This window comes from uncultured Gardnerella sp., assembly GCF_947280595.1.
Taxonomy (GTDB): domain Bacteria; phylum Actinomycetota; class Actinomycetes; order Actinomycetales; family Bifidobacteriaceae; genus Bifidobacterium; species Bifidobacterium vaginale_A.
The window spans coordinates 1-57,671 of sequence record NZ_CAMYOS010000008.1; the positions used below are offsets into that span (position 1 = coordinate 1).

Below are 57,671 nucleotides of genomic sequence, written 5' to 3' on the forward strand. Positions count from 1 at the left end.
CAGCAACTTTCTTGCCAAAAGTCTTAACAAATCCGCGAATAGAAACCGCTGGAACTTCTGCACTATTATCACTCAAATCACTCGAATAAGTGTTTGCACCAAAAACTGGAACACTGCCAGACATATTTGCAGATGGAACAGAATCTACCATAGAAACCTCGCAATATACATATAAACGCACGCATTGCGCCACATTATTGCACAATCGCACGTTTACACCAAGGCTTCCATTATCTCATATCTTGCGTATAAACACACTACGAATTCGTTAGATTCGTCTCGTACTTGAGACATTTGTAACGCTTTTTGGCTGATTTTAGTTATATTTGTCTCACTAGTGAGGCATTTGTAACGCTTTTATCCTAAACTCGTTATATTTGCATCATTGATGAGACAAATCTAACGAATCTGAGACAAAACGAAAAGGCAGGTCATCGTTAGCGCAGATTAGCTGCGCTATTCCTCGCAGCTATTAGTAGCTGCTCGGCTGATTTGGCATGTAAAGTCCACTGGACTTTACATTTAAGCCAAATCACGCTTTGAAGGAGCTTGAAATGCGTTATGCAATTTCAAGCTCAGTCAAAGCGCTTCTCGCGCTACGCTCCAAGCGCTCCGGCAGGTTGGCGCGCTAATGTCCAGTGTGATGAATTGGCTTCCATTCACTTTTAGAGAAAACAGCTTGGAATGAAATCGGTACGTATGAAAGCATAAAGATTGGGAAACTTAAAGCATACGCGAACAACTCTTTACTAGTTGCTCCAAGCTTACGATGCTCTACAATAACAGTAAGCGAAACAAAAATCATCATACCAATAACACTGCTAAAAGTAGTGATAATGAAATTACTAACTGCTTCAACCTGACTCATCCAAGTCACGAATCCGCATGCAGCAAATATGAATCCTAAAATAAGTCGAATAATTGCAAGTACCATGAACGGGCAAAGAACAAGCGAAAAATCAACTGACGAAAAATCGCGCTCTTGAATACCGTGCTTTATTAAAGCAGAACCATAATATCTAAATACTTGCAAAAAGCCTTTACTCCAGCGCAATCTCTGACGCCAACTTTGACTAAACGACACAGGTTGCTCGTCATAAAGCACAGCTGAACCACAATATCCAACGCGATCCCCATGAAGAATAGAATCCATTGTAAATTCAAGATCTTCCGTAAGAAGGTGGAACTTCCATCCACGGTTTCTATGCATAATCTCGCGAGAGAACATAAAACCAGTACCGCCAACATGGCAACTAGAGCCAAAAAGCATACGAGAATTATTAGTAAATCGCGATTCTCGTATAAACCATAATGCAGAACCAGAAGACACCCAATTATCTGAAAGATTAACTGAATTTCTATAACTTGTAAGTATTTGGAATCCAGCATGGAATCCTTTATTCATCTCTTCAAAGTAATGCTTATCTAAACGATTATCTGCATCGAACACAAAATAAGCGTCATATATTTGATCTTTTCCTTTTTCCATAATGTGATCAAGAAGGAAACTCAAAGCATATCCCTTACCAATATGCTTTTTATCAAATCTTTCTAACACATTACATCCAAGATCTCTGCCTACTTTAGCAGTGTTATCAGTACAATTATCTGCAACTAACCAAATATCTATAAAATCTTGATTGTATGTCTGCTCTTTAATTGAATTTATAAGATTGCCTATTACAGCTTCCTCATTACGAGCAGAAATCAATACAGCATAATGCTTATCCATAGGAGCATCTGGAAATTCAATTGGTTTTGCAACAAGCGAAGCTACAGCGCATACAGCTTGATACAGCACATTCGCTACGCCAATTAGTATAACGAGTACGTCAAAAACAGATAATAATATCATTTCTTCCAGTTGCTCCGTGGATTGTTATGTGTAATATTTTTAACACTATCGCAAAAAGTAGATTTTTTAGCATGAGAACCGCTTATTTTACGAGAAGAATTTACTCCTGAACTATCTACAGGCGATTCGGTTTCTTCCATGTTGTCAATAGATGCATCGCCATTACTTTCATTATCACTTTCGCAACTACTCTCGTTATTATCTTCTCTACTATTTGAATCATTATTATTGTCACCAGCTACATCATCGTTATTGCTTACTTTATTGCTTACACAATTATTTACTTCATCATTAATTGTATTGCTAACTCTATTAAGCATTTCTCGAGATATTACCATCGTAGATAATTCAACATCGTTAGAATCAACACTTTCATTAGAGTTTAGAAGATTTGAAGAATTTGAATTTATATCATCTACAGATACAGAATTTTCTTCACTATTACCAGCACTACCAGAATTACCAGCACTACCAGAATTACCAGCATTACCAGAATTACCAGCGTTATTATACGTTATCGAATCATTACTAGAATCGTAAGCTTGCTTATACCAATAAAGCAAATCGTCATTCATAGTCACACGAGAAGTAGATCCTTTAAGCACGCGAGATACACTATCTCGAACAGGTTTAACTATGTTGTTTCCAATAGCTTCAGCACCTGTAACAACGATCGTTTTACGATCAGGCTTAGGATCTTGCATCAAAGGAGAATCAATAATCTCATATCTTTTCGTATAAACTTTGAAAATCGACTGAAGACTTGCACTAATAGGTAAAGCTAAGAAAGCTCCTAACGCGCCAAAAATTGCACCAAAAACTAAAACGGAAAGAAAAGCTATTGCAGGATTCAAATCCATAGTTTTTTCTGAAATTTTAGGAGAAATTACCATATTTTCAATCTGCTGATAGATTGTTACAAAAACTAAAGTAGCTAAAGCAGTACCAAATCCATTCGAACTCCAAGCGAATATAATTGGCAAAGCTCCACCTAAATACGTACCTATAGTTGGAACAAATTGTGAAACAATTCCACAGAATAACGAAAGCGGCAACCAATACGGAACTTTCATACAGATAAGAAATATTGCAGTTCCAACAGCATTTATTAGCGCAAGTATAATTCTTGAAAAAAGAAAACTCGAAATCTGTTCTTGAACAATCGACCAAATAAACACAAAACGACGCTGAGATTTAGGATTCAACCAGCAGCACAAACTACGGCGCATCTTAGGACCTGCAGCAGAAATATAATATGTGACCATAACTATAGTGAGTAAATCAAGCAAACTTGTAAACAAGCCCCAAGTAGTGTTAAGAGCAAAACCACCGAAATCAACAACCCATGAAGTTTGTATATTTTTCAATACTTCTACTATTAGTTGCTCAATATTAGGAAGTCTTACATGTGTTACATTTAATACTACTTTCGCAACTTGCTCATAAAGCTTAGGAAAACCACTAACCATAGAAATAGCCTGCTGCACAAACAAATTCCCAAAAAGACCTAAAAGTAAGCCAGCAGATACTATTAAACTGAATAATGTAACGCCTGCAGCAGCACCGCGTTTCCAACCATGTTTTACCAATTTAATTACTAGCGGTTCCATAGCTAGTGCAATGAACATTGAAACTACAACATCGAACACAACAAACGATACATTTGCCCACGCAAACCATATAAAAATAGCTATAAACGCAAATATTACAACATATAAAAGCGCACGAGATAGCCAATCAGGAGGTCTTCTATCATCGCCTTTTACAGGAAACAGCGATGCTAAATCTAGTTTCTCACTACTAGCGTTTTGATCGCCACAATGATTTAGACGATTATCCAAATAAGATTTGCGATTACTCATAGGCTCTATTGTAATGGAATACACTATTTTGACCTAGCTAGACACGACCTAGCTAGACACGAATTATTAAAATACTTCTTAATATTTTTAATAAATGTGCTAAAAAACGAATTATAGTTTAATTTACAACGTATTCTTTGCTATTAGTTAGGCAGAGATTTAAGATTTTTCGCCCTGAATGAGATGAACCTCAGCATCTTTGATGGTGATTCATCGAATGAAGAAGAAAAATCGAAAAATCTCAGTGATTAACCGAAGATTAAAAGACTAAACATGCAAAGAGCTCTCGGAGTTTCTCTTAGAGCAATGTAAAAATCTTGCGATGAGAGAAACTCCGAGAGCTCAGCAACAACAAATAGAATGATTCTGTAAAATTCTACTTTTCTAGCACGCTTAAAATCAAAATTTATATAAAATCAGATGTGGAAGTAAAGCTCATACTCGAGAGGAGTTGGAGCTAAACGAGCCAAATCCATTTCACCATGCTTTAGATCAAGCCAAGTATCAATTAAATCACTTGTGAATACATCGCCTTGTTGCAAGAAGTCATGATCTTCTTCCAAAGCTTGCAAAGCTTCACCAAGCGAAGAAGGAACTTGTTTAATACCTTCATGTTCTTCAGGAGGTAACTCATACAAATCTTTGTCGATTGGAGCTGGTGGCTCAATATGATTCATAATTCCATCTAAACCTGCCATAAGCTGTGCTGAGAAGGCTAAGAATGGATTGCAAGAAGGATCTGGAGCACGGAATTCAATGCGCTTAGCTGAAGGAGCTGTACCAGCTAGTGGAATTCGGATTGCAGCAGAACGATTACGAGCTGAGTAAACCAAATTCACAGGAGCTTCGTATCCTGGAACCAAACGGTGATAAGAGTTCAATGAAGGGTTAGTAAACGCTAACACAGAAGAAGCGTGCTTAATTAAGCCTCCAATATACCAACGAGCAATATCTGAAAGTTGAGCATAACCTGTTTCAGAGTAGAAAAGCGGCTTACCATCTTTCCACAAAGACTGATGGCAGTGCATTCCAGTACCATTATCTCCTGCAATTGGTTTTGGCATAAAGGTTGCAGCTTTACCAGCTAATGCAGCAGTTTCATGAACAACATACTTATACTTCATCAAATCATCGCCAGCATGCACAAGCGTGTTATAACGATAGTTGATTTCTTGCTGCCCTGCACCGCCAACTTCGTGGTGAGATCTTTCAAGAATCAAGCCAACTTTTTGCAAATTGGCTACCATATCATCTCTCAAATCCTGATTGTGATCAATTGGTGGAACTGGGAAGTATCCGCGCTTGACGCGATTCTTAAATCCAATATTGTTACTTCCGTCATCTTCCGTATCAACTCCAGAATTCCAAGGAGCTTCGTTAGAATCAACTTCATAGAATGAGCATTGCATATCGTTAGCAAAACGCACTTTATCGAATATAAAGAATTCAGCTTCAGGTGCAAAACTTGCTGTATCTGCAATACCTGTTGATTTCAAATATGCTTCAGCTTTGAGAGCAACTTGACGAGGATCGCGCGAATATGGCTCATTCGTAACAGGATCAACAATCGAAAAAGCAACATTCAAAGTCTTATGCTTACGGAAAGGATCAATATAAGCAGTATCAACATCTGGGACTAAGTTCATATCAGATTCGTTAATAGCTTGGAATCCTTGCATTGAAGATCCATCAAAAGGCATACCGTCTGTGAAAGCTCCATGCAAGAATTCGCTAGCTGGAACAGTGAAATGCTGCTGTACGCCAATCAAATCAGTAAATCGCACGGATACGTATTCAATGCCTTCTTTTTTAATCAAAGCCTCGGCATCTTCTTTAGTTTGCAAAGTGGTCATGCCACAATCCTTTCATAAAATAGTCATTAAATAGTTTAGATGCCTGTACTATATTTTTGATTTCAACAACTCTACTATCACGTTACTTTTTTGTTTCATATTCCTGAAAATTTATTTTTATGTAATTTTTTATGTAATTTTTTACGCAATTTTTATTCTTATTTTTTTAACTTTACGTAACTTTGGTTTTATTACATGCATTTACATATAGGAATTATTAACAAACTATTTTATTTACTTAAGAAAATTATCTTTACAATCTTCTGACGCAACATCTGCAACAACAGGAACTATCATTGGCTTCCTACGCAAAGCGCGCGCAATCCAACCTCCAAGAACTCGTCTCATAATTTGTTGCAACTTATAAGTATCGCGCTCTCCATGAATCATAGCATCTTCTAATTGTTGAACTATTTGATGACGAATCTTTTCAAAATCAGACTCATCCTCAGCCATAGCATTAACAAAAATCTTTGGCCCGCTTACAACATCACTTTTGTTAGTATCTACTACAACAAAACTAGAAACAAAGCCTTCTGTACCAAGAATCCTACGCTTTTCAAGCTCTTCGTCTGTAAGCTCACCTACAGAATCGCCGTCAACATAAACATAACCGCATGGAACTGAACCAACTACAGCAGCGTTTCCATGATATAAATCAACCACGTCACCGTCTTCAGCTAGAACAACATTTTGCGGATCAACACCAGTTTTAACAGCAATCAAACCATTTGCAACTAAATGTCTATGTTCTCCGTGAATTGGCATAGCACACTTCGGTTTAACAATGTTATACAAATAAAGCAACTCACCTTCATTACAATGACCAGAAACATGAATTGCAGCATTATCTTTGTTAATAACACGAGCGCCCATCTGCACAAGTTTGTTAATAACCTTATAAACTTCATGCTCATTACCAGGTATAAGCGAACTTGCAAGAATTACAGTATCAAATTCATTAACTGTAATATCTCTATGGCTTCCGTCTGCAATTCGCCCAAGAGCAGCCATAGGCTCACCTTGAGAGCCTGTACACATGTAAACAAGCTTATCGTCTTGAATATCTTTAGCCTGTTTCAAATCAACAACAGTATTTTCCGGAATATGCAAATAGCCTAAATCTGCTGCAATAGACATATTACGAACCATAGAACGGCCAACAAAAACAACTTTTCTGCCGAATTTATGTGCAGCATCAACTACTTGTTGCACTCTATGAACATGGCTTGAGAAGCTTGCAACAATAATTTTTCGAGTAGCTTCAGAAAAAGCACGATCCAAAGCTGGTCCAATAGTAGTTTCAGGTTTAACAAATCCTGGAACTTCAGCATTCGTAGAATCAGCCATAAGCAAGTCAATACCTTGCTCACCTAAACGTCCAAACTCAACTAAATCAGTAATACGGTGATCTAGTGGGAGCTGATCCAGCTTAATATCACCAGTATCAATAATCGTACCGGCAGGAGTTTTAACACATACAGCAAGAGCATCTGGTATAGAATGCGTTACAGTAATAAATTCCAAATTAAAAGGTCCAATTTTAATTTTTTCTCGACCTTCAACTTGAATCATCTTAGGTTCTATTTTATGTTCATTGCATTTAGCTTCAACAAAAGCTAGAGTCAGCTTTGAACCAATCAATGTGATATCTGGACGCATTTTAAGCAAATATGGCACACCACCAATATGATCTTCATGACCATGCGTTAATACCAATGCTTCTACTTTATCTAAGCGATTTTGAATATAGTGAAAATCAGGTAGGATTAAATCAACACCAGGCTGCTCTTCTTCAGGGAACAAAACACCACAATCTATTAGCAGAATATGGCCGTTATACTCTATAACGTTCATATTGCGACCAATTTCACCGAGTCCTCCTAATGGAACAATTCGCATAGAACCTTTACGATATTTTGGCGGAGCAATTAAAGAGCCTTCACGCTGATCGTTTACAACAGGAGGAAGAATATTAGCTCGAGATGTTTTACTTTGCATACGCAATTTATTTTTATTGGATTTAGCACTTTCACTTTGCATAGATTTTTTATCTTTTTTCACTAACTTACTCGCATTTTTCTTATTTTTTGTCTTATTGCTTTCTTTCACAATTTGCGATTCAAGCTCAGCAACTGCTTTATTAGCTAATTCATCAACTTTAGCCTTACCAGTCGCAAATAAATCATTTACAGATGATTGCTCATCTGAAAGCATATAAGATTTCAATTGATTTTCTCACTTATCACTAAATGAAAATCCACATTATTTCTAGCTATCCAAAAGCAAATCGCCAAAACAAGTTTCCAACTCATAACATTTTAACAACAAATCATGGCTTAAATTTTTGCATCATAACACTCACACACGCAATATTTACTAGAAATAAATAACTATTTTATAAAAAGTAAATAATTCTAAACGAGCGCTTCGTTAATGGATCAGCTCTATAAAACGTTATAAATTCCGGATTAACAAAAATATTGTATTAAGAACAAAACTAATGGCGATTTTTGAACCAGATTTCAACTCCAATACCAATAGCAACTATAACAATAGCGAAAATAAAAATACCAATAACTGCAGCTCCAGTTGTAACTAATGAAGACTGACCAGTTGAAAAGTTCGCTGCCGACAAAACCTGATCCACTAAATTATTATGCTCAAACATAATATACCCCCTGTTTATAAAACAGTATCAAATCCATTAAATCACACACATATGCTCACAATTAACAAATCTATATTTTGCGTGTGAACATATTCAAGCATGAATCTACACTTACATCTAATTATAAGCACAAATCAAATTTTGTTGCCCCAGATATTACAATGATTCCACAAAATTATTATTTTTGTTTTCTTCGCTTAAGAATTATCACAATAAACCATCCAAGAACAGCAAACGGAATAGCTACAAGAGTTGCAATCCAAGGAACAGACATTCCAACGTGTATATTCCAAGTATCAATAACCCAGCCAGCAACCATAGAACCGAGCGATGAACCGACAGCAGAAGCCGTAGGAAGCCATGAAAGACCTTCTGTAAGAGAATATTCTGGAATCGTTGCTTTAACAATCAAATTTGCTGTGGCAAAAATTGGAGATACGCATAATCCTGAAAGAACTTCAAAAATACTCAACACTAGCAAACGATCTAAATTGATACACATAAGAATGTATCCGAGAGTAAGCAAAGTTAGGAACACTATTAAATGAGACCAATTCGATCCGCGGAATTTATGAGATCCAAAAATCATCGCACCTACAAGCGAGCCACAAGCGAATAACGCAAGCTGCAAACCGATATGATCTTCTAAACCTTGAGATTTCAATGCTGCTGTAACAGAAAGATCGAAAGCACTAAAGCTCATGTTAAAAATCAAGAACATAACAAGTAACGGTATAATTCCTCTATAAAGCAATACGTTCTTAGTTTTTCTATTAGATTTAGAAGTATGTAATTGTTTTAAGCTCAATTTATCTATTAAACTGTTATTTTTACTATTAGCGTTCGCACTAGAATTGTCAATGGACGCAGCATTTCGAACATTATCAGAATCTGCATAAACATCTTTAACAGCTTCTCTTACATCTTCATCATATGAAGAAGCAGATTCTATTTGCACAACTTCCATAACAGTAGGCTGAGTATTACGCAAAGAAAAGAACCAAGAACCGCCGATTCCACTAGCTAGAACTGGAATAAATAATTGAGATACAGGATGTACAGAAGTAGCTAACCACGCAGAAAGAATAGGTCCAAAAATAAAAACTATTTCATCAATTCCTGATTCAAGTGCATATGCAACATTAAGTAAAGAATCATCCTTTTCTGAGCGCAATGTATATGCCCATCGAGTACGAACAAGAGCACCAAACGCGAATTGCGTAACACCCATAACAATTGCGAGCGCAAATAATAGAGTTAAAGGCACATGGAATAGAACTGCAACAGCAAATCCTAACATAGCAATGATTTGTACAGAAAGTGCTATTGTTCCAATCTTCTTTTGACCAAATCTATCAAAAAGTTTTGCATAAAGCGGTGTTACTGCAGCTTGAGCTAACACATATGATGCTGCCATAGCTCCAGCAACAGTCCAATTTTTATAAAGATTGTTTATAGCTAGAACTATTCCTAAACCCATCATTGACATCGGCAATCTCGCAAGAGCGCCAGATATACAGAACGACTTAACACCTTTATGCGCAAAAAGGCGCGCGTATTGTGTAGCCGCTGTAGGCTTCTTTTGCAATGATGACGACATACATTAAACTCCCAATATCAACTAAAATTGTTTTATGTTTTCAAATTAAATAATCAAGTAATTAAGTAATTAAATAATCGAATACACTTTATTATTTTTATATTTTTATATTTTTATATTTTTATATAACTTGTTTTATTTTCTTTTTCTTTAAGCGCGAGTATTAGAACGAGCTCTAGAACGAGAAGATTTAATTCTTGGTTCACCAGAATAAATAAACAAATCACTCACTAAATTTTTAACTCGTTCAGCATCTTTTGGATGATTTTGATGCATCCATTGTGCATCTCTTTTTAAGCCATGATAATCATAAAAACTCACATCACAAGCAGTATCTGTATGCAAATAATAACGGTTCACTCCGCGATGACGCAAGTGTTGCATAGTTCTAGACCACAATCCACCGCCTACTCCATGCCCACGAGCTGCAGGAGATACTAAAAAGAGTTCTAATTCAGCTTGAGTTAAATCATTTATGTGAGATTTTGCCTCTAGTTTAGTTTCAATAGAACGCATGCTTTTAGCGCTATCTAAAGCGTCAACATAATGAATATCATTTGAAGTGCCCATCAATAATTCCTGCTTATGCAACATTTTTGCAACTTCAGGAAATATTAAATCATCGCCAAATACGCGTGTTAGAAGCAATCCTAAGAATTTATCATTATCGCATGCAATAACGCTATGTGTACAAGGCGCTAAATAGTGCAATACGAATCTTTTTGAAAGTTCTTTAGATGCATCAGATCCAACAGAATCAGAAATCCCCCATGTACGTTCATACTCATCAACTACAGCATCGAGATCACCCAGATTCATTGGGCGAAATTCAACAGCCATTTTACATCCTCAACTTTTTCTTAATACGTTTCTTGGCAGAACGCTATTCGTATATTATTACACAGTTATTATTCATGAATATTACTTCTATTATGCATAAATTTTCTATTATAGAACAGGCTTCACAAGCAAATTTTATACATATTTACATATTATTCATACATTTTGCATGATTGAACCATACTCACTCACACAAATATCATTTACTTCTCAGAGTATCAAATACCCACTATGTATGCATATTTTAAAGATTTTTAAATTATTCTTTAAGATAATTCAGACCGAATCTGTTGCTCAGTTTTTAATAGAGCGTGAATTTCGCGAGATTCTTCATTCTCCTCACTTACATAATATAGAGTTGCGTCAATTTCATCGAGTTTTGCGGAAGTCAAAGCAGAAAGCATAAGACGATACCAATCTAATTGCACTAATTTTCTTTCTATTTCTTTTTTAACAGTAGGTTTTTTACCAGTCTTCCAATCAACTACAGTAAAACGTTTAGAAGTATCTTTAGGATTTAATCCGCCTAAGAAAACTGCATCCAAAATGCCATTTAATACACGAGGATTATTCCCATTTGATTCCAAAGCATAAGAAATAGGCAATTCTGCAGCCAAAGAAACTCTTTTAGCCCAACGAGATTTAACTAATCGAGTCTTCCAAATGTTCAATAAATCTTCTCTGTCGTCTAGTTTTAAGGAGCTAATATCGCAATTGACTAAATTAGTATTATTTTCATTGTTTAATGCAATATTTTTATTTGCTAACGAATTTGCTAACGAATTTGCTAACGAATTTGCTAACGAATTTGCTAAAGCTTGCTGAGAATCAGTTAAATTATTGCGCTCAGCTAAAGCACAAACTTTTGATTCAGAGACCAAGTGTGCAAATATTGAAAGTTGCACATCAATACGAGAAATCATACTATTTGAAAAATCATCATAAGAATCTAAAATCGCACTTGAGTTATAAGTAGATGAGTCAAACTCAGAAGAACTAGAAAAGTCATAAGACTTAGAAGACTCATCAGACACAGAAGACTCATTTTTTGCGAAATTACTCATCTCTAAATTGCCAGCATTTACAAAGCTTTCAGCCCATTCATGGAATTTCGTTCCCATATCTGAATTTATAGTAGAAACTGATGGAATAGGACGTATATACGCGAGCATACGCCTGTCAATATCTCTAGAATTACTTTTATTAGAAGAATTAGAAATTTTCGCACTACGTTGCAATGTAGTAATACTTAATGCTTTAGAATTATTTTTTTCAGAATCTTCAGCTTTTTGACGTACATATTCCGCAAGATCTTTATTAGAATTATAATTTTTTAATCCAAAATCTGAATCACTAATAAACATCTTTACTCTATTCGTAAGAGAAAGATTTTCTAGATTACAAGAATTAGAGCAAGAAGAATCAGAACTAGAATTCAAGTCAGAACTAGAGCACAAACTAGAATCACTAGACGAATCACTAGAAGAATCACTAGACGAATCATCTATATTACTTTTCATCAAACGAACAGACTCATTTAAAGTATCTTCTAAATCTTTGCTCAAAGTAATAGGCCATGGCAACACAATATTTCCAATAGATGCAGGCTGATTTGTACGCTCTTGCAAAACGTCAGCCAATTTAGAAGCATATTCACCAACAGCAATTCCAAAATTAGAACATGATTCATCGCATACTTCATCTTCTACATCAGCAGACTTCACATCATCTGACTGCATATCATCAGACTTAACATCAGCAGACTTATTCAAAATAATCTTTTTATATTCACTAGTTTTATCATTAAAAGTATCAGATTTTAAATTCTCACAATCAGATTCCATATTATAAAGAGAATTTAAAGCTTCTTTCATAAAAACAGAAAGTTTCATATCAGACTTTGCGTCATCGCTAGCCATTTGTGTTGTTCGAGCACAAGTTAGCATAGTAGCAAATTGAGCACGAGTCATAGCAACATAAAGCAAATGCCTTTCTTCCATATGAAGTTGATTGCCACGTTCTTCAGATTGAGTCAAAATATCGCAATTATTTCTATATATTTCTTTAGTATCATCAGACAAAAACTGATCAAGATCTACTCCGCTTTCAATAGCATCACTTTCATATACATACTTAGCTAAAGAACGCAAAGCAACACGGCGATTAGTTTTAATCTCATCATAAATTTTTTCTACGCTATCATATTTTTTCAATGACTCAAGAGGATGCATACCAGAACTCAGACTAGCATCGTGAGGAAAATGCGGTAAATTACCTGAATCAACTCGCAAAGGCACAGGAACAGACGATGCATATTCGATCGGAACATGCGCAGAAGACGCCAGCAAAGAAGAATCAAATATTAAATCAGCTCCACTGTTTTTAAGATTATCTATATATTCAACATCATCATCACTATCTAAAGCAAAACTAAGATTATCACCTTGACTACTAGGGAATTTTTTAGCATTAAGACCCACAACAGCAACTGCAGGCCATTGCAAACCTTTAGATTGATGAACTGTCATCATCACTACTTGAGCATTATCATCTTCTATAGAATCTGCAGAATCAAAATCATCACTTGATTCAATCCAAGACATAAGACCCTTTAAAGAAGGTTTTTGCCACTCACCCATCTCTTGAATATAAGTATCTGTAATAGAATTCAAAGAATCTAGTGTGGAATGCATAGCATGCAATACGTTTTCACGGTTTATACAATCGTCTTTTATACATGATGCAACAGCTGAATCAATATCCACATTCAACGCTTCAACTGCAACACGCATAACATCATTCAAAGAATTATTACAAGCACGAGTAACAGTTTGCAACATATCGCTTACTCGCCTAACAACAGCATAACCATGTTTACTTAATTTATTGTATAATTCACAAACAGTATTATTTGAATTATTTGAATCATTTGAATCACTTGAATCACTTGACTTTTTGCTACTGTTATTATATTTTATTCCACTCTTGTTTTTATATTTAAAAGGATTTTCTGGAATATTTTGCATAAATATATCTGCTAAAAATACTCCATTATCAATGCTATTTTGTGAGGAAGTATTAGATGAATTAGCACGCTGATTTTTCACAGCTTTAATCATTTCAGCTCCGCTAAGACCGTAAGGAAGCAATCCAGCTTGCACGTAAATATCGTATTTGTATTTAATATTTGCGTCATTCGCAATATTTGCAAGAGTTTTCAAATCTTTTGCAGACAATGAAAATCTTGGAGTTGCGAGCAATCGCATAAGAGAGGAAGAGCAACTGTGATCATTTACAACATTCAATAAAGCAAGAACGTCTTTTACACAAGGATCTTCTTTTGCTGACGAACAACCAACTACACTAACTTTTAAGCCAGCAGATCGTAAAGCATCTGCATACAAAGGCATAGACAACTTACTTCTAAATAATATTGCTACTCTAGGCTTTAATGGATTGCGATTTTCATCTGCAGGAAATGGCGTTAAAGTAGGATCCGAAAATAGTTTTGCAAACCTAACTACAGCTTCAATTTCTTGATATTTAGTTGGCATTACTACAGCTGCTACTGTTCCTAAAGTAGCATTATCCATAGGTTTCAAAACTTCTACATCAACTTCACGATGTTCAACACTACTTTTATTTTGTAGTTCAGAATCACGCATAGGTTTCGTCAAATCATTAGCTAGTTTAAGAATAAGATGAGCATTTCTACGAGTAGTAGTTAAAGAACACTCAGATAAATTACTTTCTAAATCATTAACAGGATTTAAAGTATTAGCATCAGAGCTTAAATTTTTATCAATTTTAGATTTGAAAGAATTCTTAAAAGCAATAAAAGCGCCAGAACTAGCTCCACGAAAACCATAGATAGCTTGGAACGGATCTCCAACTGCAGTAATATAAGTTTCATTTTTATTTACAATACCATCTTTGCAAATATCAGTATTATTATTAAACAGCCTATTTATTAGCATCGATTGAGTAGTAGAAGTATCTTGATATTCATCTAACAAAACTTGCTTATATTGTTCTCTGTATTGGATTGCAATAGAAGGAAAATGCGTGACTAAACGATACGCTGCAATAGTAAAATCACTGAATTGTGCCATATTTGCCTTATGTTTAGCTTTATCGAAATCTAAAACTAAATCAAGTAAAATATTGCGCTTTTTTGCAGCACTAATAAGATTCATGCATTCTTCAACGCATGCATTTTCCCAATATTTTTCAAATTTATTACATGCTTTCTTAAAAAGCTCATTTTTTTCTTCAACTGACTTACTTTTAGCTTTACTATATTTAGGAATAGCAATATCACTACTAGAATTTTCTTCCAAAGTTTTATTTTCAACAATTTTATTCATAAACTGAAGAAAATCATTATTCCAAGCACGAATTTTATCAACAGCTTGAACAACGCTATCGCAAACATTACCTTGAGAATCGACACCAATCATTGAACAAGCAATATTTGAATAAAGACTTAAAACATCTTTACATAAAGAATTGAAGTTATATAACGAAATAACACTATCAGAAGAATACAAATCCAAGCTTGCACTATTTTTATCTAAATAATCTCCAACAACAGACTTAATCAACTCATAAGCGCCAGCATTACTTAAAGGCATAACATTTTGACTAAAACCAATAAGTATTCCATATTTACGCACAATTGATTGGAAGAACGAATCATAAGTCATAACTTCTGGCTTTAAGAATGAATTTGACGAAGATTTACTTACAGCTGCAGAAACTCGAGATAACAACTCAGAGGCAGCTTTGTTAGTAAAAGTAAGACCAAGAATTGATTCGGGAGCAACACCTTGATTTATCAATGCAATTACTCGTTGAGTCATTGTGAAAGTTTTACCACTACCAGCTCCAGCAACAACAAGAATATTTGAGTCTGAAGGTGAATTTATAACACGCGATTGTTCGTCACTAAACACGATTTTTTCGCTTTTAACTTGCACATTTTCTTGCAATTTTTCGTTTAATACTTGTTCGCTCATCATATTCACCGTCTACTTAACATCATCACTAACAGAGTTGAGTTCACTATTTAACTTTTTTGCTTCTTCTATTGCACTTCTAACTTCATATACAGTGTCACTTTTACCAGAGCAAGAAGGACAAGTTGTTCCACACTTGCAATTAGCAATATGCTCTTTTTCAGGTTCGCGCTCAAATGATTCTACTAAGCATGCACTAGCAGCAAAAAATACTCTAGAAATCATCATAAGAGACCATTGAGCTTGAGATCCAAGATTTATAAAATCTTGCCAATCAGATTCATCAACATCTATAGGCTTCAAATCCACATATAAATCAGGTAAACAGTAAAGCCTATCAGCACTAGAGTACCCAGAACGCTTATCTATTTTATTTGTATTTAACTTATCTCCAGCAAATAACGCAGGCTGAGACATATTTTCAGCCATATTTCTGCTTTCAGCAGGATAATTTTTATTAACTACATGGAAAAGCATGCTGCCAGAAATATTACGTTTACGAGCCAAACTCAACACGTTTAACATTTCTTTATCTATAGGAGAATCTTTAGTTTTAGAATGATTATGATTTGATTGCAAAAATTCTTCTACTTCTTTCTCGTCAAAATACTCAAGCAAAGTTGCACGCGCAAATTCACAATCTGAACTAAAGAAATGCAAAGCCAATTGATAACAAACTAATTGCAAATCAGAAAAAACTTCTTTTTCTGATGGAACAATACCAGTTTTATAATCAATCAATCTTATTGACTCACTAGTTATTTGAGATTCAATATTTTCAGAGCTATTTTCAGAGCTATTTTCCGCACTATTACTGAGATTAGCTCTCGAACCAGTAAGAGCAGCAGAGTCAGACGCAGCAGAGTCAGACGCAGAGTCATTGTCATTTGCGCAAGATCTAACTTCCATTCGATCCATTCGCCCAGAAAGTCGAACTAAAATATCTTCATTATTTTTCGTAGGCCATCCACCTACAAGGAATCCCATAATAGAACGAAGACTATTTAGTTTTTTAGACTCTTCAGGAGTCAAATTTGAACACAAATTCCCATTGCTATCAATACTTTTTCTAGGATTAAAATCAACACCCAAAGTCTTGTAATAAATTCGAGCTATATCTTCAAATCCAAAAGTAGCACGCAATTGACATTCATTATAAGAACGTTTTAAAGTACCAAAATAACCTAAAGCATAATGCCCTTTAGACTTTTTATCAACAGAGTTGTCATATCCAATAACTCTACCTAAATCGTCTTTTAAAATATTTCTAGCACTATATGAGCCACTAGCAGATTCAACAAAATAATTTGCAATATCGTAAAGAGCTTTATCAACTTTTCTTTTATTAGTTAAATACATATAGCGACTGCGCACATTTTCATCAACAGAAGAAGTCTTTTCAATCTCTTCATAATACTTACGCATAGTATTAGCAATATGTTTTACTGCATTAACGTAATCTTCTTCACTTTTTTCATCATATCTTCCAATAAATTGTGGATAATTCTCACGTAAATAACGCGTATCTAATAAAGCTTCATTACTTGCCCAACAAGCTGTGTTGTGTATTAAAGTACCAAAACTCGCGCTTGTACTAGATTTTTGTGGGCCGCTGAATTCATTTTCAAGCATAGCGCACACAGGACAATTCCATAAAGCATCAACTTTAGAAGGAGAAAGACTAATAATTCGTTTAGCGCAATATACATTTTTAGCTAACTTAGAATCATCACTTAAGTTCTCAGTTAAATCCTCAGATGACGAATCTAAAGATAACGAATTCAAAGACAACTCCTCAGATAACTCAGGCACATCAGAAGAATCAGACGCAGAATCAGACGAAGAATCAGACGCATCAGAATGTTTATTAACAAAATCCCAAGTTTCAAAATCTGCAGCTTTAACTCCATGATCTTTCAATAATTTCAAAGCGCAAAGCGCATCATCAATCTTCTTCTTATCACAATCTTTAATAGCACACATCAACTGAGCTCGAGCAACGCATACTAAAGATCTAGCATCTGTATCAATAGACGCTAATTTATGATCAATCGGCGTATATAAAGCTGAACCATCATCATCACTCAAGAATTGAGAAGGCATATACCTGAACAAAAAATCAGATGGAACTAAATCATCATTACGAACTGCACTAATATACAATTGACTTTTTGCACGCGTTACTGCAACAAAGAAACTTCTCTGCTCACTTGTATAAACAGAAGTTTTAGAGTTTACAGATATACCAAAACTACTTTTCATATCAATAGAAAGCGGACGATTTAGCATTTTAGCAATTCGCTTATTTATAGTCATATCAACTAAAGATTCAGCGCCAAACATCGTATTACGAGCTTCAACATTCGGCCAAACATTTTGTTGAACTTGAGGAATCCATACTAATTTCCAACGCTTTCCAGCAGAACCAGCAGGAGTTGCGAGAGTTACAGCATCTAGCAAAGGAGCGACTCGAGCAAGAGAATCTGCCTGAATTTCTAAACCTCTAACTTGTTCAATGAACCTGTTAATAGCACCAGTAAGATTTCCAGTTATAGGCTTGTATTCAATAGCAGAAGACATGTTTTGTTCTGTCATATTAAACTCTTTTGCATACGAGAATAATCTCATAGCTGCATCCAAACGACTGTTCGCAATACGACCAGAATCATTATTTTGTAAAGAAATAATCTGCCATTTTTCAGCAACTGAACAAATATTCCATGCTTGCGAAAGCACATATTTTGGCTCCACTAAAGTAGGATTACATTTCATACTATTTGCCAAATTATAAATTAACTTACATGCATAACTAAGAGCCATATTGTGACTACTAGAAGGACTCATATTATGCAATAAAGTTAATAACGAAATCTTAGTAATTTTTCGCTTAGCTTTATTGTTAATGCAATACTCATCATTTAACGATTCGCATTCATCTTCATCGCTATTGATATTGCTATCATCTTTGATGCAAGAATTATTATCTAAAGAATCCGAATCATATAAGCTTTCGCATAATTCACATAAAATAAGCAAGTAACATAAATCTACACACTCAACAATATTTGAAGAATTATTTACATCTTTGGTTTTAGCATCATCTTTCGTATTAGACGAGTTCTGAGCAGAATTTTCAGAATTTTCAGCAGATTTTGCAGAATTTTGATCTACTTTTTCGAAAGAATTTTGATCTATATTTTGATTTGAATTTTCATCTGCATCCTGATTTGTTTCATCAATAATTCGATCATCAACAACATAATTTTCAGTATCTTCACTAGAATTACTGCACATTTTATCTTTTAGCAAATTAAATTCATCAAATATTTTTCGCAAAGGAGAAGAATCATAATCTGAATTTTTCTCTGAACTCAAAGACATCATTGAGTTAAGAGATGCCATAGATCTCATGACATTTTCTACGCTAGACATATTTGCAGGAATAGCATTATTTGAAGAATACGAAGAAATTCCTACATCATAAATATTACTATTTGCATTTTCACTATATGCACTGTTATTCTTATGCTTCGTTCTCAAAGTGGATTTAGAAGAATCTTCACAATATTCGTTTTGAACTAAAGGACTATTTACAAAATCAATAATTCTGCAACGAACATATGACGCTAGTTCATGCAACGTAAGAGTACCAACAGATATTTCACGAGAGATATCGTCTAATCCACGAAGACTTAACTGAGCTAACTCAATCATCGCAAATAAACCTTGCACAAAAGGCTCATCCGATAACGTTCTTTTAACAGACGAATATCGCACAGGAACGCCATCACGCAATAATCTTTCGCCAAAAAGCCTAACTGTATCGTTATCATGCGCGATTAACGCAATGTCACTCCACTTACAATTAGAATCCAAATGAGCACGTTTAATTTGCCAAACAATCATATCTAATTCTTCGCGCGGAGAATGATATATAGAGCCATAAGCATAAGAAGAAGACTTGGAAAGATTATTTGTGCTATCTACGCTATTGTCTTGCGCACGTAGTTTCCAAAGTCGCTTAGACAGTGGCATATCTGTAAACATAAGCGATGAAATAGAAGAATCAATATTGCGAGATAAAGATTCCAAATCTATAGGATTAGAGCGTATTTGCTTAGAAACAAAAGTTGAATTATCTACAATATTTTCAGATGATTCACTTGAATTATTGAACGCAGAAGACGCAGCAGATTCAGTAGACTCCGCAGATTCAGCAGACTCAGAAGACTTAGAAGACTGAGCTGACGAATTTGCAAAAGAGCTAGAACAATCTTCACTAATAATATCTTCACTAATAATATCTTCACTAATAATATCTTCAATAGAAATAGATTTAGCTCTCAAAGAACCATTACGAGCAGCTTCAACTACATAATCAGGATACGCTCCTCTAAATGATTGAACGGATTCATCAGGATTTGCAGTTAAAACCATACGAACGCCAACACTAGATAAAGTTTCAAGAAAATTGAATCCGCCTAAAGTAACATCTTGAAAATCATCAACAACAACCATAGAAGGAATATGTGCATAACCTGATTTTATTTCAGTTAATTTTTTTACAGCTTTAGATGCTTCAACCATTAAGGTAGATGCATCATAACGCGCAGAATTTCCATATTCTTTACGCAACATATTTCTATAAGACGAACGCAATGCAAATCCAAGTTTCCATTGAACACTTAAACGTTCAACAAAGTCACGCGTGTTAAGAGCCGAATAATCACCATTAGTTAATTCTTCTAAAACACGCGATTCATCTTCTTCGCTAATTATTAACAATTCATCTAAGCGCGCAATAATATCTCTCAATTCGTGGATAAAAGCAGAACTGATAAACGTTTTATTCTTGTTATTATTACGCTCATTTAAGCTATATGAATTACTTGAATTATCGTTAGAAATATCATAATTCAATACAACTGTGTTCCATTGAGAATTATTAAAATATGTCTCAAATAATTTGCAAGTGTCACAACTGCCACTTTCACCTCTAAGAACATGCAATATATGTTCATAGACAACGCTTCTTAACAAAGAATCTTGTTCTGCTCCGTTAATAAGACGCGGAGAGGATTTATGATTTAATAAAGAAAAATCAGAAACAATTCGAAAAGCCAAAGCTGGCAAAGTCCCAACAGGTCTAGATTGGAATGATGCACCTAATTTATTGATGATTTCACTAGAATATTGGTCAGCAGATATGCGATTTTGCACGCTCATGTAAACAGGACCATATGGATTGTTTCTGCTACTAGAAGACTTTAGCGAAGAAATTGAATTAGAATAATGCAACATCGCTTTAAAAGCAGCATCAATTGCAAAACGTGTTTTACCGCTATTTGGAGGTCCAAAAACAAGCAAAGTATTTGTAATAGAATCAGAAGAATTCGAACGATTAGATTCCAGTGGTACGCTAGAACACAACTTACCTTCAAACAATGCTTGTAATTGATTCATAGCTTACCCCACTGCATTTCGTTCAAATATAATTACAATCCACAATTATACGGTGAAATCACTCTAATAATAATCATTAAACTTTTTGCACAAAAAACATATGCTATTTTTGAATAATCCTATACAGATTAAAAAAAATTTTTATAGTTAAATAATTATTGGAGCTGACGAAAAATCTCGTAGCAAATAAAAATACACAAGAAAGCAACATAAGAGAATCATGATAAACGCTTAAGAAACATTAGAAACATGATAGAAAATAATCTAAGTTAAAGTAAAAAACTAAAAACAAAAGCATGCTAAAAGCTGAAAAATAGGCTATTTAGAAAAAGCGCTTAAAAAAAAAACTTAAAAATTAAAAAATAAAAAAGATAATAAAAAGATAATAAAAAGATAATAAAAAAAAACAAACTAAAAAAGAAAGATAAGTGAAAATGAATATTGATGAATATAAAAAAGACTACGAAACAGAGTCAAAAGTAGCATTGCAAACGTCAGAAACATTAGAAACAACAGACTCAATAAACGCAACAGAAAACTTAAACTCAACAGACTCAACAAACTCAACAGACTCAACAAACTCAACAGACTCAACAAACTCAACAGACTCAATAAACGCAACAATTAAAGCGCTTACAACTCGCGATTACATTATCCGCTCAAGCGTACGCGTAATAGCTATAGTCGCATCTATATACGGAATGGCTGCATCATGGCAAGGCTGGCTATCTCTTTCATACTTCACAAATCTTTCTAACCTCATGATTTGCTTAGCTCTTGCAGGCTCATTCATTTGGGATACTTACAGCATATCTAATTGCAAAAACGATATAACATGCAAAATAAACACAGAAATAAGAGCTGAAACTAAAACTTGGAAAGATACTAAAACTAATGCTTGGTACATTTTCAAATTTATGATGACAATTTCAATAGCAGTAACATTTACTCTTTACTTATGCTTCTTAGCTCCAACCAATAAATTAGGTTTTATAGGAGCATATATGAGCAATGGAGCAAGTAGCCTTTGCGTACATTTCATTACTCCACTTCTAGCAATATTAGACTTCATACTTTTCGACTACTTATTCCGCTCAAAACGTTATCATGTACTTTTTGCAACTATTCCACCACTCGCATACGTTGCTTTTTCTGTATTTTTAGGAAAAGTTGTTGGAGTAAGATGGGGTGAACACGCCATGATAGCTCCATATAACTTCTTGAATTATGGAGCTAAAGCAGGATGGTTTGGATTCGCTCCAGACACATTTAACGCCACAACTCTTGGCATAGGAGTCGCTTATTTATTGGTAATTTTCACTCTGATTTTTATTTGTCTTGGATTAGTTTTCTTAAGCGTTAAAGATTGTCGCGCTCGCAAAATGAAATAATAAAACGTCATAACACGCGGATATAGTCAAATAGAGGTTCGGGGTGCGCTTAGCGCTGAGATTATACCCGTTGAACCTGATCTAGGTAGTACTAGCGAAGGGAAAATCATGACAAAAACGTCGTGTTTTGACAATAACAAAAACAGTGAATTCTCTATTGAAGCTCGACAAAAGCAATTCATAGAAGATGTGAAATCATGCATTGAAGAAGTTAGAGCAAAGAATCCACTAACACATTGCGTAACTAATAATGTTGTTCAAGAAGTTACAGCTAATGTGCTTTTAGCAGCAGGAGCATCTCCTGCAATGGTAGTAGATCCTGACGAAGCAGAAGTGTTCCCTCAAATCGCGTCTGGCGTACTTGTAAATCTTGGAACATACCGTCCTGGAGATAGAGAATCTATGGAAGCAGCTATTCGCGGATCCGTAAAAGCACATACTCCATGGGTTTTTGATCCTGTTGCCGTTGGAGGATTAGGTCCACGCACACAATACGCTCGCGAAGCTGTAAAAAATCAGCCTGCAGTAATAAGAGGAAACGCGTCTGAAATATTAGGCTTAGCAGGTGAAGCAAGCGGCGGAAAAGGCGTAGATGCAGGCGATTCCGTAGATTCAGCAGTTTGTGCAGCAAAAAAGTTAGTTGCACTATATGGATCAATTGTGGCTATTTCTGGCGAAAAAGATGCAATTTACGGTCATGGTTGCTCAGCTCGAGTTGCCGGAGGCCATGAAATAATGACAAAAGTAGTTGGAACTGGATGCTCACTTGGTGCACTAGTAGCTGCATACGTTGGAGCTAATCGCGAGCGCCCATTTGCTGCTACAGTTGCAGCGCACGTACACGCAGCAGCAGCTGGAACTTGGGCATCGAAACGATCAACTTCTCCTGGAACTTTCCGCACACTATGGATGGATGCGCTTATGGATTTAAGCGCTGAAGAAATGCTGGAACTAACAGATATTGAATTCAATATTGACCCAGTCGACTGGTCACTTTACTTCATAACAGATCCTAATATGAGCGAACGCTCAGAAATTGACATCGCACTTGATTGTGTAGAAGGCGGATCTGGCGTAGTTCAATTGCGAGATAAATACGCAGATAGTGAAACTTTTAATAATAAAGCTCGCCAATTACGTCAAAAGTTAATTGCTAACGGTCATGGAAATGTTCCTATCTTCGTTGACGATCGCGTAGAATGCGCTAAAACATTAGGCTTTAACTTGCATATTGGTCAAACTGACATGCCATATATTGAAGCTCGCAAAACAATTCCAGCAGAGTGGATGGTAGGTCTTTCTATTGAAAATACAGAGCAAGTAGATTCTGTATATAACGAGTGCCTAAAAGAGAATATCCCTCTTCCTGACGTTATTGGAATTGGTCCTGTATGGGCTACTTCTACTAAACCAGATGCAGGTCCTGCACTAACGAATGAAGGCTTGGAAAAAATAGCAAAACGCGCTAAAGAACTTGGAATTAAATCAGTTGGAATAGGCGGAATAAACGAAAAAACTGTTTTTCCTATAAAAGACTCTTCAGTAGATGGATTATGCGTAGTATCTGCTTTGATGCGCGCAGAAAATCCTAAAGAAGAAGCAAATAAATTACATGCAATTATTAAGAAAGATTGATAACAATGACTGAAAATACAAACACTGCTCTATCTCTTGAAACAGCACGTCATTCATCTCTTCCACCATTGAATGAGCCAATTGTACCTAGAGTATTAAGCATTGCTGGAACTGATCCAACAGGTGGAGCTGGAATTCAAGCTGATTTGAAATCTATTATGGCTTCACACGGTTATGGAATGTGTGTAACAACAAATCTAGTAGCTCAAAATACTTGCGGAGTTAGAAATGTGTATACTCCACCTACAGATTTTTTGAAAGCGCAATTAGAAGCAGTATTCGATGATGTTGATATTGACGCTGTAAAAATCGGAATGTTAGGAGATACATCTTACATTAACTTAGTTCAAGAATGGCTAAAAAATCATCCTGTTCCAGTTATTGTTTTAGATCCAGTTATGGTTGCAACTTCAGGAGACAGACTTCTAGAAAAATCAGCTGAAGATGCTATGCGAAAGTTTGCATCACAAGCAGATATAATCACTCCAAACATTCCAGAATTAGCAGTGTTATGCGATAAGCAACCTGCTACTAATTTTGAAGAAGCATGCGATCAAGCTAGTAAGTGGGCATCAGAAAACAACACAATTGTTATTGTTAAAGGCGGACACTTAACAGATGCTGACGCTGGAAACACTGTAGTATTCCCAGACGGAAATACAATACATGTTCCATGCCCTCGCATAAACACTACTACTACTCACGGTACTGGCTGCTCACTTTCTTCATCACTTGCAACTCGCATAGGATTAGCATTATTAGAAGGCAAAAAGTTAAGTGACTATAGCACAGTATCAAACGCATTAGCTTGGACTACTCATTGGTTGAATGAAGCTATTAGATGCGGAGAATATTTGCATGTTGGAAAAGGTCATGGACCTGTAAATCATGCTGCTAGAAATTATCGCTTGGAGCTAGATTCTTCTGCTACACCTTGGGAACACATGAGAAGTCATAATTTCGATGGGTGCAGCCCAGAAACACTTATTGCTCCTGCTCACAGCACTCCACGCAAGCCAGTTCTAGAACCTTGTGGACGATGGACACAAGCATTATGGAACGCGAGCGCAGATGTAGATCACAATATTATGAACATGCCTTTTATTAAGGCTTTGTGTGATGGAAGTCTAGATAAAGATTTGTTTGCGTTCTACATAAACCAAGACGCAGAATATTTGAAGCGCTATTCGCGTGCTTTAGCTGCAGTAGCATCTAAGTCAACTGACAATGAAGCCAGAGTACATTGGGCTTCAGGATCTGCTTTATGTATTGAAGCTGAATCTCAATTACACACTAATTGGCTTGGTGGAATGGATATAAAAATGGATCCATCTTGCTCACCTGTAACGCTATCTTATGTAAATCATTTGCTAGCAAGAACTTCTGCAGATGATTATGTTATAGGTGCAGCTTCAGTATTGCCTTGCTATTGGTTATATGCTGAAGTTGGTCGTGCTTTGATTTCTGGAAATACTCCTGATAATCCTTATCACGATTGGATTAACATGTACTCTTCTGACGAATTTGAGGAAGGCGTAAAATCTGCTATCGGATTCGTAGAGCGTGCATTTGAAGAAGCAGGACCAAAAGATCGCGTTCTAGCAGCTCAAGCATATATGACTTCATGCATATATGAATATAACTTCTTTAATCAAGCTCATCGAGCATTAAGGTGATTTACTAATAAAATAGCAAACAGCTAAAATGGAAGTTAAAAATGAGTGCTATAGCACAAAATGATTAGCTAAAATAATGAGCTAAAAAAAAATAAAATAACTAAAAACAGATAACTAAAAAATATTGTGGTGCAAACTTTAGGTCTCTAGAGCTTGCACCACAAATTTTAAATTGCACAAAAACAACAACTACGTATACTAAAAATAAGCTAAGTATATAGTTGCTAACGCAAAATTGCGTTAGTAGATACTTTAACATACTTTTAGACAAAACTTAACTTAATATTCCAAAAAATTAAACAAATAAAGAAAAATAAAGATGAATTTTATAAATTTCTTATCTTTATTTCTCCTCTTTATCTCTTTCGTTTATTTATTTATCTCTTTATCTCTTGATTTCTCTTTAGAATCAGATTTATCTTCTTTACGCTTCTTTTTCTTCACAGGGAAACCAGCCCATAATATATAACCAATAACAAGAAGAAGGCTTAAAATTGACCACACAATCCACCACGGGAAATGTGGAACATCAGGCTTTTTACCGCGCAAAGACTGATCCGACAAAGGCGTTGGAATAATACGCTCACCTGTTACCAAAATCCTTTGAGTGTTAATGCCCAACGGCGTACACGTAATAAGCGTAACTAAATCTTTACCTGGAACAACAGCAATCTTCTTAGTTTCATCAGGATTTACAACAACTTTATCAATCACACGATAAGTAAGAATCTCATTAAAAACTTCAATTGTAAAAGTATCGCCTTTATTTACTTCATCTAGTCTTGTAAACATTTCTGCACTAGCAAGACCACGATGACCTGTAATCACTGATCTAGTATTAATTCCACCAACAGGCAACGAAGTACCGCGTAAATGTCCTAAACCTTTAAGCAAAGTATCGTCAGAAGTTCCATGATAAATTGGCAGATCGAGATCAATTTTTTTAATACGCAAACGAGCCATCAAACCGTCATCACTAGCTTTTAATTGGTCCCAATAATTTTGACTTTCATCTGACGTAGCCCCATGAGAAGTAGGAATATTAGTATTCGCTTCATAAATAGCACCAACTGAAAGTTTTTTATTATATTCATGCGCACGCTCAATCTGCTCATGCGGAGCTGGAATCGCATGCGTAACAAGTCTTGCGTATTCTGCAGCAACTTCAGACATATGATACTGGCTTAACCACATTGCAGCATGAGGATAAATAAGAGATGAGAAGGATGCAATCAAAAAAATAGCAGGGATAATTGAAGCCTTAGAAAACTTCCAACGATTGTTTTTATCAGAAGATTTAGTATCAGAAGACTTACCGGATTTATTTGATTTACCAGAATGCTTAACTGGCACTACGTTAAGATCAAAAAAGCGGAACAACTTCATAAGAACACGTCACCCTGACTGTAATTACTTTAAGAAAAACAATTAGTGGGCTTAATGGGATTCGAACCCACGACCTTCTGCTCCGGAGGCAGACGCTCTATCCACTGAGCTACAAGCCCGCAACCTGTGAAAGTATACATGTTGCTAGGGATTGAAACATCTTAAAAATTATCGAGATACGCCATCAAGAGGAGTTGTTTCAACTGTGCGAGTCAGCTCATCATCGTCAGCATCGTAATCAAATAATTCTCCATAACGACCCCAACTAATAGCAATATCAAATTGTTGACGAGCTAAAGCATCTGTATGCTTACTACGTAACAAATCTAAAATCAACTCACCGCGCAACTTGCCATTGCGATTTCGACTTAATGCTTGGTCAATTGCGTGTACTAGTGGAGCATGCTCAATAGCTAATCTTGCAAAAACTTGCTTACTATGCAAAATATCAGCATTATGCCACTCTTCTCCAGCTGGAGTAATAGTAATATGTCCGTTATCTGCAGTAATAAGATCGAGCATTGTTCCAGCATCTACTAGTGGGAACAAATCGTCAATTTCAAACGATAAATCAGCTGCCAAATCTGCTAAATCGATTCCTTCTGGCACTTCAGAAATCACATCAAGTAAACCTGCCATACCGCCAGGAGTTGCATTAGGCAAAAGATGCATTGCAACAGGCTCTTTAGTAGCTTCATTATCTTCAGAATCAACATTAGTTTCAGATTCAGCAACTACTTCTTGCTCATGATGTTTATCTACAAGCATATCTGCAATTGCTGCAGCTTCATTATCTTCAGAATCTTCATCTTCTACTTCTTGCGTTGCAACTTGATCTTCTACTGAATCAGAAGTATTTGATTCTTCAGAACTTTCTGGAGCTGAACCAGTAAGAATAGCATATAAATTATCTACCATTGCTTCAAATTCAGCACTGTGTTTATCACGCGGACGAGGCAAATCAACATCAACATCTGCAATCAAATGACCCGGATGAGATCCAAGAACCACAACACGATCTGCCATTTGAACAGCTTCTTCAATGTTATGAGTAACAATCAACACAGATTTAATATCTCTTTGTTCGCTAGACCACAACTTCAAAACTTCTTGGCGCAAGTTTTCAGCAGTAAGAACATCAAGAGCAGAAAATGGCTCATCCATAAATAGTGCGTCTGGTCGAAGCACTAAAGCGCGCGCAATACCTACACGCTGACGCATTCCACCAGAAAGTTCTTTAGGATAAGCACTTTCAAAGCCATCCAAACCAATTGAATCTATAGCAGCTAAAGCTAATTCAGTACGCTTTTCTTTACTAACACCGCGAGCGCGTAATCCAAGCTCAACATTATCTTGAACTGTGAGCCATGGCATCAATGCGAAAGTCTGAAATACTATTGCAACTCCTGGATTTGGTCCAGTAAGCTCACGACCACGATAAGTAACATTACCTTCAGTAGGTTGAATAAGACCTGCCATAGTTCTTAAAAGAGTGGATTTTCCTGCTCCTGAACGACCTAATATAGCAACAATTTCGCCTTCTTTAAGAGTGAAGGAAATATCATGCAACACATGCTGAGTAGTGCCGCTATCAGATGTAAAGCTTTGGCTAATATGTTTTGCATCTATAATATCGCTAGTAACGAGAGAACCATTTTTTAATGCATTTCTGTTTGTAGTAGTCATAATTTTTGCCGTTCTACTAAATAATTATTTAATTTGTTTACATTGAAGATTTATTAGCTCTAATTAACGAATAATCATATTTAATTTAATACGTACCGCTTTTCGGAAATACGTTGCAAAGGAGACCAAAATAGTCGATTACTCATTACTACAATCAAGCTCATTACAGCAACTCCAACTAATGTGCGAGCAGCATCACCATTTGTAGTAGCAGAAGTGATATACGCACCTAAACCAGAAGTTTGCATATGATGCTTGCCGTATTCAACTATTTCAGAAACAATCGAAGCATTCCAAGCACCACCAGCAGCAGTAATACCACCAGTGCACCAAGAACCGAAAATAGAAGGCAAAATCAAAGTTTTCCAACGCAATACTTGACTCAACCTAAAACTACGAGTCATCTCACGCAAATCGTCAGGAATAGCACTTGCACCAGCAATAACATTGAACAAAATGTACCACTGAGTACCTAGAGCCATTAAAATAATACTTCCAAAACCAAGATCAATATGCCAAGCCATAAACCACATCATCGCAAATGGGAATATGAAGTTTGCTGGGAAACTCGCCAATATTTGCACAATAGGTTGCATAATTCTAGAAATCTTAGGATTCATACCAATAAGCACACCTATAGGGACCCAAATCAGAGAACTGACGATAATCAAAGCAGCAACTCGCAAAAATGTAATTCCACCAAGCACTCCAGCTGTAATAAATTCATTTAATCCTGCTTTTGAATTAACAAAATAAAGCATTTGGAATACTCCAGCACAAATAAGCAAAATCATAACAATGCTGAAAACCCAATCGCCAAACTTACGCTGAGATGCACTATGAGGCCATTTTGCACCAGTTCTTCCAAATGGTCGTGTGATTTTTTCAAGAAACTCACGAAGTGGAGAAAACAGTTTGCTAACAATTTCATCTGCATGAGAATGACGAATAATTGTCAAAATCATACTTTTACGCTCTTCATCAGCTGCACTTTGAGTAATACGGAAACGCTCAGACCAAGCAGTAAGAGGTTTCCACAATAAGAAATCTATAGCAAGAACTACTACAACCATTGACGCAATAGCCCACCAAATATTTCCAAGCTTATTTTCTGCAGCTGATTGTGCAACAAAGCTACCGATACCAGGCAAAGCATAAGTGTTGTTATTAACAGAAATCATCTCCGATGCAGTCAGGAAGAACCATCCGCCTCCAACAGACATCATGCAATTCCAAAGTAAAGGAATCATTGCATTTGGCATGTCTAAAACCCAGAATCTCTGCCAATGCGTTAATTGCAAAGATCTAACAGCTTCGTCTAATTCTTTAGGCTCACTAAGTAAAGAACGATGGAAAGAAAATGTCATATTCCATGCTTGACTCGTAAAAATAGCAAAAACAGATGCAGCTTCTACACCCAACATTGACCCTGGGAAAATAACTAGCCAAATAGTTACAGTAGCCGAAAGAAAACCAAGTATTGGTACTGATTGCAAAATATCAAGCAAAGGTATTAAAACTTTGCCAAGTCTTCTACTACGAGCAGCAGCAAGACCATAGACAACAGTAAAAATCAACGATGCTATAAGTGCAAGAAACATGCGAAAAACAGATCTCAAAGTGTAATAAGGCAGATTTATTAAATCTGTAGACACTTTTGAAGGAATACCATAAGGCCCAATTGGCTGGTTTATGCGCTGAAGCAAATACGCTGTAACGCCAAATAAAGCAAATATTCCAATGCAAACGAGTATATCTGACACAAAGCGAGTGTTTGCATCTACTTGATTATTGGTGTCACTCTTATGCGACATAGTGAAAATTGTCATAAAGTCCTCGATTAAACACCGCATAAATATGATTTCATGCGAGGAGATTGCAATACATAAGCCGTCTAACACCGTAAAAACAAGATGTAACGCGCGAAACTTTAAAAAGTTATTAGTAAAAATTTCATCAAATAAAATCAACTCTAAGTAAAATCTACAAATATCAAACAAAGCCCAAACAAAAAAAATTATGTACTCAATTTAGAAAATATTCATAAAGTTCCTATAAAAACTTGCCTTATGCATTATTTTCTTGCTTTATGCACTATTTTTCTTTATTCTTTTATTTTTAAGCTTTACTTTACAACTTTATTTTAAATTTTCACTCGTAGCTTTTAATTGTATTCACACAATGCGCTTCAAATTATTTGATGGTGATTGCCGACTTTATTAAATTTAGAAGGAACATCCAGAGTACTACTTCCGACACTACTATCAGAGCCGTCACTCAGCTTTTCATTACTATGACTACTATTATCGCTACTGTCTTCCACGGCAAATCACCTCCTAAAACTCGTGCATTAAAGCAAACACATATTCATCATTGAACCGGGAGGAACGCAAGAAAACCAATGCTAAATCCATTAGCTCATTTTGCACTTCAAATCACACAAACTGTACTTAACACTTGTGTGATCAGCAATATGAGAGCCAAATAAATAAAGCACTCGTCGTTCAAGCTTCAGCTTCGCAGGGCGGTGGCGTTACATTAGTCGAAGCCTTGAAACGACAACGACTGTTGACCAACTTGCAGTGTCTCCACTGTGCTGCGGTAGCAACCCTTATCCCCGTGGTAGCCTTACCTACCGACCGAGGTAATTATAAAACGCCACACTATTCATGTCAACACAAAAACCTTACGAACTATATATTTCTTACACAAATTTTAGATTCACATTACGCACTGCCTTCACATAAGACTTCCACCAAGACTTCACAGCAACAGTTCCTAAAAACTTCCACCAAAACTTCCACCAAAACTTCACAGCAATCTTTTCATTTTTTATTGAAATACAAATGTTTTAAATAAGCGCATTACACAGAAGAAAATCACTAATTCACGGCGTGTCGAATGCATGCATTCAGCGTAATCTTGTATACGAATATTGAGTTGGATAATAGTATAAGCAATGAAGTATGACGCAACAATTTTTAAGCAAAAAACATCTTATAAACGTTGCTATCAACGAACTTCAAAAGTCCAATACTCGAACTTTTGAAATGGATGTTGAGCATCACTGTGTGAATTTTATAAACAAACGTAGCGAGTTAAAAGCGCTACTTATTATAAGAGAAAGGGCTGCCAGATGATAAATCGCTTCTTCGCTTTCGTGCCTGGAGTTAAACATTTAGTGGCATTAAAAGCAATATGCTTGAGCATTTCCTCTCTCTTAAATATCGGCTTAGTTTATGTGTTCGTAGGAATCTTATCTCCAGTTTTAAGACCAATACACACATCTCATCAATCATTGATAACAACAGTTGAATTAACATCTTATTTAGTTGCTTTCGTAGGAATTGCAGTTATTAAATACCTTATTTTAAGATGGTCATATAGCCTAGGCGGAGATATTAGCACTCATGTTGCAATGCGTTTAAGGCCTAAAATGCTACACGCAATTCTTTCGTTGAGAGCAATAAAAGACAACGATTCTCCGTACTCTTTCGGCAATTTGAATTATGATACTAAATCTTCAAAATCTATTTCAGTAAATAATGACGTAGTGAATATGCAATTCTGGTGCGGATTATTTGTACCTCAAGTATTTGCTTCCGTTGTTACGCCTTTAGCTATAAGCATAGTATTATTCTCTGTTAATCCATCTATTGCAGCTATATCTTTAATGACTGCAATATTTACTATCGCTACCTCATGTTGTGCTTTCTTCGTAGACGTATCTTCAACAATACGATGCTTATGCGCATTCTTCGCTTATATTGCTGCAGCAGCAGCAATCATATCTACGATATGGATTTCTTCAATTCGCACAGTAGGATTACCTTCAGCTATGCTAACTATGCCATTACTTATGCTTAGCATAGAGCCATTGCGTAGATGCGGAAGATACATGCATATGGCTAATTCAGCTAGAAGCTCATTCATAAGAATTTATTATCTACTAAACAAATTCGCAAATTCTTCATCTCTAAATTCATTTACAGACGATTCAACTAAATTAACTTTGCCAGACGGAGCAAATAATCTTGTCTTACATGTAAGCGCAGATTTACAATCTGAATCAAAAGATCCTAACGAAGGATCATATAATCTAGCTACGAAAGATTCTAAACTCAATTCAGATTATTCAGATTATTCAAATATGACTTTTGTAGCACGCGCAGGATCTCTTAATGTAATACCAGCTAAATTCAATGAAATTATGAAATCTAAAGTATTCTCTTGTGCAGGCTTTAGCACTGATACGCAAGTAGAATTGACTTATAACGATCGCTATGAATTAGACGATAGTTCAGATTACTCAAGCTATTCATCAAATAATTACAATAAAAACGATTCACCATTCGTAGAAGCTAAAACCTTTGACTTAGAGAAATCTTCTAGCATATCTCTTTGCGGAGCTAAACCTGGAGCACTAGCTGATTTAGTTAGCGTTGTAAGTAATAGAAGCCATCTTTTTGACGATACTTTAAGAGCAAATCTTCTTATGGCAGCGCCACTAGCGACTACTACGTCAATGTGGGAAGCTTTGCGCGAAGCTCGAATTGATGGAATGGTATATGCAGATTATGATGGCTTAGACTTACGAATTGATAGATTGAAGAATCTTTCTAAAGAAAATAATTCTAAAGCATGCATTATGCGAAAACTCGTTTTAGCGCGCGCAATTTTAAGACATACTCCTGTGTATATAGTTGACTTTTCAAATGATTATATGGACGAAAGCGAAGCTGCTAAAATCTGTGCAATATTGCGTAAATTAGCAAGAAAATCTATTGTAATCGCTCTAATGCCAGCTAGTGCACAAGAATATGGAGTCATAGATAAGAATTCAATACTAGATATTTCATTAAATAAATTAAATAAATTAGATAATAAGACTTCAGAAAATAAACCAGATAAAACTAAAGTAACGAATTCTTCATTTTCACAAATTTCTGCTGAAAATGCCACCAAATCAAGCATCTACAGATCTTCAGAAAATAATTCTGATGCAAGTTCTTTTGCAAGTCCTAATGCGAATGCTTATGTTACAAGTAGCTCATCGCAAGAAGCACAAGACGCGCAATCTTCGAATAAAGAAAGCAAAAGTTCTAGATTCGTATATTGGACACTTCGTTTACTAAAAGCTATTCTTTCTACTTTTGCAACAGCAATAAGCGTTTTCGCTGCTATTTTCATTCCTGTTTGCACAGTAGCTGCAATGTTTGCTATAGCTGGACGTTCTATTTTTGGATTTACTATGAAAGAGTGTTTGCAAGGCGCGTTAATTTGCATGTTCTTAAGGCTTATAACGTTAATTGCATCTTTCGCTGGAATCGATCTACATCACAGCCGTCAACGCAAAATCACTCTTACAATGACTTTAGGCTTAACAATTGCATCAATACCCGCATTCTTACTACTATGGTATTTCAACATTCAGCTGATGATAATATCCATTGTTGTTTACGTTTTAGCTGTTTTGCTTATACCTTGGTATCGTTTTATGCGCTCCCGCAAGATATTAAAGAGCATGAACAACCACATGCAAGCTGTTGAACGCGAAGTTAAAGATATAGAGCTTGGAATAGATGAAGTTCTTGCATTCCGTTTAGGTGAGCGTTGCGTAGACAATATGATTCAAACTATGGAACGTCTTGCAACACAACGTATGAGATTAGCTCGTAGACTTGGTGGAATGTGCTCGCTTATTATGTCGCTTTCACTTACAGGAATGATGGTAGGAATGATGGTAATTGCTCAAAATGTGCATCCAAATCCTGCAAATGTACCATCTTGGAGCACAGTTTACGCTGTTATGGCTGTGATTGTATTAGCTAGCTTATTGAAGCAAATGCTTGACGTAGTTTTGCGACGCACGCCTTGGGTGGTGAACGCAAGTGACTAGAAGATTTGCTAATTCTTCAAGTTTTTCTAAAAGCGAATCCTATACTAGAAAACGTTCATGGAAATCACTATTATGGCTAATTTTATTAGCTGCAATTATTGGAATCATAATAGGATTGATGCTACCTCATTTTAACAATAACGTAGCTCAAGTTACAGGATCTTATGAAGCATACGGTAGCGCTGCAGACGCATTGAAACAATTATCTGTAAAATCACCTCACAAAGGCGGGTACGAACGTCATATTTTCGGATATCGCACTACAGACGATGATGGAAATGGATGCGATGTACGAGATGACGTTCTAGCTCGTGATTTAATACACGTGCGTTTTACTTATGTAGGTTCATGCAAAGTAAAATCTGGGATATTACACGACCCTTACACAGGCCTAGAGATTAACTTTAAGCGCGGACGCAAAACAAGTTCTTTAGTACAAATAGATCATGTTGTAGCTCTAGAAAACGCATGGCAATCTGGAGCTTGGAAATGGGATTCCGCTAAACGACTACGCTTTGGAAACGACATGCTAAATCTTCTTGCAGTACAAGGAGATGCAAATCAAAAGAAAGGTTCTGCTTCAGCAGCTTATTGGCTACCTTCAAACAAATCATTTAGATGCTCATACGTTGCAAGGCAAATCGCAGTTAAGCGCAAGTATGATTTATCTGTAACTTCTATTGAAAAACAAGAAATGCTTTCAATTCTTCACACTTGCAACGCGCAGTCTTTACCAACTAAATAGAAGAATCTACTACCTAAATAGAAGAATTTATTAAATAAATAGAAATTCATCTAGAAACACTAACAAAATCAGCTTTACAACACTAACAAAATCAGCTTTATTACTCAATCGACTCAGAAAGACTCATCCATTCTTCTTCTAGCGAATTTGATTCTTGCTCAAAGCTTTGCAATTCCTCGTTTAACTTTTGCAATCCAACAAAATCACTTGGATCATGACAAGCCATATTCGATTCAATATCTGCCTTTTGCGATTCAAGTTTAGCTAACTTTCGTTCAATAGCAGCAATTCGTCTTACAGCATCGTGATAAGCTTTGCCAGTTAATTTTTGAGAGCTTGAATCATTAGAATCTTTTGACAAATCAGAAGTTTTAGAAGAATTAGACGAATCAGACGAATCAGAAGTTTCAGCAAATAATCCCTGTGAAGCATCACTTTTAGAGCTTTCCAAATTCTTATTTGAAGATTGCAAATAAGAATTAGAAGAATTTGATGGATTAGAAGAATTAAAAGGATTTGCTAAATAAGACTTCGCATTTTTAAGCTGCAAACGTTCAACAATTTGCAAATATTCATCTACTCCTCCAGGCAAATGACGAATTTTACCATCAATTAAAGCAAATTGCTGATCAGTTACTCGTTCAAGCAAATATCTATCGTGAGATACAACAATAAGAGTTCCAGGCCACGTATCAAGTAAATCTTCCATCACAGCCAACATATCAGTATCAAGATCATTTCCAGGCTCGTCCATAATTAGAACATTTGGCTCATCAAGAAGAATCAGCAATAATTGCATACGTCGTTTTTGACCGCCAGAAAGATCTCGAATAGGAGTCATCAACTGCTCAGGCTTAAAACCAAGCCTTTCCATCAATTGTCCGGGAGTTACTTCCTTGCCATCAATTACGTAACTTGGCTTGTATCTGCTTAAAACTTCTTTAACTTTGTATTTTCCAAGTTTTTCTAGCTCATCAAGCCTTTGCGAAAGCACAGCAAACTTCACTGTTTTTCCAATGTTTACATGACCTGAAGTAGGTTTTAACGAACCATCAATAATGCTTAATAATGTAGATTTTCCAGCGCCATTAGCACCTACTATTCCAAAACGATCTCCAGGCCCTATAAGCCAAGTAACATCATCAAGAATCATTCTGCCTGTTACAGTCTTTTGTATTGATGCACACGTTTCTAAATTATCTTCTAAATTATCTTCCAAAATGTCTTCTGAATTACTTTGAGAAGAATTTTTTGAAGTATTATCTATTGAAATAGTTACAGAACCATTATGCATAGGCTGATCAAAAGGAGAATGAACAATATCTATTTCATTCAAATTTGAGCAGGATAACGAAGAATCTACAGTATTAGAATCATCTAGCAAATTATTTTCTACTATGCTATTAGAAATATTTGTATCAATATTTGCTAGTTTATGACTGTTTTCAAAAATTTGAGTCACATCAATTAAATCCACAACCTGCTTACCTAAACGCGAAGTTGCCATCTTCTTTAATTCAAGCGTATTACGCATTGGAGGAACGTCAGCAATCAATTCTCTAGCTTGTTTTACATGGAATTTTTGTTTAGTAGATCTAGCTCTTGCTCCTCTAGAAAGCCAAGCTAACTCTTTACGAGCTAAATTACGCCTACGATTCTCACGAACATCAGCCTGACGTTCTCTCTCAACACGCTGTAACATATATGCACTGTAACCACCTTCAAAAGGATCTATAGTGCCATCGTGAACTTCCCACATAGAGTTACAAACTTCGTCTAAAAACCATCTATCATGCGTAACTAAAAGCAATGCTCCAGTTGCAGGAGTCCAACGATGAAGTAAATGTTCAGCAAGCCAATGTATTGTTACAACATCCAAATGATTCGTAGGCTCATCTAAAGCGAGAATATCCCAATCATGAAGTAATAATCGCGCTAAATCAGCTCTTCTTCTCTGACCGCCTGAAAGAGTTCCAACTCGTGCTTCAAGATTTATTCCACCTAATAATGCTTCAACTATTTCACGAGATTTAGTATCCGCAGCCCACTCGTAATCTTCTCGATTTTCTAAAGCAGCTTCACGCACAGTTGCATTATCGTCTAGAGGATCTCGCTGATCCAACATTCCAAAAGTTAATCCACCGCGCCTAGTTACACGACCAGAATCAGGTAAAAGAGCGCCAGAAAGAAGACGTAATAACGTTGATTTTCCATCTCCATTACGCCCTACTATTCCAATGCGATCCCCTTCACATACACCTTGAGTTACATCTGTAAAAATCGTTTTAGTCGCAAATTCAAGAGATACTCGTTCTAATCCCAAATCATACGTAGGCATAATGCACAAATATAGCCGTAGACTTATACGAATTTATATATTATTGAAATACGCACTCATAGACACAAAAGCACTAACGCACACAAATTCAAAAATAAAAAACAAAATTTATTTTATATAGTTTGGCTTCCCAAGAGATGCACGCAGCACAACACTTGCAGGATTCAATCCAACTCCATGAGCCATATCTGCAAACACAAGCTCAGCACCTCCGTGAATAAGTCGCATCATTTCTCGCACAGCTAACGAGCCTATAGTTAAAGGCTCAATATTAACAGTTGTAAGAGGTGGAAATAAGTCACACATTCCACAATCATCGCCAAATCCTACTACGCTAACATCTGCAGGAACTTTAAATCCATGTTCATAAAGTGAACGAATCACGCCAATCGCCTGTAAATCGCTTGCTGCAACAATCACGCTTGGCAATTGCGCTCCTTCTACACCGCATTGCTCTATAACATGATTCATACGCGAATAACTTTCAGAAGACTTCCAAGACGTGCATTGCATAATTCTAGATCTCATTGAATTTGCTTGAGAAATTTTATTCCAAGCACTAAGACGAGTAGCAGCATCGCGCCACATTAAAGGACCAGCTACATACAAAGCATCCCTATGACCGCTAGAATTTACAACACTTACAACATCTGCCATAGCACGCCATTGATTAACTCCAATAAACGAGAATTTTGAAACGCTAGAAGATGAATTTTGTTTCAGTAAAGATCTTCCTTCGTGAATACTTACTGAACCATGCGTAGAAGTTAATATAACTCGAGGAATATTCGAACGAAGCTTACACGATGCAGAAAACATCGCATCTGTTGAAGCTATTATTATAAGCCCATCTATATTTTGCTCATCGAATCCTTTTACAATAAGATCTATATCGCTTTGAGTACACAAAACCTCATTAACCATGCTTAAAGATAGGAAATATCCACGCGACTTAGAAGACGACTCAATCGCACTAACTATATCTTTAACGCCTAAAATCATTGATTCGCCAATAATAAGACCAATAGTATGCGATTTGCTTGTAACTAGCGCACGAGCAGCATTACTTGGACGATATTCTAATTTATCGATCACGTCCATAACTTTTACGCGAGTAGCTGCAGAAACATCTGGGGAATTATTTATGACTCTTGAAACAGTTTGATGACTCACTCCTGCAGCACGCGCTACATCTATCATAGAAACACGCTTATTCTGCGCCACTTTTCCAGCTTTCTTTTTTAGTATAGATTATGAAAGATGCCAAGAAATCCTATGCAAATCACTAGCTCCGTATTTAGATATCGCTTCTCGATGTGCAGCAGATCCGTAACCTTTATTATGCGCCCAATCGTAAACAGCATATTTTTCTAAACCAGCATAATCTATCATCATATGATCTCTTGTAACTTTTGCAATAACTGACGCTGCAGCTACACTAGCACATTTACGATCCGCTTTTACTAAAGTGTTCACATCAATTGAAACAGGTAAAATAGGCGCATCAAAAGTATTAAAAACTTTATGTATATAATCGTATGGTCCATCTAATATTACTGCCATTTTATTGTGTTTAACGATTTTATTTAACAAATTAGATTCAAATTCGTTAAGATTTTTATTTGCATTATTAGCATTATTGATACTATTTGCATTATTTGTACTATTTGTATTCGTGATGCTATTTATGTTATTTGCATTATTTATATTCTTTATAAGATTCTCTTGAGCAGAGCTTATAGCTTTCAAAGCTGCAATTCCTAAAGAGTATTCAATTCCCCAATCATCTATTTCATGATTCGTACACGATCCAACTGAATATGCACTACACCAATTTTTCAAAGGCTCATATAACGCTTCTCGCTTGCGTTCTGTAAGAAGTTTAGAATCCGCTAAACCTTCTGGCATAACGTTTTCTAGATTTATCTCACTAGCTCCAAGTATTGCAGCTCCAACCATAACAGGACCAGCTAAAGAGCCACGTCCAACTTCATCTATACCAATAACAAAATCGTATCCTTTAATTAAAAGATCGCGCTCATAATCTAACGAAGGAATTAAAGATATTTTAGACATATCAAATCAAAAATAATTAAACAATAAAACTAAATTAAATAAACAAAATAATTAGACTTAATCATTTAGAGTAATTAGGGACTTTTTCAAAAGCATCATGATGTGAATCTAATAACCCAATGCGATTAAGCGGCCAGAAACGAGCAACAGCTACTCCCTCTATTTTTGAGATAGGAACTAAGCCGTCATCACCGTCATTCCTGTGATAACGCGAATCAGCAGAATTAGAGCGATTATCTCCTAAAACAAATACATGACCAGGTTTCACTTTTACTTTGAATGGAAAATCGCTAGGATCTACGCCAGGGCGAATGTAAGAAGATTCCAACACTTCTACGCCGTTTACAACAATCGGCTCACCTTTACCTTTGCACTCAACAGTATCTCCAGGTAAACCAATTAAACGCTTAATAAGGTTTCCACGAGTTGAGCCAAGAATGCCAGCTTTATTTTGCGAGTCTTGACTTAACCAATTTGCAGGATCTTCAAAAACGACTATATCTCCGCGATGCAAAGAGAAAATCTTAGGAGTTAGCTTAGAAGTAATAACGTTATCTCCAATGTGAATTGTTTCTAGCATAGAACCTGAAGGGATTGTGTATGCTCCCAAAACGAACAGGCGTATAAGAACAATCAAAACTATTGGAGTAACATACCACGCGAGTATCTCACGCCATGAACTTTTTTCAGAACGATTATTATCTTTAGCATGCTTACCATTGCGAGAATCTTTAGTAGAATTTTTACGAGAACTTTCGTGCGCGCTCGTATCCTCCGCATCCTCATCTTGAGGAACAGGAGAAGGATCTATGCCATGCCCTGCAACTGTAACGATGTGATTATCGATTTCATCCATGTTGTCAGCAGTCATATAAATCCTTTGACATACTATTTAGCATTTTGCAAATACAATAAAAGCTCTAAAGCGCTACTAAATAAATCTTAAAGCGATACTCATAGCGCAACCGTAAGTAGCATACTCATAGCGCATAACACATTTGCACAATAAGACTTTTATAAGCAACGTTTACTGATCAATCACAATATAATCAATAAAAGTGATATCACAGTAAACGCTAACTCAACAAACAAATACGCTAAAGCAAGTATTACTTAGCAGAGTTATCTCTACGCTCAGCAATACGAGCAGCTTTACCACGCAAAGAACGCAAGTAGTAAAGCTTAGCGCGACGAACGCGACCACTACGAACCAGCTTAATCGAATCGATAGCTGGGGAATGAAGTGGGAAGCGACGCTCAACACCAGTACCAAAGCTTACTTTACGAACTACGAAAGTTTCACGTACACCTGCACCCTTACGAGCGATAACAACACCAGTAAAAGTCTGAATACGAGAATTGTTACCTTCCTGAATTTTCACGTTTACATCAACAGTGTCACCAGGACGGAAAGCTGGGATTTCTTCAGCAGACTTAAGATGCTTAGCATCAAATGCTTCTACAGCATTCACCATAATAATTCCTCCTCGCCGCCACGTATCGGCGTAAGCTACATCAAAAGTAAATCAACTAAATTGCGATTTTACTTTGACTAATCGTTCCCAAAAAGTTTGCTTTTCAGGGCTTCCATCTGCCAAATCTTAAATAAAGCAGGCTAGACTGATGATAAGCAAACTACGCGGCATCTACTTATCGAAAGCATACAAAACATAAATTTATGCATAATAATGGACATTTTCACAAGATATAAGCACAATACAAACGCAATAAGAACGCAATAAGAACATTAAATAAACACATAAAATACTAGTGAAGTGTGTAAATTACTCCGAGAGCTCAGCCCCATTTGATAGGAAAATCCTGTAAAACAAACTATACATAAAAAATAATAATTTACTTTTAATTACTTCCACCAAATAATGCGAACGAACCTGTGTATATAGAAACAGCTAATGAAATCAACGGAATAATCACACAAACAATTACTAAAATCCAATCGCAAACTTTTACTTTGCTAATTCTTGCATGAGATCTTGGATTAAATCCACCAAATCCTCTAGCTTCCATTGCTACAGCCAAAGTTGTAGAACGCCGAATTGAAAGAACAAGTAAAGCAAACATTTGAGGGAAAAATGCCTTTAATTTATTTCCATCTCCAATACCGCGAGATCGCCTAGAAGCGCTTAAAGCTCGCCAATCATCTTGTAATACGTTAAACATTCTAATTCCAGCTAATCCGCCGTACACAAAACGATCAGAAAAATGCAATATTTGACTAAAAGCATCTGCTAAATCAGTTGCATCTATTCCTATCACCGTTACGATTGATGGAATTCCAATAGCCAAAATTCTTAAAAATGTTGCAAGAGCTAAAGATGAGGATCTGTCTGTAACATGAATCATTCCCCACTGAAACCAAGTGTTTCCACCAGATTTACCATAGAGTAAAACAGTAAGAGCAGACATTGGAGCGCCTATCCACACAGGCCAAGATAAGTAAGCAACTTTCCAAGGCGGAATTTTTATGCAAGCAAAAATAATGAACTCTAAGGCTAAAGCACAAGATGCAGAAACGCAATCAAGAGTGAAAAGCAATGGTATTGAACAAAGAAATGCGCCAATCATTCGATACACAGGATTCATAGATGCAAGTAACGGAGAATAGCTTGATTTCCTTGGATTTTCGGAACGCAAATTAACGTCACTCACACTAATTTTAGATGTATTACTTGCGCTTGAAGATAATTCATCTTTAAACGAGTCAGAATCAGAATCAAAGTCAGAGTTGTCAGAATCAGAGTCAGAGTTACGCGAGTCACAAGAACTATTTTCTGCACACAACTCAATCACGCGAGCGCCTAAAGCATTAACTAATTCTTTATCGTGAGTCACAACAATAATGCAAATTCCATCTTTATGAAGACTTTCAATTAAATTGATAATTTGCAACCATGTTTTGCGATCCTGACCAAAAGTAGGCTCATCTAAAATAATCACACTAGGAGCAGCAGCCAAAGACGCAGCAACTGTAAGTCTACGTTTTTCACCACCTGAAAGCGTGTAAGGATTTGAATCAGCATATTGAAGCAAGCTAAATCTTTTAAGTAAAGATTCGGCTTGCTTTCGAGCATCTTCATCGCTCATACCTGTTCTAAGTGGTCCGAGCATAACTTCTTGCAAAACAGTTCCACAAGCAAATTGATGCTCAGGATTTTGAAATACATACGAAATGCGCTTAGCTAATTGAGATGATTTCCATTTAATAGGATCAGTTCCATTAAGACCATTTGAAAGCTTATCGCTTGCAACAACACTTCCGCTTAAAGCAGGCAATAATCCTGCTAAAGTAAGCGATAACGTTGATTTTCCAGCTCCATTAGCTCCAACTAAAGCTGTAATTTGACCAGATTTGAACTCTAAGTTGATATGCTCTGCAATAGGTTTATCTGTATGACTTATAGACAAATCCTTAGTTGAAAGAACTACGTCACCATTTGCATTAGAAGAGTCATAATCTAATTTATAAGATATATCATCTGACTTTTTATAACGCGATGGCAACCAAATACCAAGATCTGTAAAATCTAAATCAGATCTATTAAAAACTTCATCAGGAGTTCCATCAGCTACTATAATTGTGCGAGCAAACGAGGAACGCGCAATATCATCATCGTGGACTTCTTCTAAAGATTCAGATTCTGAAATATCTTCATCTAAACCTAAAACCACAACCCTATCAATCATGTCAATCCACGGTTCAGCATGATGCTCAACAAGTAACATTGTTGAATGAGCAGAATCTAAAACATTTTTAACAGCTTTAACAACTTGATCGACTCCATTGGGGTCAAGATTTGCTGTAGGCTCATCTAAAAGCAAAATACTTGGCTTCATTGCCAACGCTCCAGCTAAAGCCAAACGCTGCTGCTGACCACCGCTTAAATGCGATGTTGAACGGTGTAATTGTAAACCTTCCAATCCAACTTTTTTAAGGCTTTCATTGACTTGCTGCCAAATCAACTCGTGAGGAACGTTCATATTTTCTAGACCAAAAGCAACGTTATCTCCCAATCTTTGGAAAATTGCTTGAGAATCTGGATCTTGTAATACTAATCCAACTTTTCCTATAGCTTGACGAACAGGAATATCGTCAACGTACACACAGCCTTCGCTTATTCCACCATCTTCATCTTCTACTGGAATCATTCCGTTTGATTCTTTTGATTCTATTGATTCTTCAGATTCTTTAGATTTGATTGATTCTTCAGATTCTTCAGATTTTTCAGAAGATAAAATAACGTTACTGCCTATAATTCCGGCAGCACCTGCAAGAATAGTGGATTTTCCTATGCCTGATGCTCCTAGAAGCAAAACTTTCTGCCCCGCTTCAATAGTGAGATTCAACCCACGAACAGCGAAATGTTTGCGAGTTGCATGACGATAACCCCAATTATCGAAACGTAGTTGAGCGTTACAAGAATCCGACGGAAGGAATGTTTCGGAATTCTTAATATCTTCTTCTCTTATAGCTTCTGCTTTAGAGTCATCAGGCATAGTAATCCTTTTATGGCAATGATATTTAACGACCGGATGCGAAGGAACTTAACGCGCCAGTTTCACGTATTCCCTTATATAAGAACCACATAAGAAGACCTGCAAACACTGCTCCTGAAACAGCGCTTGTAATAAGATACGTGATTCCGTAACTTCCTAATAAGTCAATACCTTGCAAGTTCTTAACAAAGCTAAATGCCCAAGAACCAACACCAGAAATAGCTCCAGCAAGAGTTGCATACCAAATATTCCAATGCTTATAAAGCAATACGAGGAATACGATTTCTGCACCAACACCCTGAACTACTGCAACAAGATACGTATCTAAAACGCCCCAAATATTACCCATGAAGCCTTCAATAACACCAGCAAGTACTTCAGCATAAAGAGCAGCGCCAGGCTTACGAACTATGATTGCAGCTAGAGGGCCTGCAAAAAGCCACAAGCCGTTAATTAAACCAGCCATTCCAGGAGTTATTGACTCAAGGAAATTCCAAGGTACTGTGCAAAAAGCTGAAACAACCCAATAAATTACAGCAGATACAACAGCTATTGCGGAAGCTACTGCAATATCAGCAACACGCCACCTTAAGCTTAACTTACTAGAAATATTTTCTTCTGACATAATAGTGCCTTTCTTTCATGTGTTACAAAACGTAACACAACTTGAGGCACGGGAAACAGACCTCCGTGCGCCAGCATTATCTGGATTCACGTTCAAGCGGTTTTTCTCAGCTTTTCTCGTGTGAGAAAAGCACCCGTGTCCGTTGGAGAGTTTACGGCATTGCGTAGACTCAATTAAAATTTATGCGATTTGCGTTTAATTTGACAATAAAATAACGCTTTAACTAATCAAACTACTTAGCCAGTCAGGCTTACTTAAATATATTAAACCTACTTAAGCCAAGTCAAACATACTTAAGCCAAGTCAAACTTACTTAAATCAAAACTTACTTAGCTAACCTGTCTAAAAGCAAAGCTTCAGTCACAATATTTGATTGCAATCCAGAAAGAGAAATAGACTCGTTCGGACTATGAGCGTTAGATTGAGGATCTTCTGGTCCTGTCACTAAAACTTGAGCTTTCGGGAAAATGCGCTGCAATTCTGGAATAAACGGAATAGAACCGCCTTCGCCTTTGTTAATAGGTTCAACACCAAAAGCATCTTTCATAGAAGCTAAAGCATCTTTAGTAGCAATAGCAGAAGGATCCATAGCCCATCCCATGCCATTATCTAAAGGCTCTACGCTAACTTCAGCTCCAAATGGAGCGTGAGATACTAAGAAATCACTTAAAGCTTTTTGAGCATCCTCAGGACGCTGGCAAGGAGCTGTTCTAAGAGAAAGACGCAAACGAGTTTCATGAGCAATAACATTAAAACTTTCTTCAACTGGATGAGCATCCATGCCAATTACTGTTAAGCTTGGTTTAGTCCACATTCTTGAAGCCAAAGATCCTGTGCCTGCAAGCTTATAAGAATCAACTACAGATGAATCAGCGCGAACTTGATTCTCGTCTAAATCACGTTGCAAACCACCAATTGGCTCTTGAGATTCAATTCCAGGAACAGCTAAATCGCCATCCTTGTTATAAAGCGAAGCAACAAGCATTGAAGCAAGCGTGTAAGCGTCTAAAATCGGACCGCCAAATTGCCCAGAATGAACTTGATGATGAAGAACTTTAACTTTAACATCTAACGTAGTATTTCCACGCAAGCTAGTTGTAAGGCTTGGGATATTTGCAGACCAATTACCAGAATCAGCTACAATAATCACATCTGAATCAAACTCATCTTTATGTGATTCAATGAACGGTATGAAGCTAGGAGAACCCATCTCCTCTTCGCCTTCAATAAATACTTTAATATTTACACACAGTTCATCGCTCAAAGCTTTTAGAGCACCATAGTGAATCGCGATTCCACCACCATCGTCTGCACTGCCACGCCCATACAAACGACCATCTATTTCAGTGCCTTTGAAAGGATCTGTGTTCCACTCGCTTTTATCTGGAACAGGCTGAACATCGTGATGAGCATAAAGTAACACTGTTGGAGCGCTAGGATCCACAATTCGAGAGCCAACTACTTCAAAAGCACCATCAGTTCCATCTGGATTTTTTGACTGTTCAACTCGAGCATCAACACCTACTTCACGCAAAACTTTAGCAACATACTCTGCAGAAACGCGCATATGTTCTCCAGTAATGCCTTTAGCAGAAACAGCACCTAAAGAAATCTTCTTATTTAACACACAAAGCACGTCATCGAAAACGTTTTTGACTCTCTCACGCACATCTTCAACTGCTAAACCAGCCATGAATCCTCCAAAATCTAGTTGAAAAAGCTAAAATTGCTAATAATTGCAAATAATTCTTGCAAGCTTTTCATAAAAACAATTAAATTTACTTACCTCGCATAGCACGTCTGCTTATATGCTGTTTTTTAGTAGGATCTATGCCTTTAGGAATACCAAATCCGCTTTTGCTTTGCAAAGTACTTAAACGATTGTTCACATTTGCAAGTTCTAGTTTAGTCATAAAGAATCTACGGCGTGGGTGAAGTTTCGCTAATAACACAAACTTATGATTCGTTTGCTGATAACTTTTTGCATGAAGTACTTTATCTCGCAAATCTTTAAGTTTTACTTCTTTTTCGCTTTCACCTATAACGAATTTATACACTGGAATTAAAGATCCTAATGTTATGTGCTTAATGCTTTGCTCTTGACGATTCATTGCATTCATAACGCGTTCATAATTGCCTTCGCCAATGAGAAATATGCCATTATGACCTGTTCCGCGCCAAATTGCGTCTTTAGTGCGAGGATCTACCCAAATCGGCTGCTGTGGGAATGAGAATCCGCCTTTATTTATAGATGAAAGTATGCCTATTGCAGCTCCAGATTTGCCTTCGAGTCGAGCATAGCCTACTTTATCTGCTCTTTTAGTTAAAACAATTGTAAAAAGTAAGAATCCAAGCATTATTGCTGTGATCATCATCATAATAAAAGTGATAATTGACCAATGCAACAAGAATCCAATAATTAAGCCTAAAACAACAGGAGCTAGGAATGCTAACGCAAGAAACCATGGCAACTGCTTATCATCACTGTGCGTATATTTATATATTCGTATGATTTGAGAAAAAATATTATTTCGCGAGCTTTTAGCTTTTGCTGCTTTTGTGTTATCAGAATTATTTTTTGCCATGTGTAAATCCCTGATATTTGCTTGTTCTACTATTTAATCAATAATAACTATGTTTCAATACTAAACGAATAAAACTAAGTTATTTAGGCCAAACTCCGTGTTTCTTGTATCGAGGTTTCGGCAATCTCCAGCGCCGTAATTGTATTGCGCGACTCCAAGCATATGTGAAAGATCTAGAAGAACGGCTTACTGATTGCGGACCGTATTTGCTAATCAACTCTTTGCGAAGTCTTCTCCACATAATAAATACGTCTATTGCGCAAATAAGCAAATACACATAAAGCACAACTGTTAAAATAACGCTTATTATTCTCATGCTTACGAACGAGAAAGACATGATTATAACCATAAGAACAAGTGAAAATGGAATAAAATATTCGCCTATATTGATTCTCGCATCAACGTAATCACGAATGTAAACACGCCAAGGCAATTGCTCATACTTCGGCATATGAGCTAAATCTCCAGAACGCATAGCTTCATACTCTGCATTTTCTTTTTCACGTATGCGTATGCGATTGCGGCGCGCGCTTTCTTCACGATCAACAGGAACAATAGGACGCAATTTTTGCGCTTGCGATACATTTCTTTTAGGTGTAGGAGCGTTTTTTTGACGATTGTTTTTAAGTTGTTGCTGAGACTCGCTATTGCCATCGCGAGCTTCAGCGGATTTTTTGGCAAATGGATTCCATTTCATGTTTGCAGATTACCTAACAGACTAGACGCTTAAAACATAATACTGTTTAAACAAGTTGCAATAAAAAAGGCTTTTGGTTGAATACCCCTAGTAGTATTCAGCCAAAAGCCAACGCACTTAACTTTAAAAACCTATAACAATAGCCTTAACACTAGGAAGAAAAGAAAAACAGCAAACTAGTATTAAAAACAGTAAAGTTATAAAGAATTTAGTAAAACCAGCATGAGTTTCCCTACAAAACAACACGCCAAGCAGTTAAGTGCAAGAACAAAACTTAGGCTTAAACACTAGAAACTTAATATTTAAGCCTAAGTGATACACACAAAACTTTAAAAGCTAAAGCTTAGTGACGGATCTTGCGAACAGCAGCGCCCATGCCAGCGAGGAGAGCAGCAGCCAAAGCAGCGAATGCTACACCAACACCAGTCTTGCCGAGCTGCTTCTTGCCCTTACGACCCTTGGTGTTAATGTGAACGCCGTGCTTGCCTTTATCCTTAGAATTCTGCTTGTTTTGCTTGTGATCGTTCTTGTGATCGTTCTTGTGATCACTCTTGTGACCGCTTGGAGTTACCTGGCTAGAAGCCAAGCCAAGCTTGAAATCATCAGCATCAAGCTTAAGGAACTTTGGATCCTTCAAAACATCAGCATCATCACCAAGACCTTCATAAGCAGTCTTGTACTCGCCATCAACAAAGCTGTTATACTCTTCCAAAGCTTTAGTGAAAGCAGCTTCAACAGCAGTGGACTTAGCATTAGCCTTATTAAGCTGAGCTTCAGCTACTCTCTGAGCCTTCTGCAATTCCTTTAAGCGCTTAGCATAAGCTGTAGTCTTCTGGAAATCCTCAGAAGCATTATCCTGGTAATCTTCCAAAGCACGGTCTGCAGCTTTCTTAGCTTTCTTAGCTTCTTCAACAGTCTTCTTGAAAGGAGCATACTTATCCCAAGCTTTATTCAAAGCAGTACGCTTCTCACCAAGCTTCTTTTCAGCGTCAGCAAAAGCTTTCTTCTTAGCTTCCTTAGCTTTCTTCTCTTGCTCTTCCTTATATTCCTTAGTAGTAAAATACTTAAGCTGTACTTTCTGCAAATTCTCTTCAGCAGCCTTCTTAGCAGCAACAGCTTCTACATACTTGTAGCCACCTGCTACTTCAGTATTATCAGCTTTCTTAACTACTTTCTTTTCAGCTTCCTTTACTTCGTAGCCATCTTTAGCAGTGCCGTCTTCTTTCAAAGCAACTGCAACAGTGTCAGTGTAATCAGCCTTACGAGTAGCTTCAGCAGTAGCAACCTTGCCTTGAGCTTCAGTAAGTTCCTTCTGGAAGTCAGCTTCAGTGTATTCTTTAGGTTCGTTAGCAAAAGCTGGAGCAGTAGCAACTACTGGAGCAGCAAAAGCCATGCCGGCGAGCAAAGTAGCGCCAGCAGCAAAAGCGGCAATAGCCTTCTTATTTAACATAATATTTCCTTTCTTCTTCTCCTCCGCACTAGGGTATGCGAAGAAAAATTTGCGCCACGATTAACTTCACGTCAATCGCAGTATCGTCAGCCATAAACTAGGGTTAGCTAACGTTTGCTTTTAAGATACCCCCCCCCCCGTTTGAAAAAGTCAAGAGCCAACCAACTGACACTTATCCACAATTTCAATAAAATAAACTAAAAAATAAAACTAAAACAAGCAAAACATCGTAAAAAATACAAAAACACCAATGTTTTTATATTAAAAAATATGTTTTCAAGAATTTTCAAGAATTTTCAAGAATTTTCTCAGGAAACTTTAAGGAAACGCATTAAAGCATGCTAAAACCTTGCAAAATCAAGGATTTTACACACACAAATACTCAACACGCCCGAGCATGTTCCTTCTCCAAGAGCAACCACAGCATTTACTAAAACGCCACCAGCTCTCCACAGCACTTCCTCCACCTCTTCCACCACACCACTTCCACCACACAACCCCCTCCCAACTCCCTCCATACTCACTCCCTACTCCGTTACCACTACCTTTCCTCACCTTCCACCACACCACCCACTTCCACCATTCCCTCCACCACTTCCACCACACACTGTCAACAAACACATATTATTGGTAAAATCAATGCGAGTTCATCAAAGTGTTTAAGCTAAATCAAGGAGCGCACATGTTTGATATAAGCGTCAAAGCAAACAGCGACAGTTTAGAAAGCATGTATCAAGAAGTAATTCTAGACGCTGCAAGAAACCCTCATGGAAAAACTCATTTTGACATCACAAACGCACTTGAGCAAGCAGAACCACAAGAAACACAAGAAACACAAGAAACAGACGCTAAGAACTCCACTGAATCTAAAGAACAACAAACTTTAAAGTCAGAAATAAAACTAAACAATACTCACGAAAGTTGCAACATAAAAGAGCACACGCAATCAAAACAATCTTTAGGTCAATCGCATCAATTCAATCCAACTTGTGGAGATGAAGTGACTATGCGAGTAACACTATCTTACGAAAATGCTAATGAACAAAATCCAATAATTTCAAGCATAAAATGGGACGGCCACGGTTGCTCAATCTCACAAGCAAGCCTTTCAATGATGGTAGATCTAGTTGAAGGAAAATCCGTTGACGAAGCACTAAAACTCGCAAAGCTGTTCCACTGCCTTATGCAATCTAAAGGAGCAGGCTTAAGCAACGAAGATGAAGAAAGCGCCCTAGAAGACGCAATTGTTTTACAAGGTGTTTCACGGTATCCGATGAGAATAAAATGCGCGCTTTTAGCTTGGGAAGGCTTAAAAGACAGTATTGCAAAGGCTATGCAAGACTTATAGAATCTTATAAACAAGAAAAACAAGGAATATTATGGAAGAAAATCACGCGCAATCATCACTTAACGCTAAAAATATTGGTCGCGTTAAAGAAGAAGACATACTAGACGCTTTACATGACGTTGTAGACCCCGAACTAGGAATTGATGTAGTTGACTTAGGACTGGTTTACGGAATTGAACTTGATGAACTTGGGCGCGCGATTATAACAATGACGCTTACAACTCCTGCTTGTCCTCTTACTGATTTGATTGAAGATGAGTGCGCAAGCGCACTAGTTGGACTAGTTGACGAATTTAGAATCGACTGGACTTGGAAACCACGTTGGAGCGTTGAGGACATAAGCGAAGATGGACGCGCTCAACTTGAAGCTCTAGGCTACAATCTCAGCAATTTGCAAGCCAACTTTGCGTTAGGCGCGAAATACAGTTCAAATCCTAATTTGCTTTACTCTGATTCACAAGAACCTTATGCTGGCATTCCGCCAACCGCATAAAATTTACTAAATTGCATAAGCTGCAAGATTTAAGATTATTGACACAGTAAATTAAGTATAGATTGTGTACTAGTGAGGTGCGGAAAATACTTAACGAACAATAAAAAGCGAAACGGTATTAAAGAAGTTACACCTAATCCAAACTCTTTATAAAACTAAAGTAAGCTAAAATCTACCTTTTACTACCACAAGCAACAACATTTAAACATGCGTAAAAAGTTGAAGCTCCTGTGAGGTAAGTATTTCCCACACCTCACAACAACAGTTAAAAAACAATAAGTTCCAAAAACAGATTCGATTATTTAAAAATCACACTCCAAAATAGTTACGAACTAAAGATACTGCTTTAACTAGCGCGCGAGCTTCATCAATAGTGTTGTAAACACCAACGGAAGCGCGATTAGACGCATAAACACCAAAATGCCTATGAATAGGCTGAGCACAATGATGCCCAACGCGAATTGCAATTCCTTGCGCATCCAAAAACTGCCCAACGTCATGAGGATGCACTCCATCAACTTCAAAAGAAACAGTTCCAATGCGATTATTCAAATCAATCGGTCCAAGAACACGAACTCCAGGGATATCTTTTAATTTCAGCAATTCTGCAGCAATCTCATTCTCATGTTTTGCAACACGATTCATATCTAGCGAACGAAGCCAATCTGCAGCAACTCCAGAAGCAACCATTTGCGCAACAGGCTGAGTTCCAGCTTCAAATCTGTAAGGAGCATCCATGTATTGCGCTGGTTTATTCAACCAAGCAAGCTCAACCATTGAACCACCAAAAGACGCAGGTGGAAGAGCTTGAAGTAAATCATGCTTTCCATACAAGAACCCAACTCCAGTAGGACCATACATTTTATGAGCGCTAAAAGCTGCAAAGTCAACATTTAACGCATGGAAATCAACGGGAATGTGTGGCACAGATTGGCATGCATCGAGCACAAAAATCGCCCCAACTTCGTGAGCGCGCTTGCAAATCGGCGGAACGTCTGTAATTGCGCCAGTAACGTTACTAATATGCGTGACTGCAACTATTTTCGTGCGCGAGTCAATTATAGTTTTTAAATAATTTGAATCAGTTCGAACTCGCCCATCTTCACTAACATCAATCCAACGAAGTTCAGCTCCAGTACGAAAAGCAAGCTCTTGAAAAGGCAAAAGTACAGAATGGTGATCTGCACGCGATACTACTATTACATCTCCTTCGTGAAGAGCAAAATTTTTGCGGAAATCAGCAGAATTATCGAAATCAGCAGAATTAGCGAAATCAGCAGAATTAGCGAAATCAGCAGAATTATCACTGTCTTTTTTGTAAATTCTAGCTTTCGCACTAGCGTTACCAATAGAAGTTGCAAGCAAATTCAGCGCGCCCGTAGCACCAGGAGTAACAACAATTTCTTCGCGCCCAGATTCGGCGCAAGCTCCAACAAGTCGCGCAATTTTCGCGCGAGCATCTTCAAACGCAATCGTGCTTAAAGCTGCTAACTCGTGCGCTCCCCTATGAACAGATGCGTTAATAGTTTCGTAAAACTCGCTTTCAGCATCTATTACAACTTGAGGTTTTTGTGCAGTTGCTGCAGAATCTAAGTAAATAAGCGGCTTTCCGTGCATAGTATCGTAAAGCGAATTGCCATGAACTGTGCGGCGTAAAATCGGAAACTGTGCGCGCAAATCGCTAAATTCTCGCATAATATTTTCTTCAGTCATATTAAACCGCCAACTTACGCTTTTATTACGCTTTTTATACCAAACCATTAACGCTATTCTGAACGATTTCGTCATGAATATAGATAGACTAAAACTTAAAGCACGTTTAAGAGCGCTTAAGCAAGCGCAGACTCAGTAGAACCTTCAGGCAAATACTTATCATAGCCTTCTTCTTCCAGCTCGTCTGCAAGCTCAGGTCCTGCAGTCTTCACAAAATGACCTTGAGCAAAAACATGCACAATATCTGGCTTAATATACTTAAGAATTCTCGTATAATGCGTAACCATCATAATACCCAAGCCAGTATTCTCTTTCGCTCTATTCACGCCCTCAGAAACAATACGAAGCGCGTCAACGTCTAGACCAGAGTCAGTTTCGTCTAAAATAGCAAATTTTGGCTTCAAAAGCTCTAGTTGCAAAACTTCTGCACGCTTCTTTTCACCGCCTGAAAATCCTTCATTAACTGAACGCGATGCAAATTTCGGATCCATACGAAGTTTTTTCATAGCATCGCTAAGTTCTTTCACCCAGCTTCTTAAAGATGGAGCAATACCGTCAACTTCTGTTTTTGCAGTGCGAAGAAAATTAGTCATAGAAACACCAGGTACTTCCACAGGGTATTGCATTGCAAGGAACAACCCAGCTTTTGCGCGCTCATCTGGAGTCATTTTCAAAATATCTTCACCGTCAAGCAAAACCTGACCGGAATCAACTTCATATTTCGGATGCCCCGCCAAAGTATAAGCAAGAGTAGACTTGCCGGATCCATTAGGACCCATAATTGCGTGAGTTTCTCCAGAATTAACAGTAAGATTTACACCTTTTAAGATTTGCTTTCTGCCTTCTTTTGTTTCTACAGACGCATACAAATCTTTAATTTCCAAAGTTGACATTATTTTCTCCTATTCTTCAGTTCTCGCAAGTTAGTTTTGTTCAGGATCATTTTGCTTAGAATCTACTGATTTAGCAGTATCCTCAGTTCGCGCAAGACGACGCTCAATCGCATTCATTAAATGATTTACAATTTCTGGAACACCAATTTCTTCAATCAACTCGTTAAAGAATCCACGCACTACTAGCTTTCTCGCTTCAATTTCACTGATTCCGCGCGATTGCAAATAGAAAAGCTCTTCATCGTCAAAACGACCAACAGAACTTGCATGACCAGCTCCAATAATATTTCCATTTTCAATCTCCAAATTCGGCTCAGAATCGGCGATTGCTCCAGGAGTCAAAACTAAATTACGATTCAATTCATACGAATCAGTACCAGGAGCTTCAGGCTTAATAAGCGCGTTTCCAACCCAAGTAGAATGTGCTCCTTTACCTTCTAAAGCACCCTTATACACTACTCTAGACTTACATTCCGGATAATTATGCACAACCATAGTGCGATGCTCAACATGCTCTCCAGGATCAACAAAATACATGCCAAGCATATTCAAATCACCTTGCTCGCCACCAAAATCTTGATCCATACGAATACGAACAACATCTCCACCAAGAGTGACCATTGTGTGACGAAGCGAAGCGCCTAAACCTACGTGAATACGCTGATTTCCAACGTGCTTACTGCCCAAACCCCACTCTTGAATAAACGTTGTAGAAATATGAGAATGCTCACCAAGTATGATTTCTGCGCCTTCAGCAAGTTTTGCACAGCCGGTATGTTCGATAATAATATCTGCGTTTGCACGAGAATCTGCTTCGACTACTAAATGCAGTGCGTCAAGCGTATTAACATTATTACCCTGAATTTTAAGTACGATTGGCTTTTTGATTTCGCCAGATACATGAAGTACGTGTGCTTGTTTCGCTACATTCCAAGCAACTGCAGAAACTCGATCTGACGGCTTTAGATTTGTATGTGGAGCATCTTCCTTCTGTTTTACACTTAAACTTACTTTACCAAATTCGCCAATATAATCATCGTCTAAATCAACTCCACCAACGCCTTCAAGCTTTACTTGAAGACTATTAGCCGGCTCAAAACACTCGAAAAACTCGGAAATTCGCTCTACTGGAGTATATCTCCAATCTTCCTGCTTACGCGTTGGAATCGCAAAATCATCCACGTTAAAAGATCTCACAGATTTGTCGGCACTAGAAGGCATTGCTGCAGGAACAGCGTACGGATCTAGAGGATCTGAAACAGGAATTGCTATTTCTTTTTGATTCATGTTATTGCCCAAATTTTTAGTTAAATTTTCGCTCAAATTATTACCAACTTCATTGCCAACTTTATTGCCAACTTTATTACCCAAATTCTCGCCCAAATTCTCACACATTATCCAACAGAACCTTCCATTTGCAATTCAACTAATCTATTAAGCTCAAGTGCATACTCCATTGGCAACTCGCGACTAATCGGCTCTACAAAGCCACGAACAATCATTCCCATAGCTTCTTTTTCTTCAAGCCCACGGCTCATCAAATAAAATAGCTGATCTTCAGAAACCTTGGAAACAGTGGCTTCATGAGCCATAGAAACGTCATCTTCACGAACATCAACATGAGGATACGTATCTGACCTTGAAAAATCATCAACAAGCAATGCGTCACACACAACAGAGGAACTAGATCCTTTAGCACCTTTAACAATCTTCACAAGACCACGGTAAGCAGAACGCCCACCACCACGCGAAATAGACTTAGCAACAATCGTAGAACTCGTGTGCGGAGCTAAATGAATCATTTTTGCGCCTGTATCTTGATATTGCCCACGACCTGCAAAACTCAAAGACATTGTTTCAGCTTTAGCATATGGTTCTGCAAGAATACAAGCAGGATACTTCATAGTAGCTTTAGATCCAATATTTCCGTCAACCCACTCCATTGTGCCACCTTCACGCACATAAGCGCGCTGAGTGACTAAATTATAAACATTATTCGACCAATTTTGAACAGTTGTGTAACGAACTCGAGCATGCTTTTCAACAATAATCTCAACATTTGCAGCATGAAGTGAATCCGTAGAATAAATTGGAGCAGTGCAACCCTCTACGTAATGAACGTAAGAACCTTCGTCTGCAATAATAAGCGTGCGTTCAAATTGCCCCATATTCGGCGTGTTAATGCGGAAATAAGCTTGAAGCGGAATATCAACATGAACGCCTTTTGGTACGTAAACAAATGATCCGCCACTCCAAGCAGCTGTGTTAAGAGCAGCAAACTTGTTGTCGTCAACTGGAATCACAGTTGCAAAATACTTTTTTACAAGCTCCGGATACTTTTGAACTGCTGTATCTGTATCTACGAAAATCACACCTTGAGATGCCAAATCTTCGCGAATCGAATTATAAATAACTTCAGATTCATATTGTGCAGCAACACCTGAAACTAAGCGCTTTTTCTCAGCTTCTGGAATACCCAAGCGATCATAAGTGTTACGAATATCCTCAGGCAAATCATCCCAAGTTTTCACTTGATCGTGAACAGGACGCACGTAGTACTTGAAATCATCTGCATCAAAACCGCTTAAATCAACACCCCAATCCGGCATAGGCTTTTGTAAAAAGGCGCGATATCCTTGCAAACGAAGATTAAGCATCCACTCGGGCTCGTTTTTATCTGCAGAAATCGCACGAACAACAGATTCATCAATACCCTTTTTTGCAGCCTCGCCGGCAGCATCAGAATCATGCCAACCGTAATTATATTCACCAAATTCAGCTACAATCTGCTCATCTTTACGAATCTTTTCTTCATTAACGCGAGCGCGATCAGCCACATACTGGCTCATTTCCACGTCTGCAGCTGTATTATTTGCTGTATTGTGAAAATCATTCGCATTAACGCACATAACGCCTCCAATAGCGCAATTCACTAAGGGTAAATGTAGTAAAAACACTTACCCTAACATCTATAAATTATCCCTAATATAAAGGTTACATCGAGAAAGCTCGCAGCGGTATAGAATGCATAACGCAAAACGTAATTTTTATCACAGTAACACTTAATGAAATAGCAAGAATGGAAAGATGGGATAGAGATATGGGAAATAAATAGGTGGGAAATAGCGAGAAGAAATGTATATAAAAAATAAATAGATGGGAAATAGCGAGAATGGAAATAGCAACAGGCGCATCTTCCTTGATACACCTGTTACGCATTAACAAATTAAATTATACTTACAACGCAATATTAAATTACGCTAAATCCACTATCTAGATTCACCAACTAGATTTACTATCTAGATTCACTATCTATATAGTAACAGAACGCGACTCTATCTCTTCTCTTGTAGGAGCA

36 protein-coding genes, 1 tRNA gene, 2 pseudogenes and 3 riboswitches (1 of these 42 running past the window's edge) are annotated in these 57,671 nt (G+C 37.0%); of the genes and pseudogenes, 7 read left to right on the forward strand and 32 right to left on the reverse strand.

Annotated elements, in window-relative coordinates; translation table 11 throughout:
- From Q0X59_RS03620 to Q0X59_RS03665, 10 genes and pseudogenes are all read right to left on the reverse strand, one after another.
- Positions 1–151: pseudogene (locus tag Q0X59_RS03620) on the reverse strand (ABC transporter ATP-binding protein); the annotation flags it as partial.
- A gap of 477 nt (positions 152–628) precedes the next feature.
- Positions 629–1,855, reverse strand: a complete 1,227-nt coding sequence (locus Q0X59_RS03625) for a glycosyltransferase family 2 protein (RefSeq protein ID WP_075523567.1) — start codon at positions 1,853–1,855, stop codon at positions 629–631.
- Positions 1,852–3,717, reverse strand: a complete 1,866-nt coding sequence (locus Q0X59_RS03630; protein ID WP_297643253.1) for an AI-2E family transporter — start codon at positions 3,715–3,717, stop codon at positions 1,852–1,854. The genes Q0X59_RS03625 and Q0X59_RS03630 overlap by 4 nt, the downstream gene beginning before the upstream one ends.
- 416 nt (positions 3,718–4,133) lie before the next feature.
- Entirely contained in the window at positions 4,134–5,570 is a 1,437-nt protein-coding gene (glnA, locus tag Q0X59_RS03635; RefSeq protein ID WP_075523568.1) for a type I glutamate--ammonia ligase, read from the reverse strand.
- 234 nt (positions 5,571–5,804) lie between these two features.
- Positions 5,805–7,571, reverse strand: coding sequence for a ribonuclease J (locus tag Q0X59_RS03640; protein WP_230955913.1), 1,767 nt, complete (start codon positions 7,569–7,571; stop codon positions 5,805–5,807).
- Between the two features lie 499 nt (positions 7,572–8,070).
- Complete coding sequence (locus Q0X59_RS03645; protein WP_155642894.1) at positions 8,071–8,241, reverse strand: hypothetical protein; 171 nt, start codon at positions 8,239–8,241, stop codon at positions 8,071–8,073.
- A gap of 178 nt (positions 8,242–8,419) precedes the next feature.
- A complete protein-coding gene (locus tag Q0X59_RS03650; RefSeq protein ID WP_297643255.1) occupies positions 8,420–9,841 on the reverse strand; it encodes an MFS transporter in 1,422 nt (473 codons plus the stop codon).
- A gap of 150 nt (positions 9,842–9,991) precedes the next feature.
- Complete coding sequence (locus Q0X59_RS03655; protein WP_075523571.1) at positions 9,992–10,681, reverse strand: GNAT family N-acetyltransferase; 690 nt, start codon at positions 10,679–10,681, stop codon at positions 9,992–9,994.
- A gap of 266 nt (positions 10,682–10,947) precedes the next feature.
- Entirely contained in the window at positions 10,948–15,702 is a 4,755-nt protein-coding gene (locus Q0X59_RS03660) for a UvrD-helicase domain-containing protein (RefSeq protein WP_297643258.1), read from the reverse strand.
- A gap of 9 nt (positions 15,703–15,711) precedes the next feature.
- Positions 15,712–21,162, reverse strand: coding sequence for a 3'-5' exonuclease (locus Q0X59_RS03665; protein ID WP_297643260.1), 5,451 nt, complete (start codon positions 21,160–21,162; stop codon positions 15,712–15,714).
- A 611-nt stretch (positions 21,163–21,773) separates the two neighbouring features.
- On the opposite strand from Q0X59_RS03665, the gene Q0X59_RS03670 reads away from it, so the two are divergent.
- From Q0X59_RS03670 to Q0X59_RS03680, 3 genes are all read left to right on the forward strand, one after another.
- A complete protein-coding gene (locus tag Q0X59_RS03670; protein ID WP_297643317.1) occupies positions 21,774–22,553 on the forward strand; it encodes a hypothetical protein in 780 nt (259 codons plus the stop codon).
- Positions 22,554–22,582: 29 nt separating this feature from the next.
- Positions 22,583–22,674: riboswitch (TPP riboswitch) on the forward strand.
- The gene (gene thiM, locus Q0X59_RS03675) at positions 22,662–24,188 is read left to right on the forward strand and encodes a hydroxyethylthiazole kinase (protein ID WP_075523574.1); all 1,527 of its coding nucleotides are present in this window, start codon (positions 22,662–22,664) and stop codon (positions 24,186–24,188) included. Its footprint overlaps the riboswitch before it by 13 nt.
- A 5-nt stretch (positions 24,189–24,193) precedes the next feature.
- On the forward strand, positions 24,194–25,864 hold the full coding sequence (locus Q0X59_RS03680) for a bifunctional hydroxymethylpyrimidine kinase/phosphomethylpyrimidine kinase (RefSeq protein WP_082266267.1): 1,671 nt from the start codon (positions 24,194–24,196) through the stop codon (positions 25,862–25,864).
- Positions 25,865–26,257: 393 nt separating this feature from the next.
- Here the strand turns inward: Q0X59_RS03680 and Q0X59_RS03685 are convergent.
- The 5 genes and pseudogenes from Q0X59_RS03685 to Q0X59_RS03705 all read right to left on the reverse strand — a co-directional run.
- A pseudogene (locus Q0X59_RS03685) lies at positions 26,258–27,244 on the reverse strand (class C sortase); the annotation flags it as partial.
- A gap of 52 nt (positions 27,245–27,296) precedes the next feature.
- A tRNA-Arg gene (locus Q0X59_RS03690) sits at positions 27,297–27,369 on the reverse strand.
- A 49-nt stretch (positions 27,370–27,418) separates the two neighbouring features.
- Entirely contained in the window at positions 27,419–28,936 is a 1,518-nt protein-coding gene (locus Q0X59_RS03695) for a nitrate/sulfonate/bicarbonate ABC transporter ATP-binding protein (RefSeq protein WP_075523575.1), read from the reverse strand.
- 80 nt (positions 28,937–29,016) lie between these two features.
- Positions 29,017–30,765: an ABC transporter permease subunit gene (locus Q0X59_RS03700; protein ID WP_297643263.1), complete on the reverse strand. Its 1,749-nt coding sequence runs from the start codon at positions 30,763–30,765 to the stop codon at positions 29,017–29,019.
- A gap of 359 nt (positions 30,766–31,124) precedes the next feature.
- Positions 31,125–31,259 carry a hypothetical protein gene (locus Q0X59_RS03705; RefSeq protein WP_255408297.1) on the reverse strand — a complete coding sequence of 45 codons (135 nt, stop codon included), beginning with the start codon at positions 31,257–31,259 and terminating at the stop codon, positions 31,125–31,127.
- A 166-nt stretch (positions 31,260–31,425) separates the two neighbouring features.
- Positions 31,426–31,583: riboswitch (M-box (ykoK) riboswitch) on the reverse strand.
- Between the two features lie 489 nt (positions 31,584–32,072).
- Here Q0X59_RS03705 and Q0X59_RS03710 point away from each other — a divergent pair.
- Both Q0X59_RS03710 and Q0X59_RS03715 read left to right on the forward strand, forming a co-directional pair.
- Positions 32,073–34,835: a hypothetical protein gene (locus Q0X59_RS03710; RefSeq protein ID WP_297643265.1), complete on the forward strand. Its 2,763-nt coding sequence runs from the start codon at positions 32,073–32,075 to the stop codon at positions 34,833–34,835.
- 79 nt (positions 34,836–34,914) lie between these two features.
- Positions 34,915–35,580: an HNH endonuclease family protein gene (locus Q0X59_RS03715; RefSeq protein WP_230955914.1), complete on the forward strand. Its 666-nt coding sequence runs from the start codon at positions 34,915–34,917 to the stop codon at positions 35,578–35,580.
- Between the two features lie 100 nt (positions 35,581–35,680).
- Here Q0X59_RS03715 and Q0X59_RS03720 read toward each other — a convergent pair whose 3' ends face one another.
- The 12 genes from Q0X59_RS03720 to Q0X59_RS03775 form a co-directional block, all read right to left on the reverse strand.
- The gene (locus Q0X59_RS03720; protein ID WP_103043490.1) at positions 35,681–37,918 is read right to left on the reverse strand and encodes an ABC-F family ATP-binding cassette domain-containing protein; all 2,238 of its coding nucleotides are present in this window, start codon (positions 37,916–37,918) and stop codon (positions 35,681–35,683) included.
- Positions 37,919–38,026: 108 nt separating this feature from the next.
- On the reverse strand, positions 38,027–39,142 hold the full coding sequence (locus Q0X59_RS03725) for a LacI family DNA-binding transcriptional regulator (protein WP_233186145.1): 1,116 nt from the start codon (positions 39,140–39,142) through the stop codon (positions 38,027–38,029).
- Between the two features lie 27 nt (positions 39,143–39,169).
- Positions 39,170–39,994: a ribonuclease HII gene (locus Q0X59_RS03730; RefSeq protein ID WP_297643268.1), complete on the reverse strand. Its 825-nt coding sequence runs from the start codon at positions 39,992–39,994 to the stop codon at positions 39,170–39,172.
- A gap of 61 nt (positions 39,995–40,055) precedes the next feature.
- On the reverse strand, positions 40,056–40,865 hold the full coding sequence (lepB, locus tag Q0X59_RS03735) for a signal peptidase I (RefSeq protein WP_297643270.1): 810 nt from the start codon (positions 40,863–40,865) through the stop codon (positions 40,056–40,058).
- A gap of 238 nt (positions 40,866–41,103) precedes the next feature.
- On the reverse strand, positions 41,104–41,469 hold the full coding sequence (gene rplS, locus Q0X59_RS03740) for a 50S ribosomal protein L19 (protein WP_075523582.1): 366 nt from the start codon (positions 41,467–41,469) through the stop codon (positions 41,104–41,106).
- Positions 41,470–41,854: 385 nt separating this feature from the next.
- Complete coding sequence (locus Q0X59_RS03745) at positions 41,855–44,509, reverse strand: ATP-binding cassette domain-containing protein (RefSeq protein WP_297643272.1); 2,655 nt, start codon at positions 44,507–44,509, stop codon at positions 41,855–41,857.
- 25 nt (positions 44,510–44,534) lie between these two features.
- Complete coding sequence (locus Q0X59_RS03750) at positions 44,535–45,134, reverse strand: ECF transporter S component (RefSeq protein ID WP_075523584.1); 600 nt, start codon at positions 45,132–45,134, stop codon at positions 44,535–44,537.
- A gap of 44 nt (positions 45,135–45,178) precedes the next feature.
- Positions 45,179–45,281, reverse strand: a riboswitch (TPP riboswitch).
- 178 nt (positions 45,282–45,459) lie between these two features.
- Positions 45,460–46,827, reverse strand: coding sequence for a dipeptidase (locus Q0X59_RS03755; RefSeq protein ID WP_297643274.1), 1,368 nt, complete (start codon positions 46,825–46,827; stop codon positions 45,460–45,462).
- A gap of 85 nt (positions 46,828–46,912) precedes the next feature.
- A complete protein-coding gene (locus Q0X59_RS03760; RefSeq protein WP_297643276.1) occupies positions 46,913–47,719 on the reverse strand; it encodes a DUF4191 domain-containing protein in 807 nt (268 codons plus the stop codon).
- Positions 47,720–47,798: 79 nt separating this feature from the next.
- Positions 47,799–48,416: a DUF3043 domain-containing protein gene (locus Q0X59_RS03765; protein ID WP_297643278.1), complete on the reverse strand. Its 618-nt coding sequence runs from the start codon at positions 48,414–48,416 to the stop codon at positions 47,799–47,801.
- A 343-nt stretch (positions 48,417–48,759) separates the two neighbouring features.
- Positions 48,760–49,866 carry a hypothetical protein gene (locus Q0X59_RS03770; protein ID WP_297643281.1) on the reverse strand — a complete coding sequence of 369 codons (1,107 nt, stop codon included), beginning with the start codon at positions 49,864–49,866 and terminating at the stop codon, positions 48,760–48,762.
- Positions 49,867–50,207: 341 nt separating this feature from the next.
- On the reverse strand, positions 50,208–50,345 hold the full coding sequence (locus Q0X59_RS03775) for a hypothetical protein (RefSeq protein ID WP_297643283.1): 138 nt from the start codon (positions 50,343–50,345) through the stop codon (positions 50,208–50,210).
- Between the two features lie 203 nt (positions 50,346–50,548).
- Here Q0X59_RS03775 and sufU point away from each other — a divergent pair, with 203 nt between their 5' ends.
- Together sufU and Q0X59_RS03785 are read left to right on the forward strand one after the other, a co-directional pair.
- Complete coding sequence (sufU, locus tag Q0X59_RS03780; RefSeq protein WP_297643285.1) at positions 50,549–51,214, forward strand: Fe-S cluster assembly sulfur transfer protein SufU; 666 nt, start codon at positions 50,549–50,551, stop codon at positions 51,212–51,214.
- A 31-nt stretch (positions 51,215–51,245) separates the two neighbouring features.
- Complete coding sequence (locus Q0X59_RS03785) at positions 51,246–51,707, forward strand: metal-sulfur cluster assembly factor (RefSeq protein ID WP_075523692.1); 462 nt, start codon at positions 51,246–51,248, stop codon at positions 51,705–51,707.
- A 309-nt stretch (positions 51,708–52,016) separates the two neighbouring features.
- Here the strand turns inward: Q0X59_RS03785 and Q0X59_RS03790 are convergent, their stop codons facing one another.
- From Q0X59_RS03790 to Q0X59_RS03810, 5 genes are all read right to left on the reverse strand, one after another.
- The gene (locus tag Q0X59_RS03790) at positions 52,017–53,402 is read right to left on the reverse strand and encodes a SufS family cysteine desulfurase (protein WP_297643318.1); all 1,386 of its coding nucleotides are present in this window, start codon (positions 53,400–53,402) and stop codon (positions 52,017–52,019) included.
- A 134-nt stretch (positions 53,403–53,536) separates the two neighbouring features.
- Positions 53,537–54,313 (reverse strand): Fe-S cluster assembly ATPase SufC, encoded by a 777-nt coding sequence (gene sufC / locus Q0X59_RS03795; protein WP_103043479.1) that lies wholly within the window; start codon positions 54,311–54,313, stop codon positions 53,537–53,539.
- 30 nt (positions 54,314–54,343) lie between these two features.
- Positions 54,344–55,636, reverse strand: coding sequence for a Fe-S cluster assembly protein SufD (sufD, locus tag Q0X59_RS03800; RefSeq protein ID WP_297643320.1), 1,293 nt, complete (start codon positions 55,634–55,636; stop codon positions 54,344–54,346).
- A 71-nt stretch (positions 55,637–55,707) separates the two neighbouring features.
- Positions 55,708–57,222 (reverse strand): Fe-S cluster assembly protein SufB, encoded by a 1,515-nt coding sequence (gene sufB, locus Q0X59_RS03805; protein WP_297643289.1) that lies wholly within the window; start codon positions 57,220–57,222, stop codon positions 55,708–55,710.
- A 403-nt stretch (positions 57,223–57,625) separates the two neighbouring features.
- A protein-coding gene (locus tag Q0X59_RS03810; RefSeq protein WP_103043543.1) for a DeoR/GlpR family DNA-binding transcription regulator crosses the window boundary here: on the reverse strand, positions 57,626–57,671 show its final stretch. It continues 767 nt past the right edge of the window; the window shows 46 of its 813 coding nt (coding positions 768–813); its start codon lies beyond the right edge, outside the window — the gene reads right to left on this strand; the stop codon is at positions 57,626–57,628.

Coding starts and splice junctions, on each gene's coding strand:
- Q0X59_RS03625 (WP_075523567.1), bottom strand. CDS start 1,855: ATGATATTATTATCTGTTTTTGACGTACTCGTTATACTAATTGGCGTA.
- Q0X59_RS03630 (WP_297643253.1), bottom strand. CDS start 3,717: ATGAGTAATCGCAAATCTTATTTGGATAATCGTCTAAATCATTGTGGC.
- glnA (WP_075523568.1), bottom strand. CDS start 5,570: ATGACCACTTTGCAAACTAAAGAAGATGCCGAGGCTTTGATTAAAAAA.
- Q0X59_RS03640 (WP_230955913.1), bottom strand. CDS start 7,571: ATGCAAAGTAAAACATCTCGAGCTAATATTCTTCCTCCTGTTGTAAAC.
- Q0X59_RS03645 (WP_155642894.1), bottom strand. CDS start 8,241: ATGTTTGAGCATAATAATTTAGTGGATCAGGTTTTGTCGGCAGCGAAC.
- Q0X59_RS03650 (WP_297643255.1), bottom strand. CDS start 9,841: ATGTCGTCATCATTGCAAAAGAAGCCTACAGCGGCTACACAATACGCG.
- Q0X59_RS03655 (WP_075523571.1), bottom strand. CDS start 10,681: ATGGCTGTTGAATTTCGCCCAATGAATCTGGGTGATCTCGATGCTGTA.
- Q0X59_RS03660 (WP_297643258.1), bottom strand. CDS start 15,702: ATGATGAGCGAACAAGTATTAAACGAAAAATTGCAAGAAAATGTGCAA.
- Q0X59_RS03665 (WP_297643260.1), bottom strand. CDS start 21,162: ATGAATCAATTACAAGCATTGTTTGAAGGTAAGTTGTGTTCTAGCGTA.
- thiM (WP_075523574.1), top strand. CDS start 22,662: ATGACAAAAACGTCGTGTTTTGACAATAACAAAAACAGTGAATTCTCT.
- Q0X59_RS03680 (WP_082266267.1), top strand. CDS start 24,194: ATGACTGAAAATACAAACACTGCTCTATCTCTTGAAACAGCACGTCAT.
- Q0X59_RS03695 (WP_075523575.1), bottom strand. CDS start 28,936: ATGACTACTACAAACAGAAATGCATTAAAAAATGGTTCTCTCGTTACT.
- Q0X59_RS03700 (WP_297643263.1), bottom strand. CDS start 30,765: ATGACAATTTTCACTATGTCGCATAAGAGTGACACCAATAATCAAGTA.
- Q0X59_RS03710 (WP_297643265.1), top strand. CDS start 32,073: ATGATAAATCGCTTCTTCGCTTTCGTGCCTGGAGTTAAACATTTAGTG.
- Q0X59_RS03720 (WP_103043490.1), bottom strand. CDS start 37,918: ATGCCTACGTATGATTTGGGATTAGAACGAGTATCTCTTGAATTTGCG.
- Q0X59_RS03730 (WP_297643268.1), bottom strand. CDS start 39,994: ATGTCTAAAATATCTTTAATTCCTTCGTTAGATTATGAGCGCGATCTT.
- lepB (WP_297643270.1), bottom strand. CDS start 40,865: ATGACTGCTGACAACATGGATGAAATCGATAATCACATCGTTACAGTT.
- rplS (WP_075523582.1), bottom strand. CDS start 41,469: ATGGTGAATGCTGTAGAAGCATTTGATGCTAAGCATCTTAAGTCTGCT.
- Q0X59_RS03745 (WP_297643272.1), bottom strand. CDS start 44,509: ATGCCTGATGACTCTAAAGCAGAAGCTATAAGAGAAGAAGATATTAAG.
- Q0X59_RS03750 (WP_075523584.1), bottom strand. CDS start 45,134: ATGTCAGAAGAAAATATTTCTAGTAAGTTAAGCTTAAGGTGGCGTGTT.
- Q0X59_RS03755 (WP_297643274.1), bottom strand. CDS start 46,827: ATGGCTGGTTTAGCAGTTGAAGATGTGCGTGAGAGAGTCAAAAACGTT.
- Q0X59_RS03760 (WP_297643276.1), bottom strand. CDS start 47,719: ATGGCAAAAAATAATTCTGATAACACAAAAGCAGCAAAAGCTAAAAGC.
- Q0X59_RS03765 (WP_297643278.1), bottom strand. CDS start 48,416: ATGAAATGGAATCCATTTGCCAAAAAATCCGCTGAAGCTCGCGATGGC.
- Q0X59_RS03770 (WP_297643281.1), bottom strand. CDS start 49,866: ATGTTAAATAAGAAGGCTATTGCCGCTTTTGCTGCTGGCGCTACTTTG.
- sufU (WP_297643285.1), top strand. CDS start 50,549: ATGTTTGATATAAGCGTCAAAGCAAACAGCGACAGTTTAGAAAGCATG.
- Q0X59_RS03785 (WP_075523692.1), top strand. CDS start 51,246: ATGGAAGAAAATCACGCGCAATCATCACTTAACGCTAAAAATATTGGT.
- Q0X59_RS03790 (WP_297643318.1), bottom strand. CDS start 53,402: ATGCGAGAATTTAGCGATTTGCGCGCACAGTTTCCGATTTTACGCCGC.
- sufC (WP_103043479.1), bottom strand. CDS start 54,313: ATGTCAACTTTGGAAATTAAAGATTTGTATGCGTCTGTAGAAACAAAA.
- sufB (WP_297643289.1), bottom strand. CDS start 57,222: ATGTGCGTTAATGCGAATGATTTTCACAATACAGCAAATAATACAGCT.